This is a genomic window from Micromonospora sp. NPDC023644, from assembly GCF_040640115.1.
Classification (GTDB): Bacteria; Actinomycetota; Actinomycetes; order Mycobacteriales; family Micromonosporaceae; genus Micromonospora.
Genome location: NZ_JBFABA010000016.1, coordinates 58,253 through 114,668, shown reverse-complemented (window position 1 = coordinate 114,668; position 56,416 = coordinate 58,253). Strand labels below are relative to the sequence as shown.

Here is a 56,416-nt window from a genome sequence, read left to right as displayed (position 1 = left end):
TGAAACGTTCTCTTGGCCGGGTGTCCCCCGGTTCGTCGCGCGGGTGCCGGAATGGACTCCCTGACCAGTTCGGCCAGCCGCGCCGACGAGGTGATCCGGGCCCGCTCGCGCTCGCGGATGATCGCCGAGGCGATCCGACCCGCGAACTTCTCCTCGCCGTAGACCCGCAGCACGCGGGCCAGGTCCGGATGGGCGTAGGTGTTGACCACCTCCTCGGCGGTCGTCCCCCGGGTCTGGTCCATCCGCATGTCCAGCGGGGCGTCCTGCGCGTAGGCGAACCCGCGGTCGGGTGCGTCGAGTTGCAGGGAGGAGACCCCCAGGTCGAACAGGATGCCGTCGATCGCCGGATAGCCCAGCCGGTCGAGCACCTCCGGAAGCTCGTCGTAGACGGCGTGCTCCAGGTGGACCCGGTCGGCGAAGCGGGCCAACCGGACGCGCGCGTGGGCGAGCGCCTCGGTGTCCCGGTCCAGCCCGATCAGCACCGTCTCCGGATGCGCCTCGAGCACCGCCTCGGCGTGCCCGGCCAGCCCCAGCGTCGCGTCGACGTGGACCGTCCGCCCGCCCCGGCCCAGCGCGGGGGCCAGCAACTCGAGACACCGCTCGAGCAGCACCGGCACGTGCGTGCCGCGTAGCTCCCCCATGTCGACCCCCACTGGTGTGAAACCTTCGTCCTTCATGCGTCCGTCGTCGGACGACGCCGTGCCGTCGTACCGCCAGATCCCCATCCGCTCCCGCCCGTCGGAGGCCGCGGCCCTCCGATCGGATCGTGCGCCTGGCACCGGGGAAGGGGTGCCAGGAACTCGAAAGCGGGTGGAGATCTCGCAGTACGTCGGGCGTCGTCACGCCCTACAGACCGCCGGGCAGCACCCCCTCCTCGATGTCGGAGAAGTCGTCTTCGCTCTCCGCGAGGTAGGTCTCCCAGGCAGCCTTGTCCCAGATCTCCACCCGGGTGCTCGCGCCGATCACGACCAGATCCCGGTCGAGAGCGGCGTAGGCCCGCAGGTGGGCCGGGATCGTCACCCGGCCCTGCTTGTCGGGCACCTCGTCGTGCGCGCTGGCGAAGAAGACCCGGCTGTAGGCCCGGGCCGCCTTGTTGGTCACCGGCTGCGCGCGCAACTGCTCCGCGATCCGCTGGAACTCGGGCATCGGGAAGGCGTAGAGGCAGCGGTCCTGCCCTTTGGTGATCACGACACCCCCCGCCAACTCGTCCCGGAACTTCGCCGGGAGGATCAACCGGCCTTTGTCGTCCAGGCGTGGGGTGTGGGTGCCGAGAAACATCGGCCCAACCCCCTCGCCCTTGAGCGGCGTTCGCGGCGCCGCTGACCCCCGGGCCGGTGGGCCCTCCCGGCCTCACCATTGGGCCCCACTCTACTCCACTTCCCTCCACCCGCAACCAGAATCGCCCGCGTGGCGCGGCCTTTCGGCGCGCAAAACAGCACGTCAACGGGGGTGGAGCGGAGTGGAGGGCCCGGCGCCCGCCGGGCCGGTCCGCTTTCCGACATAGATCGACTCCGTCCGGCTGAGCGCGGTCCGACCGCCCCGCCGGGTCACCCCGGCCGAACGGTTCGCCGTCGGCGGCGATCTGGCGGGGTCGCCGGTCCGGTAACCTCGCTCGGGTGACGGACGCGAAGATGCCCCTGCGGGCAAAGGTGGCCAGCTCGGTGTCGCGGACCGCCGCGGCGCTGTCGCGGGCCGCGGGGCGCGGTGACGGCTCGGTGATCGGTGGCTGGATCGGCCTGAAGATCGACCCGGACCTGCTGGCCCACCTGTCGGCCGGGCGCGCCATCGCCCTGGTCTCGGGCACCAACGGCAAGACCACCACCACCCGGCTCACCGCGGCGGCGGTCGGGGTGCTCGGCCGCGTCGCCACCAACTCCTTCGGCGCCAACATGCCGACCGGCCACACCTCGGCGCTCGCCAAGGCCGGCAGCACGCCCTACGCCGTGCTGGAGGTGGACGAGCACTACCTCGCCCAGGTGCTGGACGCCACCGAACCGCACGTGGTGGCGCTGCTCAACCTCTCCCGCGACCAGCTCGACCGGGCCAAGGAGGTCGCCATGATGGCGCAGCTCTGGCGCGCCGCGCTGGTCCGGCACACCAACGTCCGCATCGTCGCCAACGCCGACGACCCGATGGTGGTGTGGGCCGCGACCCCGCCGCCCAACCACGACCACCGCATCGCCCCGCCGCACGTCACCTGGTTCAGCGCCGGGCAACGCTGGCACGACGACTCCTGGGTCTGCCCCGAGTGCGGCTCCACCATCCAGCGCTCCGGCGACCAGTGGTGGTGCAGCGGCTGCCCGCTGCGCCGGCCCGAGCCGCAGTGGATCGTGGAGGACGACGGCGTGGTCGACCCGACCGGCGCCTGGCACAAGGTCAAGCTCCAGCTCCCCGGCAAGGTCAACGTCGGCAACGCCGCGACCGCGCTGGCCGTCGCCGCCGAGTTCGGCGTCCGGCCCGTCGACGCGGTGCTCCAGCTCGGCACCGTCACCTCCGTCGCGGGCCGCTACGCCCAGGTCGACCGCGACGGGCGCAACATCCGGCTGCTGCTGGCGAAGAACCCGGCCAGCTGGTTGGAGGCGTTCGACATGGCCGACGAGGCGCCGACGCTGCTCTCCATCAACGCCCGGGACCCCGACGGGCTGGACACCTCGTGGCTCTTCGACGTCGACTTCGCCCCGCTACGGGGCCGGCAGGTGCTGATCACCGGCGACCGCGCGTACGACCTCGCGGTCCGGCTGGAGGTCAACGACGTGCCCTTCCAGCACGTGCGGACGTTCGGCGACGCCGTCCGGTCGGTGCCCCCGGGCCGCCTGGAGGTCATCGCGAACTACACCGCGTTCCAGGACATCCGAGCGGAGTTGGACCGTGTCAACTGAGAGCCTGCGCATCGTCTGGATCTACCCCGACCTGCTCTCCACCTACGGCGACCGCGGCAACGCGCTGATCCTCGCCCGCCGGGCGCGCCAGCGCGGCTTCCCGGTCGAGGTGCTGGAGGTGCGCTCCGACCAGCGCCTCCCCTCCACCGCCGACATCTACCTCATCGGCGGCGGCGAGGACGGCCCGCAGGCACTCGGCGCGCAGCGGCTGCTCGCCGACGGCGGCCTGCACCGGGCGGTCGCCCAGGGCTCGGTCGTGTTCGGGGTCTGCGCCGGCTACCAACTCCTCGGCACCTCCTTCTTCGCCAAGGGCACCCTCTGCGCCGGGCTGGAACTGCTCGACCTCTCCTCCGACCGGGGGCCCACCCGCGCGGTGGGCGAGCTGGCCGGCGAGATCGACCCGCGGCTGGGCGTGCCGGCGCTGACCGGGTTCGAGAACCACGGCGGGCGCACCCACCTCGGCCCCGGGGTCTCCCCGCTGGCCCGGGTCACCGCCGGGGTCGGCAACGACGGCGCCACCGAGGGGGCGTGGCGGGGCAAGCTGCTCGGCACGTACTCGCACGGCCCGGCCCTGGCCCGCAATCCCGCCCTGGCGGACCTGCTGCTGCGCTGGGCCACCGGCGTGCACCAGCTCCCGCCGCTCGACGACACCTGGTCGGACCGGCTGCGCGCCGAGCGCCGCGCCGCGGTGGCCGCCGCCGCCCGGGCATGATCCCGGCCGTCCGGCGGCTGCTGCGGCAGCCGTCGGCCGTCCGGTTCGCCCTGCTGCTGCTCCTGCTCGCCGCCTTCGGGGCGACGCTGCTCGTCGTCGACCTGCCCGAGGCGCACCAGCTGCCCCGGATGGCCGACCGGCTGGGCGGTCTCGCCCCCGTGGCGGCGGTGCTCGGCGGGGCGCTGCTGCTGGTCGCGCTGGTGCCCCGCACCTTCATCACGCTCGCCTCGGGCGCGATCTTCGGTGCGCTGGAGGGCGCCGCGTACGCGCTGGGCGCCGCGCTGCTCGCGGCGGCGCTGGGCTTCGCGGTCGGCCGCCTCCTCGGGCGGGAGTTCGTCGCCGACCGGGTGCGCGGCCGGCTGGCCCGGCTGGACGGCTGGTTCGCCCGGCAGAGCGTCCTCGGCGTGATCACCGTACGGCTGCTGCCGATCGCCGGCTTCGGGCTGGTCAGCTACGGCTACGGCACCACCGGCGCCCGGGTGCTGCCGTTCCTCGCCGGCAGCGTGATCGCCTCCGCCCCCACCGCCTTCGGCTACGCGGCGGTGGGCGCGGCGGTCACCTCCCCGGGCGACATGAACTGGTTCGGCGCCGCTCCGGCCGCGCTCGGCCTGGTCGCCAGCGTCGTGCTGATCCGCCGCTGGTGGCGCGCCGAGCGACAGCGCCGGCTCGGGCCGAGCTGAGGCCGGCGGTGCGCAGCGGGCCGCCCGGAGCGGGCGGGGACAGCGGGCCGGGCCGCGAGCGGCGGCAGCCGACCGGTGCCACCGGCCACACCGACCGGGCCGCCGAGGAGCGGCTGGGCGGCGGCTTCGTCGCCGAGGTCGTCCGGGTCGGCGACACCGTCCGGCGTACGCCGCCGGAGAACGCCGACTTCGTCGCCGCGCTGCTGCGGCACCTGGAGCGGACGGGCGCGGACGTCGCGCCCCGCCACCTAGGCACGGACGAGCGGGACCGGCAGGTGCTCAGCCACGTCGACGGCCGGGTGCCGTGGCGGGACCGGGAGGACCCGGCGTACTTCGCCGACCCGGCGCTGACCCGGCTGGCCGAGCTGCTCCGGCGGCTGCACGACGCCTGTGCGGGCAGCCCGCTGGCCGGCGACGCCGAGACGGTCTGCCACCGCGACCTGTCCCCGAAGAACACGGTGTACCGGGACTCCCCCGCCGGCCCGCTGCCCGTGGCGCTGATCGCTGGGACCTGGCCGCGCCCGGCCGGCGGGTCGAGGACGTCGCCTTCGCCGCCTGGCACTGGGCGGCGCTGGGGCCGGACGCCGACCCGGCGGAGCTGGGCCGGCGCGCCCGGCTGCTCTGCGACGCCTACGAGGCGGCCGGCGCGGAGCCGCTCGCGCTGCCCCGCGCCGAACTGGTCGACGTGATGCTCGCCCAGCTCGACGGCACCTGGCGGGGCATCGTGGCCGGCGCGGACCGGGGCGAGGAGAGCATGCGCCGGCTGCGCGACGCCGGGGTGCCACCGATGATCCGCAGCTGGCACGACTGGCTCACCGACCACCGCGCTGCGGTGGCGGCCGCCCTGCGCTGACCGCCCGGGTCCACGGCCGGCAGCGGCCCGCGCCCGTCGGGACGACGCGTCACCGCGACGGGGAGACCAGCCCCGCCTCGTAGGCGGCGATGACGAGGTGCACCCGGTCGCGGGCGCCCAGCTTGCCGAACAGCCGGGCCACGTGCGCCTTGGCGGTGGCCGCGCTGATCACCAGCTCGGCGGCGATCTCGCCGTTGGACAGGCCCCGGCCGACGAGGGTCAGCACCTCGCGCTCCCGCTCGGTGACGCCGTCGAGCGTCCGGGTCGGGGCGGCGGGGGTCGGCCGGCGGGCGAACTCGGCGATGAGCCGGCGGGTCACCCCGGGGGCGATCAGCGCGTCCCCGGCGGCGACCACCCGGACCGCGTTGAGGATGTCGTCCAGCGCCATGTCCTTGACCAGGAACCCGCTCGCGCCGGCGCGCAGCGCGGCGTGCACGTGCTCGTCGTCGTCGAAGGTGGTGAGCACGAGGACGCGGGTGACGCCGCCGTGCGCGGTGATCGCGCGGGTGGCCCGGATGCCGTCCATGCCGGGCATCCGCAGGTCCATCAGCACCACGTCCGGCACGACCTCGTGGGCGAGCCGCACCGCGTCGGTCCCCGTGCCCGCCTCGCCGACGACGTCGATGTCGGGGGCGTCGGCGATGAGCACCCGCAGGCCGGCGCGGACCAGTGGCTGGTCGTCGACGAGCAGCACCCGGACGCTCACCGGTCCCCCGTCCCGGGCCACGAGCCGACCGGCTCCTTCGCCGCTGGCGGCGCCGGCAGCCACGCCGCCACCCGGAAGCCGCCTTCCGGGCGCGGCCCGGCGTGGAACCGGCCGCCGGCCAGGGCGACCCGTTCCCGCATGCCGACGATGCCGTGCCCCTCGCCGCCGACCGTGCCGCCCCGACCGTCGTCAACGACCTCCACCACGACCTCGTCGGGGCCGTGCGTGACGGTGACCCGGCACCGGTCGCTGCCCGCGTGTCGTACCACGTTGGTGAGCGCCTCCTGCACGATCCGGAACGCGGCGAGGTCGACCTCGGCCGGGACCGGCCGCCGCTCGCCGCCGCGCCGCAGGTCCACCCGCACCCCGGCGTCGGCGGTGGCCGCGACCAGCCGGTCCAGGTCGTCCAGCCCGGGCGTCGGATCCAGCGACGCCGACTCCGACTGCGGGCGGCGCAGCGCGCCGAGCGTACGCCGCAGGCCGGCCAGGGTGTCGCGGCTGGTCGCCTCGATGGTGGCCAGCGCGGCGCGGGCCTGCGCCGGTTGGGTGTCGATGACCCGGGCCCCCACCCCGGCCTGGATGGCGATCACCCCGATGCTGTGGGCGACCATGTCGTGCAGCTCGCGGGCGATGCGCAGCCGCTCGGCGGTGACCGCCTCGGCGGCGACGTGCGACCGGAGCGCCTCGGCGTAGCCGCGCCGGGCCCGCACGGAGTTGCCGACCGTCCACGCGGTGACGACCGCCAGCACGGAGATCATGGCCCGGCTCACCGGGTCGGTGGAGGGGTTCACGAAGCTCGCGGTGATCTGCACGGCGAGCGCCACGACGGCCACCGGCACCGAGACGCGACGGGACCTCCCCGCCGCGATCAGCCCCACCACCAGGTCCACCGCCAGGAACTGCGCGTACCAGATGTCGGCCAGGTAGCCGTCCTCCGGGACGTTGACGACCACGGTGACCACGCACGCCGCGACGAGCATCAGCGCCAGGGCCAGCACCGGTCGGCGCCGCAGCAGGCCGGCGGGCGGGGCCACGGCCAGCAGCGGCACCAGGTAACGCTCGGCGAGCCACCAGTCGCCGAACCCCACGCCGTTGCGGCTCGACGCCACGACCGGGGCCATGAGCACGGCGACCGGCAGCACCGCGACGCCGACCCAGGGCAGCACCGTCCGCGCCAGCGCCGGGGCGCGGCGCGGCGGCGGCGCGGTCGCATCCATGCGCACACGGTAGCCAGCCGGCCCCCGCCCGGGCATCGGCCCACGGGCGTACGCCCCTGGGCGGGTCACCGGCCGCCAGGTGTGGCCGGCGGGGCGACGCCCCGCCGCCCGGCGCACGGCAGCGTGGGTCGGGTGATCGAACTCAACGCCCTGACGAGACGGTACGGCCGCACGACGGCCGTCGACGACCTCACCCTGAGCGTGCGCCCCGGCCACGTGACCGGGTTCCTCGGCCCGAACGGGGCCGGCAAGTCCACCACCCTGCGGATGATCATCGGGCTCACCGCGCCGACCAGCGGCACCGTCACCGTGGACGGGGTCCGGTTCGCCGACCGGCCACGCGGGCTGCACCACGCCGGGGCGCTGCTCGACGCGGGGGACGTGCACGGCGGACGCAGCGCCGTGGCCCACCTGTCGGCCTTGGCCCGCAGCAACGGCATCGGGCGCGGCCGGGTTGACGAGGTGCTGCGGGAGGTGGGGCTCTCGGCCGTCGCACGGCGGCGGATCGGCGGCTTCTCCCTGGGCATGCGGCAGCGGCTCGGGATCGCCGCGGCGCTGCTCGGGGATCCGCCCGTGCTGCTCTTCGACGAGCCGTTCAACGGCCTCGACCCGGAGGGGGTGCGGTGGGTGCGGGACCTGTTCCGGCGGCTGGCGGCCGAGGGGCGCACGGTCTTCGTCTCCAGCCACCTGATGAGCGAGATGCAGAACTGCGTCGACCGGCTCGTGGTGATCGGCCGGGGCCGGCTGATCGCCGAACAGAGCCTCGCCGAGTTCGCCGCCCGGAGCACCCGGGCCAGCGTGACGGTCCGTACGCCCGACCCGGCGACGCTGGCCGCCGTGCTGGCGGCCGAGGGCGCCGACGTGCGACCGGCCGACGCCGGGGCGCTCGTCGTGACCGGCCTGCCGGCCGCCCGGATCGGCGACCTCGCCCTCGCCCACGGCGTCGGGCTGCACGAACTGACCACCCGCACCGCCTCGCTGGAGGAGGCGTTCATGGAACTCACCGCCGCCAGCGTCGAATACCTCGCCGGGGAGGGGACCCGATGACCGTCGTGACCGCGCCGACCCGCCGACCGACCGTGACCGGGGCGCCGGCCCGGTTCCGGGACCTGCTGGCCGCCGAGTGGATCAAGCTGTGGTCGCTGCGCTCGACCCGCTGGACGCTGCCGCTGGTCTTCCTGTTCGTCATCGGCACGAGCGTCAACGCCAGCCTCGCCGACCACCGGAACTGGCCGACCTACCCCGAGGGGCGCCGGGAGCTGTTCCGCCTGTACGGGCCGGTGCGCGACGCCTTCCCCGAGGCCGGCTACCTGCTGCTGATCCTGGCCTCGGCCACCGTCGGCGCCCTGACGATCGTCGGCGAACACCAGAGCGGGCTGATCCGCGCCACGTTCGCCGCCGTGCCCGCCCGCCGGGCGGTGGTCGCCGCGAAGGCCGCCGTGCTGACCGCCGTCATGCTCGTCCTTGGCACGGCCACCGCGGCGACCGCGTTCTGGGTGTCCCAGGCGATCCTCGCCGACCGGGACGCCGGCTGGTCGATCGGCGAGCCGGGGGTGCTGCGCGCCGTCGCGGCGAGCGCCGTGCTGGTGCCCGTGTGCGCGCTGGTCGGGATGGGTCTGGGCGCGCTCACCCGACACGCCGCCGCAGCCGTGGCCACGGCCACGACGGTGCTCCTGCTGGCGCCGATGCTGGTCGACAGCGACGAGCACCGGTGGATCGCCGAGGCGCACAACGCCCTGCCGCTCACCGCCTGGCTGCGGCTGATCGAGGTGCACCCCGACGTCCTCAACCCGGACCCGTACCCGGCCACGGTCACCGGCGCCTGGCTGACCCTCGCCGCCTGGTCCCTCACGGCCACCCTCACGGCGATCACCCTCACCCACCGCCGCGACCCCTGACCGGTCAGGCGCGTCGATCATGCAGTCGTGGTGCCCGGCTCGTCCGGTTCCGGGGACTTTGTCCCCCACCACGGCTGCATGATCGACGCGGGAGCGGGGCGGGTCAGGCGACCACGGAGACCATGCGGCCCTTGACCACGATGACCTTGCGGGGCTCCTTGCCGGCCAGTGAGGACGCGACCGCCTCCAGGGCCGCCGCGCGGACGGTCTCCTCGGGCGCGTCGGCGGGGACCTCGACCCGGCCACGCACCTTGCCGTTGATCTGCACCGGGTAGGTCACCGTCTCCGCCACCAGCAGCGCCGGATCGGCGGTCGGGAAGTCGGCGTACGTCAGGGAGGTGTCGTGCCCCAGCCGGCGCCACAGCTCCTCGGCGACGTGCGGGGCGAACGGCGCCAGCATCAGCACCAGCGGCTCGGCCACCTCACGCGGGGTCTCCGCCAGCCGGGTCAGCCCGTTGGTCAGCTCGATCAGCTTGGCGATCGCGGTGTTGAACCGGATCGCCTCCATGTCGCCGCGCACCCCGTCGATCGCCTTGTGCAGCAGTCGCCGGGTCGCGGCGTCGGCGGGGGCGTCGGTGACCCGCAGCGCGCCGGTCTGCTCGTCGACGACCGCCCGCCAGACCCGCTGCAGGAACCGGTACGACCCGACCACCGCCCGGGTCTCCCACGGGCGGGACACCTCCAGCGGACCCATCGACATCTCGTAGACGCGGAACGTGTCCGCCCCGTACGCGGCGCACATCTCGTCCGGCGTGACCACGTTCTTCAGGGACTTGCCCATCTTGCCGTACTCGCGCTTGACCTGGGTGTCGCCCAGGTAGAAGCCGCCGTCGCGCTCGGTGACCTCCTCGGCCGGCACGTAGGCGCCCCGGGCGTCGGTGTACGCGTACGCCTGGATGTAGCCCTGGTTGAACAGCTTGCGGAACGGCTCGAACGACGAGACGTGCCCCAGGTCGTACAGCACCTTGTGCCAGAAGCGCGCGTACAGCAGGTGCAGCACGGCGTGCTCGGCGCCGCCGACGTACATGTCGGTGCCCCCGCAGTCGCCCTCGCCGCGCGGCCCCATCCAGTACGCCTCGTTCTCGGCGTCGACGAACCGCTGCGAGTTCGTCGGGTCCAGGTAGCGCAGCTCGTACCAGCACGAGCCGGCCCACTGCGGCATCACGTTGGTCTCGCGGGTGTAGCGCTTCGGGCCGTCGCCCAGGTCCAGCTCCACCTCGACCCAGTCGCGCCGGCGCGACAGCGGCGTCTCCGGGTTGCTGCCGGCGTCCTCCGGGTCGAACGTGCGCGGCGAGAAGTCGTCCACCTCGGGCAGCTCGACCGGCAGCATCTCCTCCGGCAGCGCGATCGCGGCGCCGGTGGAGTCGTAGACGATGGGGAACGGCTCGCCCCAGTAACGCTGCCGGGAGAACAGCCAGTCGCGCAGCCGGTAGGTCACCGCGCCGGCGCCGTGCCCGTTGGCCTCCAGCCACTCGATGATCCGGGCCTTGGCCTCGGCCACCCCCAGGCCGTCCAGGTCCAGGCCGCGCTCGGGCGCGGCGCTGTTGATCGCCGGGCCGTCCCCGGTGTACGCCTTGCCGTCGAAGCCCTCCGCCGGCTGCACGGTACGCACGATCGGCAGCTCGAAGACCTCGGCGAAGGCCCAGTCCCGCTCGTCCTGGCCGGGCACCGCCATGATCGCGCCGGTGCCGTAGCCGGCCAGCACGTAGTCGGCGACGAAGACCGGGATCCGCGCCCCGGTGGCCGGGTTGGTGGCGTACGCCCCGACGAAGACGCCGGTCTTCTCCTTCGTGTCGGCCTGCCGCTCGACGTCGGTCTTGGCCGCCGCCGCCTTGCGGTACGCCTCCACGGCCGCGCGCGGGTTGGCGTGCCCGCCGGTCCACGCGTCCTTCGTCCCGTCGGGCCAGGCGGCCGGCGCGAGCGCGTCGACCAGCTCGTGCTCGGGGGCCAGCACCATGTAGGTGGCGCCGAAGATCGTGTCGGGCCGGGTCGTGAACACCCGGATCGGCGCGACGGCGGTCGGGAAGTCGACGTGCGCGCCGGTGGAGCGGCCGATCCAGTTGCGCTGCATCAGCTTGATCGGCTCGGGCCAGTCCAGCGTGTCCAGGTCGTCCAGCAGCCGGTCGGCGTACGCGGTGATCCGCATCATCCACTGCTTCAGGTTGCGCTTGAAGACCGGGAAGTTGCCCCGCTCGGAGCGGCCGTCGGCGGTGACCTCCTCGTTGGCCAGCACCGTGCCCAGCCCCGGGCACCAGTTGACCGGCGCCTGCGAGACGTACGCCAGCCGGTGGTCGTCGACGACGGCCCGGCGCTCGGCGACGGACAGCTCCGCCCACGGCCGGCCGTCGGGGGTCGGCCGGTTGCCGCCCTCGAACTCGGCGATCAGCTCGGCGATCGGGCGGGCCCGCTTCGCGTCCGTGTCGTACCAGGAGTTGAAGACCTGCAGGAAGATCCACTGCGTCCAGCGGTAGAAGTCGGTGTCGATGGTGGCCACCGAGCGGCGCTCGTCGTGGGCCAGGCCCAGCCGGCGCAGCTGCGCCTTGTAGCGCTCGATGTTCGCCACCGTGGTGGTGCGCGGGTGGGTGCCGGTCTGCACCGCGTACTGCTCGGCGGGCAGGCCGAACGCGTCGAAGCCCATCGCGTGCAGCACGTTGCGCCCCGCCATCCGCTGGTAGCGGGCGAAGCAGTCGGTGCCGATGTAGCCCAGGGGGTGGCCGACGTGCAGGCCCGCGCCCGACGGGTACGGGAACATGTCCAGGACGTACAGCTTCTCCGCCCCGGCGCGGGGGTGACCGGGGTCGGCCAGCGGGCCGGTCGGGTTCGGGGCGTGGAACGTCCCCTCCCGCGCCCAGGCGTCCTGCCAGCGCTGCTCGATCTCCTCGGCCAGGGCCGCGGTGTACCGGAACGGGGGAATGTCGGCCGGTGCTGCCTCACTCATGGCGTCTCCTCGCTTCGCTCGTCGCCGCCGGCCACGCCACGGCCGGGCTGGGTGCTGACCTCGCTCAGCGCGGTCATGTCGGTCTGGCTCGGGTCTGTCCGCCGCCGGCGCCGCGCCGCCACGGGGCCGGTGCCGGTGCCGCCCGCCGGGGCGTCCGGCGGAGGGCACAAAAAAGCCCCTCGCGCAGGAGGGGCCGCCGTGCTGTCGCGCGTCAGCGCATCAGCACGGCCCGGTAAGAAGCAGGAAGAATCCGGCCATGACCGGGAGTGTACCCCGCCGTCCGGTCCCGCAGGTGGCCCGCCACCACCGGTCGGGACGGGCGGGTGCGGCCGTCCGCGCCGCGGCAGCCCTTCGTGATCATGAGCGGCACCGAGAGCGACCGCCGGATCCCCCGACCCGGCGAATATTCGGTGCGTAACCGACCGTCTACCTGCGGGGGTCGGCGACAGCGAGAAACATGGTTAGCCTGAGAGACCAGTGAGATTTCTGCGGCAGACGAGGCTCGGCGTCGCGAACCCTACGGCGGGTCCAGCTGCTCTATACAGAGCTGCCGTCCGGCGACGAGGAGGAGGCCCGTGACACAACAGACCTGGGACGAGGTGGGCGGCCTGTTGCCGCACGACGAGTTCCGCGCCGCCAGCGAAGCCATCGTGTCGAACATCGAGCAGGTCATCGAGGGCAAGACCGCCACCGTGCGGCTCGCCCTGGCCGTCCTGCTCGCCGAGGGCCACCTGCTCATCGAGGACGTGCCCGGGGTCGGCAAGACCAAGCTCGCCAAGGCCATGGCCCGTTCGATCGACTGCTCCGTGCGCCGCATCCAGTTCACCCCCGACCTGCTGCCCAGCGACGTCACGGGGGTCAGCGTCTACAACCAGGAGACGCACGACTTCGAGTTCCGCCCCGGTGCGGTCTTCGCCAACCTGGTCGTCGGCGACGAGATCAACCGCGCCTCGCCGAAGACGCAGTCCGCGCTGCTGGAGTGCATGGAGGAGCGCCAGGTCACCGTCGACGGCGTCACCTACCACCTCCAGACGCCGTTCATGGTCATCGCGACCCAGAACCCGATCGAGATGGAGGGCACCTACCCCCTCCCCGAGGCGCAGCGCGACCGGTTCACCGCCCGCATCGCGATGGGCTACCCGGACCCGAGCGCCGAGCTGGCGATGCTCGACGGGCACGGCGCCACGGACCCGCTGGACGAGCTGCGGCCGGTCTCCGACGCCAACACCGTGCGGCAGCTGATCGGCCACGTCCGGCAGGTGCACGTCGCCGACGCGGTCAAGCAGTACGCCATCGACCTGGTCACCGCCACCCGCGAGGCATCCGACCTGCGTCTCGGCGCCTCCCCCCGGGCCACGCTCCAGCTGCTGCGCACCGCCCGCGCGGTGGCCGCCCTGGAGGGCCGCGACTACGTCCTCCCCGACGACCTCCAGGTGCTGGCCGTGCCGGTGCTCGCGCACCGGATCATCCCGACCGCCGACGCCCAGCTCGCCCGGCGCACGACCGACGCGATCGTCTCCGAGCTGGTGCACCGGCTGCCGCTGCCGCACGACCGCGGGCGCTCCCCGTACGACACCCGCCCCACGGGCGAGGGCAACGGCCGAGCCACCTACGAGCCGCGGGGGCGGTGACGTGCGCGACGGGCTGCGAGGGCTGACCACCCGCGGCCGTTCGTTCCTCGCGGCCGCGGTCGCGGCGGCGGTCTCGGCCGGCATCCTCGGCGAGAAGGACCTGCTCCGGGTGGCCGTGCTGCTGGCCATCCTGCCGCTGCTCGCCGCGGCCTACGTCGGGCGCAGCCGCTACAAGCTGGCCTGCAACCGTTCGCTGGACCCGCACCGGGTGCCCGTCGGGGCGAGCTCCCGGGTGGTGCTGCGGTTGCAGAACATGTCCCGGCTGCCCACCGGCACCCTGCTGCTGGAGGACCGGCTGCCGTACGCGCTGGGCAGCCGGCCCCGGGTGGTGCTGGAGCGGCTCGGCGCCCACCAGGCCAGCTCGGTGGCCTACACGGTGCGCGCCGACGTGCGCGGCCGCTACGAGGTGGGCCCGCTGGTGGTCCGGATGACCGACCCGTTCGGGTTGTGCGAGCTGAGCCGCGCCTTCCCGAGCACCGACCACCTGACCGTCATCCCGCAGGTCACCCCGCTGCCCTCGGTGCGCCTGCCCGGCGAGTACGCCGGCAGCGGCGACAGCCGGGCCCGCTCGGTCGCGGTGCACGGCGAGGACGACGCCGCCACCCGCGAGTACCGGATGGGCGACGACCTGCGCCGGGTGCACTGGAAGTCCACGGCGCGCACCGGCGAGCTGATGGTGCGCCGGGAGGAGCAGCCCTGGGAGAGCCGGGCCACCGTCGTGCTGGACACCCGCGCGTACGGCCACCGCGGCGACGGGCCGACGGCCTCCTTCGAGTGGGCGGTCTCCGCCGCCGCGAGCATCGCGGTGCACCTGCGGCAGGCCGGCTACAAGCTGCGGCTGGTCACGGGTTCCGGCGCCGACGTGGACGCGTCGGAGGCGACCGGCGACGGGGTGCTGCTCGACCACCTCGCCGAGGTCCGGCTCGACAAGTTCGGCGAGCTGACCACGCTGGTGCAGCGGGTCCGGCAGCGGTCCGACGGCGGCCTGATCATCGGCCTGTTCGGCTCGGTGAGCACGGCCGAGGCGGAGCTGCTGGCCGGGCTGCGCGGCAACGGCGCCACCTGCGTCGGCTTCCTGCTCGACAGCTCCACCTGGCTCAACCTGCCGGCCAAGGCCCGGGCCGAGGCCGAGCACGCACACGGCGCCGCGGCGCTGGCCATGTTGCAGAGCGGTTGGCGGGTCATCGGGGTCGACCACGGCACGCTGCTGCCCGCGCTGTGGCCGCAGGCGGGTCGCGGTTCGCAGGGCTTCGCGCTGCGGGCGGCCATGGCCGAGACGGTGGCCGGCGGCATGCGATGAACGGAAGGGTCCCCTCATGACCGCCCACCGGAACCTGGGCTTCGTGGCCGCGGCGGCGACGCTGCTCGCCGCCGCGCCGCTGTCGGCCATCTTCGAACGCTGGACGTGGCTGATCCAGGCGACGATCGCGGTGGCCGTGGTCGCCGCCGTGGCCGCGCTCGCCCGACTGGCCCGGGTTCCGCTCTGGGGCCAGGCGCTGGGCATGCTGGCCGGCCTGACGCTGGCCCTGACCTGGCTCTTCCCCGGCGGCGCCGAACTGTTGGGCATCGTGCCCACCCCGTCGACCTTCACCCACTTCGGCGAGCTGCTCGACGGCTCGCTGGAGGACATGCGCTCCTACGGTGTCAAGGTGCCCGACACCGATCCGCTGCTGTTCGTCACGGTGCTCGGGGTCGGCGGGGTGGCCGTGGTGGTCGACGTGCTCACCGTCGGGCTGCGCCGCCCGGCGCTCGCCGGCCTGCCGATGCTGGCGATCTACTCGGTGCCCGTCGCGGTCTACGTGGACAGCGTCCCGGCGGTGCCGTTCGTCGTCGGCGCCGCCGGCTACCTCTGGCTGCTGGTGACCGACAACGTCGACCGGGTCCGCCGCTTCGGCCGGCGGTTCACCGGCGACGGGCGGGACGTCGACGTCTGGGAGGCCTCGCCGCTGGCCGCCGCCGGTCGGCGGCTGGCGGTGGTGGGCGTGCTGCTGGCCGTGGTGCTGCCGCTGGCCGTGCCGGGCATGACGGGCGGGCTGCTGGACACCCTGGGCGCCGGTTCGGGCAACGGCAACGGCAACGGCCGCCCCGGGCAGGGTGGCTCCGGCAGGATCGACCTCTTCGCGGCGTTGAGCGGGCAGCTCAACCAGTCCGAGGTCGCCGACCTGGTCAAGGTCACCACGAACGAGACCAACCCCTTCTACCTGCGCTTCGGGGTGGCCGACAAGCTCACGCCGAGCGGCTTCCGGGAGGGCACCCCCACCGGCCGCCCCGTCGGCGACCTGCCCGCGCCGTCCGCGCGGGGCGTCGAGCAGCGGACGTACCGGGCCACGGTCGAGGTGACGAAGAACCTCACCATGCCGCTGCTGCCGGTCTACACCGAGCCGGTACGCGCCGAGGACCTGAACGGCAACTGGGCGTACGACCCGAGCCTCCAGGTGGTCTTCTCCAACCGGGACAACTCGCGCGAGAAGCGCTACGCGTTCGACTACGTGCGCTCGGTCTACACGCCGGCCGCCCTGCGCCGGTCCCAGCCGCTCCCGGCCGACCACGCCGTCCGGCGCCTGCATCCCGCGCCGCCGCCGGTGCCCGAGGTCGAGGAACTCGTCAACACGCTGGTGCGGGGCAAGGACACCGAGTACGACAAGGTCCGCGCGATCTACGACCACTTCTCCTCGGAGAACGGCTTCACCTACTCGCTCAGCACCAAGGGCGGCACCAGCGGGCGGGAGATCGTCGACTTCCTCGACAACAAGGTCGGCTTCTGCCAGCAGTACGCCGCCGCGATGACGTGGCTGGTCCGGGCCGCCGGCATCCCGGCCCGGGTGGCGTTCGGCTTCGCCAACGGCAGCAACTCCACCGACGGCACGTACACCCTGACCAACCGGAACCTGCACGCCTGGACCGAGGTCTACTTCAACGAGGTCGGCTGGGTGCCCTTCGACGCCACCCCGGCGTACGGCGTGCAGGGCTCCACCCGGTCGGCCTGGGCGCCCGACACCGACGCCCCGGAGGAGGAGACGCCGACCCCCGGCTCGTCGAGCGCCCCCGGCGACGTCGGCCCGTCGGCCGGCCCGGCGGGGCCGGAGGGCCCCGAGGAGGACATCGACTCCGGGCTGGCCCTCGGCGGCGAGGCGCCGACCGAGCAGGCCCCGGTCTGGCCCTGGTACGCCGCCGGCGCGGTGCTGGCCCTGCTGGCCCTGCTCGCCCTGCCGGCGCTGCGCCGCGCGGCCCTGCGCCGGCGCCGCAGCGGCACGGCGACACCTCCCGCGCCGGCGGTGCGACCCGGAACCGCCGGCGCCGCGCCCGCGGACGGGCGGCGCATGGTGGTGCTGGCGGACGCGGAGCGGGCGCGGGCGGACGCGCACGCCGCCTGGGACGAGCTGCTCGACACGCTGGTGGACTACCGGGTCCGGGTCGACCGGACCGAGACCCCCCGGGCGACCGCCGACCGGTTGTCCCGGGAGACGCTCACCGCCGACGCGGGGGCGACCACGGCGGTACGCCTGCTCGGCCGCGCCGAGGAACGCGCCCGCTACGCCCGCGACCCGCTGACCGGCGAGGAGCTCCTGCCGGCCCTGCGCGCCGTACGCACCGCGCTCGCCGCCCGGGCCGACCGGCGCACCCGCCTGGTGGCCGCGGCGCTGCCGCCGTCGGTGCTGCTGCGCTGGCGCCTGGGCACGGCGGAGGCGTCGTCCCGGCTGGTGGCGACGGGCGGTCGGGTCCGGCACCGGCTGCTGCGCTGGAACCCGCGTCGCCTGCTGGCGAGCCGCATGGCCCGCTGACCGACGGACGAACGGGCCGGTAGGGGCACACCCGCCCCCACCGGCCCGTCGCGTTCGCGGGGCGGTGTCGCGGGGCGGTGGGTTGTCCCGGATGGCGGGGGTGCCGGGCCGCCGGGGCGGCCACTGGACACCGGGCACCGGGCACCGGGCACCGGGCACCGGGCACCGGGCACCGGGACATGCGTAGACGCACGTCCGGGGACGTGCGGGACCCGTCCAGGGGGTGAGGTACCCGCCCGGGGGCGTGCGGAAGCGTCAGTGGCCGGCGGGGACTCCCGGCGGCCGACTCGTCGTCGTCGCGGCCCGCCTCAGCGGCGGGTCGGGCTCAGCGGTGCCCCTCCGGGCGCTGCCGCCACCGGTCCTCCATCCGGTCCAGGATCGAGGGCCGACGACCCGACCGACCGCGGGGGCGACGACGACTCGTCGTCCCGCCCACGACGTGCAGGTCCGGTGACTGCGCCCGACGATGCGACTGCACCGCGAACGCGGCCGAGGCCAGCATGACGACGAAACCCGCCACTGCCAGCGGCGGAGTCTTGATCACCGCGCCGTAGACCAACAGGGCCAGCCCAATGATCATCACGCCGGCAGCGACGAGCAGGCGACGCCGCGCGTGGAAGCGCGGATCGCTGGCGCGCACGGCCGAGGCGAATTTGGGGTCCTCGGCAAGCGACCGCTCGATCTGCTCGAACAGCCGCTGCTCGTGCTCCGAGAGCGGCACGGCACTCCTCCCCGGTCACGTTGGTCGGCCCGGTCGGGCCGACAGACCGTGGCAGCCAACCGGCTGCTTACCCGCAAGTCTACGAGGGCCCTCGCGCGTCGGAAAGCGGGACGACCTACGGCCGGGGTGGATTTTCATTTCGTCGTCCCTCGCGGACCCCGAGCAGACTGGCCGGACCTATGACGGACCGCCCGAAACGGGCAGCCGCGGCGTCTGCGGCGGCCTCCGCCTCCCGCCAGCCCCGCTCGGGCGCGCCGAGGGTGAGCTGTCGCGGGGTCTCCTGCGCGGCGGCGAGCCCCTCGACCCGTACGCCGACCAGCCGGACGGGCTCACCCGGGTCGAGCACGGTGTAGAGCGCCCAGACGGTGTCGAAGATCTCCCTGGCCACGTCGGTCGGCCCGCCCGCCGTGCGGGAGCGGCTGACGGTGCGGAAGTCGGCCAGGCGCACCTTGAGCGACACGGTGCGCCCGACCTGCCCGGCCTGGCGCAGCCGGATGCCGACCTTCTCGGCGAGGGCGAGCAGCGCCCGGCGGATCTCCAGCGGGTCGGTGACGTCGACGTCGAAGGTCACCTCGGCGCCGATCGACTTCTCCGCGTGCTCGGGGCTGACCCGGCGCGGGTCCCGCCCCCAGGCCAGCTCGTGCAGCCCGGCGGCGGACGCCTCGCCGAGCGCCTTGCGCAGCATGCCGAGCGGCGCCTCGGCGAGATCGCCGATCGTGGTCAGGCCCAGCCGCCGCAGCGTCTCGGTGGACCGCTCCCCCACTCCCCACAGCGCCGACACCGGCAGCGGGTGCAGGAAGTCGAGCACCCGGGTGGCCGGGACGACGAGCAGGCCGTCGGGCTTGGCGCGGGTCGAGCCGAGCTTGGCCACGAACTTGCTCGGGGCGACGCCGACCGAACAGGTCAGCCCCTGCTCCCCGGCGACCCGCTCGCGGATGCGGCGGGCGATGGCGGCCGGCGAACCGAAGAGCCGCCGGGCTCCGGCCACGTCGAGGAACGCCTCGTCCAGGGAGAGCGGCTCGACCAGCGGGGTGACGTCCCGGAAGATCTGCATGACCGCGGCGGAGGCCGCCGAGTATTGCGTGAAGTCCGGCGGCAGGTAGACCGCGTACGGGCAGAGCGCCCGGGCCCGGGCGGTGGGCATGGCGCTGCGCACGCCGTAGCGCCGGGCCTCGTAGCTGGCGGAGCTCACCACCCCGCGCGGGCCCGTGCCGCCGACGACGACGGGCCGACCGCGCAGCTCCGGGCGGCGGCGGACCTCGACCGAGGCGAAGAAGGCGTCCATGTCGACGTGCAGGATCGGGCAGCCGGAATCGTCGGAGTCCGGCCCGAACCGGGGATCGCCGCCCCGGGGCAACGACTGGCTGCGGCCCATCCCCGCAGGCTAGCCCGGACCTGCGACATCGCACCCGGACGGGCCGCCCGGGACGGCGGTCAGCCGCGTACGACCAGCAGCGGGATCGTCATCTCGGCCGCCGTGTCGGCCCCGTGGTACGCCACCAGCCGGGAGACCACCGGCGGCTCGGACCGGGAGGCGGTCACCGCGTACGTGGCGTTGCAGATCACCACCACGTCGCCGATGCGCGCCAGGTGTTCCTCCGGCACCGGGCCGAACCAGCCGGCGGCCACCACCTCGTCGCGGGTACGCACCCGGGCCGCGGCGCCGAGCACCGCCGACCAGGCGGCCACGACGTCGTCCAGGGCGCCGGGGGTGACGTGCAGGTAGCGGACCCGGGGCTCCCCGGCGACCACCGCCAGCCCGGCGCGCAGCCGGGGGTCGGTGTCCAGGTCGAAGCGGTGCCCGGCCGGCACGTCGAGCTGGCCGTGGTCGGCGGTGACCAGCAGCGCGGCGTCGGGCGGCAGCCCGTCGACGAGCCGGGCCAGCAGCCGGTCCACCTCGGCCGCGGCGATCCGCCAGGGCGCGGAGTCGACGCCCGTGAGGTGGCCGTGCCGGTCCAGGTCGGGGTGGTAGCCGGAGACCAGCGTGGGCCCCGGCCCGGCGGCCAGGGCGGCGAGCATCCGTTCGGCGAGCGCGTCGACGCCGGCCGCGCCCCGGTAGTCGCCGCCCCGGTTGGCGGCCACCGTCAGCCCGCTGCCGCCGAACTCCGGCCGGCTCACCACCGTCACCGCGACCCCGGCGGCGCGGGCCCGTTCCAGCTGGGTGCGCACCGGCTGCCAGCGCAGCGGCGCGGGGTCGGCCGCCCACTCGATGTGGTTGAGCACCCGGTCGGTCCCGGGCACCCGCACGGTGAAACCGAGCACGCCGTGCGCGCCGGGCGCGGCGCCGGTGCCCAGCGTCACCAGGCTGGTCGGCGTGGTCGACGGGAAGCCCGAGGTCAGCGGCCGGCCGGCGGTCGCGGCCAGTCCCGCCAGGGTCGGCGCGTACGGCGCGGCGGTCGGGATCTGGTGCCAGCCGAGGCCGTCGACGAGCAGCACCGCGATCCGGCGCACCCCGGGCAGCGCGGCGCCGAGCCCGAGCGGGTCGGTGGCGCCGGGCACGCCGAGCACGGCGAGCGCGGCGGGCAGGATGTCGGCCAGACTGCCGTCGCCGTAGCGCGGCCCGACGATCTCCAGTGGGTCGGTCACGGGCGGCGGGCGAACAGGTGCAGCTGGGCGGCGAGGTCCCGCCAGGGCGCCCGCGCGGCGAGCGCCCGCTCCAGCTCGACCAGGGCGGCCGGCTGGCCGTCGGCGACGGCGGCGGGGAGGAGGTCGGCGAGCACGCGTACGCCGTGGATCTCCTCGACCACGAGCCCCGCGGCGCCGAGCAGCGCGGCGGCGCCTTCGGCGTCGTAGCGCCGGCGCAGCGTGTCCCGGGTGCCGGCGGCGCCGGCCGGATCGTCGGCCAGGGCGGCGGCGACGTCGAGGTGCCCGTTCATCGCCCGGCCGAGCACCGCGGCGGCCCGGCCCGCGACCAGCACGCTCGCGGCCCCGCCCGGGCGCAGCGCGGCGGCCAACGCCGCCACGACCGCCGCCGGATCGTCGACGACCTCCAGCACGGCGTGGCAGAGGACCAGGTCGGCGCTGCCGGGCTCGACCAGGCCGGCGAGCGCGTCGCCGTCGCCCTGCACGGCACGGACCCGCTCGGCGACGCCGGCCTCGGTGGCCCGGCGGGTCAGCGCGGCGAGCGCGTCGGGACTGGCGTCGACCACGGTGACCCGGTGCCCGGCCTGGGCGAGCGGCACGGCGAAGCCGCCCGTGCCGCCGCCGACGTCGAGCACGGTGAGCGCGGCGCCGGCGCGACGCTCCAGCTCGGCGCGCAGCACCGACCAGATCACGGCGGTACGGGGGGTCAGCGGCGGCCCGGCGAGCCGGCCTGGGGTCTGCTCCACCCGGTCGAGCCTAGTCACCCGGTCCAGCCTGACCGAGCCGCACCTGCGGCGGCCCGGCCGGCTCCGGACGGAAGGTCAGGCCTCGCCGGTGGCGGCATCGTCCTCGGCCCGCGACCGCAGGGCGTTGGCCACCGGGCCCTCGACGATCTCGTACTCGCGCGGCTCGGTGTGGTGGCTGGGGGTCCATCCGGCGCTGAGCCGGGTCCGCCGGGAGTTCGCCACCCCGCCACTACGCTCGTTGTTTCCCATGATCGTTGTCCCCCTCGTGCTCGCGCGGGCCACTCTGCCCGCGCGAGCTGGAGTGTCCCTCCACCGGGCGGGAAAAACCGTAATGTGGATCACTGCCGTCAGCGGAAGTCCCGCGAGGGCGGGCTGACCGGCGGTTCGATCGCGTCCAGCCGGTCGGCGGTGAGGTTGATCACTCCCTCGTGCCGCTGCAACCGGCCCCGCACCACCAGCGCGGCGCTGGTGCGGGCCACCCGCCGGTAGCGCTGCCACAGGCCCGGGGAGCAGGTGACGTTGAGCATCCCCGTCTCGTCCTCCAGGTTGAGGAAGGTGACCCCGCCGGCGGTCGCGGGCCGCTGCCGGTGGGTGACGATCCCGCCGACCCGGATGCGCCGCCCCGGCTCCACCCGGCCGAGCCGGGCGATCGGCACCGCGCCGAGGGCGTCGAGCCGGGGGCGGATGAAGCTCACCGGGTGGCTCTCCGGCGACAGCCCGGTCGCCCAGACGTCGGCGACCAGCCGGTCCACCGCCTCCATCCCGGGCAGGGTGGGCGCGGTCGCGCCGGTCACCGTGCCCGGCAGCCGGCCCGGCCGGTCCTGGGCCGCCGCGCCGGCCGCCCAGAGGGCCTGCCGCCGGGACAGCCCGAAGCAGGCGAAGGCGTCCGCGGTGGCCAGCGCCTCCAGCTGCGCGGCGGACAGCCCGACCCGCCGGGCCAGGTCCGGCATGTCGCGGTACGGCCCGCGCGCCGCCCGTTCCGTCTCGATCCGCTCGGCCACCCCCTCGCCGAGGGTGCGTACGCCGGAGAGCCCGAGCCGCACGGCCGGCCCGTTCAGCCCCCAGGCGTGCGGCGGCTCCCCCGGCGCGCTGCCCCACCGGGTCTGTGGGGTGGACTCCAGCACCGCCAGAGCGCCGCTGGCGTTGATGTCCGGCCGGCGCACCTCCACCCCGTGCCGGCGGGCGTCGTCGACCAGCGTCTGCGGCGAGTAGAAGCCCATCGGCTGGGCGTTGAGCAGCGCGGCCAGGAAGGGCCCCGGGTGGTAGCGCTTGAGCCAGGAGCTGGCGTAGACCAGGTAGGCGAAGCTCATCGCGTGGCTCTCCGGGAAGCCGTAGCTGGCGAACGCGGAGAGCTTGCGGTAGACGTCGTCGGCCAGCTCCCCGGTGATGCCCCGCCCGGCCATGCCCGCGTAGAGCCGGTCGGCGATGCGGGCCATCCGCTCGGCGGAACGCTTGGCGCCCATCGCCCGGCGCAGCTGGTCGGCCCCCGCCGCGTCGAAGCCGGCCAGGTCGATGGCGAGCTGCATCAGCTGCTCCTGGAACAGCGGCACGCCGAGGGTCTTCTCCAGCGCGTTGCGCATCAGCGGGTGCGGGTAGGTCACCGGCTCCTGGCCGTTCTTGCGCCGGATGTACGGGTGCACCGAGCCGCCCTGGATCGGGCCGGGCCGGATCAGCGCCACCTCGACCACCAGGTCGTAGAACTCGCGGGGCTTCAGCCGGGGCAGGGTGGCCATCTGGGCGCGGCTCTCCACCTGGAACACCCCGACCGAGTCGGCCCGGCAGAGCATGTCGTAGACCTCGGGGTCGTCCAGCGTCATGTCGCCGAGGTCCAGGCTCATCCCGATCATGTCGTAGCCGTAGTGCAGCGCGGAGAGCATGCCGAGCCCGAGCAGGTCGAACTTGACCAGGCCGACGGCGGCGCAGTCGTCCTTGTCCCACTGGAGCACGCTGCGGCCCGGCATCCGCCCCCACTCCACCGGGCACACCTCGATCACCGGCCGGTCGCAGATCACCATGCCGCCGGAGTGGATGCCCAGGTGCCGGGGGAACGTCTGCAACTCGTTGGCGTACGCGACCACCTGCTCGGGGATGTCCGCCACGTCGACGGACGCCACGGAGCCCCAGCGGTCGATCTGCTTACTCCAGGCGTCCTGCTGGCCGGGCGAGAACCCGAACGCCTTGGCCACGTCGCGCACGGCCGAGCGGGGCCGGTAGGAGATGACGTTGGCGACCTGCGCGGTGTGCTCCCGGCCGTAGCGGGCGTAGACGTGCTGGATCACCTCCTCCCGGCGGTCGGACTCGATGTCCACGTCGATGTCCGGCGGGCCGTCGCGTTCCGGGGCGAGGAAGCGCTCGAAGAGCAGCCGGTGCCGGACGGCGTCCACGTTGGTGATCCGCAGCGCGTAGCAGACCGCCGAGTTGGCCGCCGAGCCCCGCCCCTGGCAGTAGATGTCCTGCTCGCGGCAGAACGTGACGATGTCGTAGACCACCAGGAAGTAGCCGGGGAAGCCCAGCTCCTCGATCATGTTCAGCTCGTGGTCGAGCTGCGCGTACGCCCTCGGGTGCGCCGCGGGCGGGCCGTAGCGCTCGCGGGCGCCGGCGTGGGTCAGGTGGCGCAGCCAGCTCATCTCGGTGTGCCCGGGCGGCACCGGGTACGCCGGCAGCCGCGGCGCGACGAGCTGGAGGTCGAAGGCGAGCTCGGCGCCGAACTCGGCGGCGCGGGCGACCGCACCGGGGTAGGCGGCGAACCGGGCCGCCATCTCGGCGCCGCCGCGCAGGTGGGCGGTGCCGGCGGCGGGCAGCCAGCCGTCGATCTCGTCGAGGCTGCGCCGGGCCCGTACGGCGGCGACGGTGGTCGCCAGCCGCCGCCGGCCCGGGGTGGCGTAGTGCACGTTGTTGGTGGCCACCGTGGGCAGCCCGGCCGTCGCCGCCAGCTCGGCGAGCGCGTCGTTGCGGTCGGCGTCGACCGGGTGACCGTGGTCGGTCAGCTCCACCGCCACCGTCTCCGCGCCGAACAGGGCGGTCAGCCGGTCCAGCTCGCGGGCCGCCGCGTCCACCCCCTCGGTGAGCAGCGCCGACGGCACGTGCCCCTTGCGGCAGCCGGTGAGCACCAGCACGTGGTCCCGCAGCTCGGCGGCGACCTCCTCCAGCCCGCCGTAGACCGGGCGGCCCTTCTCCCCGCCGCGCAGCTGGGCGCGGGCGATGGTCGACGCCAGCCGGGCGTACCCCTCGTGGCCGTGGGCGAGCAGCAGCAGGTGCCGCCCGAGCGGGTCGGGCTCGCCGTTCTGCGGGCCGGGCAGGTCCAGGGAGAGCTCGGCGCCGAAGATGGTCGGCAGGTGCAGCGCGCGGGCCGCCTCGGCGAAGCGCACCACCCCGTAGAAGCCGTCGTGGTCGGTGACGGCGAGCGCGGTGAGGCCCAGCCGGGCCGCCTCCTCGGCCAGTTCCTCCGGGTGGCTGGCGCCGTCGAGGAAGCTGAAGTTGGTGTGCGTGTGCAGCTCGGCGTACGGCACCGCGTCGTCGGGGCGGGCCACCTCGGGCGGCCGGTCCTGCTCCCGCCTGCGGCTCCAGGCGGGAGAGTCGCCGCCGTCGGCGTCCACGGCCAGCGGGTCGACCACGTGCAGGTGCCGCTCGTCGCGCACCCGGCCGCCATCCCCGCCAGCCCGCCCCTCCCCCGGCCCGCCCGCACCCACTCGGCCCACACCCGACCGGCCCACACCCGGTCGGTCCGTGCCCGCATCCGGCCGGTCCTCGCCCGCACCCAGTCCCGCACCCGCACCCGGCCGACCCGTGCCCGCAGCCGGTCGTTCCTCGCCTGTCGCACCCGCACCCACGCCCGGCCGGCCCGCGCCCGATCGGCCGGTGCCGGATTCCCGGCCGGAGAGCACGCGCTCCAACTCCGACCAGGGCAGCTTCGGGTTGTGGAAGCTCATCAGAGCCCCTCCAGGCGGGCAGCCGGAGAGATCTTGGAGAGTTTCGGCCCCTGGAGGGGCCGAAACTCTCCAAGATCCGAAAGCCGGCGTCCGGCGGTCCCGTGGACGGGGCAGCTCGACAGCGGCTGCCGGCCAGCCGGCGAAGCCTCACGCCGACCGGGTCGGCGGGCGCGGGGCGGGCGCTCAGTCATAGATCGCCTCCACCAGCCACCGCCCGGCCTCGACGGCGAGCAGCAGGGCCGTACCGTCGGCCAGGCAGACCTGGAAGCGGGCCCGCCGGCGGGCCTCGGCCGGCGCCCACCAGCGCTCGTCGACCGGCCACGGACCGGCCCAGCCGACGATCTCGACCGGCCGGGCGGCGCCCACGGTCAGCCGGGCCGGCTCGGCGCTGACCTGGAGCCGCGCGCTGACCTCGACCGACTCGCCGGCGGCGTCCTGCACGACCGCGGCGAGCGGGTCGGGCAGCACCACGGCCGGCGCGGGTGGCGGCAGCCGGCCCGGCCACGGCGGCGGGACGGGCCGGGCCGGCAGGCGTTCGTCACCCCACGGCACCAGACGCACCTGGTCGGCCGGCGAGCGCCCGCCGCCGAGCACCGCGGTGACCACCGCCTCGGGGCCGAGGATGCCCTGCACCCGGCTCAGCGCCCGGTGCGCCCGCTCCCGCTCCTCGCCGGTCTCCCCCCACAGGCCGGGTTGCAGGCCGGCCTGCGCGACCACCCCGTCCGGGACCAGCCGCAGCCGGATGATGCCCGCCGTCGGGCGGGTCGGGCGGGTGCCGGCCCGACCGGTGCTGCCGGACAGCCAGCCGTCGAGCTGCCAGCGCACCCGGTCGGCGATGGCCGCGGCGGTGAGCAGCCCGTCGTGCCGCCAGACCCGGTGCAGTTCCTGACCGTGCGCGGTGACCGCCTCGATGCCGAGCCGGGTGCAGGCCAGCCCGTGTGCGGCGAGCCGGTCGTGCAACCGTTCGGCCAACGCCCGGGCGGCGAAGGCCGCCGCGTCGACCCGGTCGAGCGGCTCGTCGTGGTCGGCGGTGACCGCGAGGTCGGCCGGGGGTTGCCGGACCGCGAGCGGACGGTGGTCGCGCCCGGCCGCCAGCCGGTGGGCCAGCGCGCCGTCGAAGCCGAACCGGGCCAGCACGTCGCCGGCGGGCAGCGCGGCGAAGTCGCCCAGGGTGCGTACGCCGAGCCGGCGCAGCAGGTCGGTCAGGGCCGGGCGGCCGAGCGCCTCGACCGGCAGGTCGGCGAGGAACTGCGGTGACCCGCCGGGCGGAACGACCCGTCCGTCGCGGGCGGCCAGCCCGGCGGCGAAGACCCCGTCGGCGATGCCGACCTGGCTCTCCACCGCGCAGGCCTGGGCGACGTGCTCGACGATCCGCTCGGCGGCCGCCTCCTCGCCCCCGAGGTAGCGGCTCGGCCCCCGGGCCGCCACCGCGCACGCGCCGGGGCGCACCACCTCGACGCCGGCGACCAGTTCCTCGACGGCGGCGACCACCGGTTCGAACGCCCGGGCGTCCCGCCCGGGGTCGTACTCGACGGCGGTGAGCTGCGGGCACCGGCCCTGGGCCTCCCGTTTGCGCAGCCCCCGACGCACCCCCTCGGCGCGGGCCCGCTCGGAGCAGGCGACCACCCGGTTGGCGTGCAGCACGGCCACCGGTTCGGTGGCCGGCACCCCGTCGACGATCTCCGCAGCGAGCACCGGCCAGTCCGGGCACCAGAGCAGCAGGGTCCGCACGGGCGCGACGGTCACGGCGGACCGACCGGAGTCAGCGCGGCGGTCACGTCGGACCGACCAGGGTGAGCGCGGCGCGACGGGACGGGCCGGTGGGCGCCGGGCCGACGGGGCGGAGCCGGCCGGCGGTCGACCGGCCGGTGACGGAGACGGCGGCGGCGGGAGCGGAGCGGGGAATGACCCGGGTGAGCCCGTCCCCCGGCAGCCAGACCTTGATCTCCTTGGGGCGGGCGGCGGCCCCCCGGCCCCGCGCGGAGACGGTGACCTCGCGGCGACGCAGCCGGCCCCGCCCCTGCCCGAGCCCCTCCCAGGCGCCCCGGACCACCTGGAGGGTCACGTCCGCGCCGTCCCACCGCCCGTACGGGACGAGGACGCTGCCCCGCTGCCGGGCCCGGGCGGCCAGCCGGTTGGCGACCGAGGCGGAGACCGCCGTCGGCACGGCGGTGACCACGACGTCCACCCCGTCGATCAGGGCGGCGATGACGGTGGCCCACTCCGGGCCCGGGTGGGGCACCAGGGCGAGCCGGTCCAGGGCGATGCCCCACTCGGCGGCAGCGCCCGCCCCGAACGTCGGGACGCCGACCACGGCGCACCACGAGCCGGCCCGGGACGCCTCGGCGAGCAGCGCCAGGACCAGCGAGGTGCCGCCGCTGCGTCGGGGTTGGCCGGTGGCGACCGCGATCGTGCTGCCCCGCCGCAACCCCCGGTTGGGCAGCAGCCCGGTCAGCTCCGGGGTCACCGGCAGCAGCCGGTGACCACCCGCCGGGTCCGGCGCGCTCGCCGGGCGCACCAGACCGGCCAGTGCGGCGGAACCGACCACCATCCGGCCCGCCATCGGACCTACCCCCCGTCGTGCTGTCGGATCGGACGTGCGCGTGGCGCGCCCGGGCACCCGGTCAACGCCGGGTGGCCGGGGGCGCCCGGGTCAGGCCGCGAGGCCGTCGAGCGCCGGTTGGTGGGCCACCCCGAGCGCGGTCTCCACGACCGTGACGAACTGCTCGGCAGAGCGCAGCAGGTCGTCGGCCTCCCGGGCGGTCACGACCCGGGGGATGCCGGCCTCGGCGGCGGCCCGCTTGCCGGCGCCGAGGGCGAAGAACCGGGCCCACTCGTCGAGCTCGGGGGCGACGCCGGAGAGCAGGATCCAGACGCTGGTGACCCGGTGGCGTCGGGCGGGGGCGGGACGCGCCCGGGCGGCGAGCACGGCGGCGGCCGCCCGGAGCGCGGCGAGGTGGGCGGCGGCGTAGCGGAGGCCGTCGGGGCGGGTCTGGGCGGCCTCGGCCAGCCCGTGCCGGGCCACCGCGAGAAGCTGTGCGGGGGTGCGGTGCGGCAGCACGTGCGCCGGCACCGTCGGTGCCTGAGCCGGGTTGGTCGGCATGGGACTGTCTCCTCCACGTGGCCGATGCGCCGCCCCGGAGACGGCCCTGGGCCGCCGGCGGGACGCCGGGTCGAGTGGTGCGGAGGAAGACGCACCGGTGGGGTGGCCGGCCGGGTGTGGACGCTTCCCCACACCACACCCGGCCGGCGTTACCGGCGGGTTCGTCGCCCGCCGCCCGGGGGTCGTGGGCGGCGGGCGGCGCTCCTGCCTGACGGGCCCGGACTCGCGACTGCCCGGGACCCAGGTGCGGCCCGCGGAGCCGCACCGCCCGGAGCCGCGCCGCGAAACACCGCCCCGGGTCTGTTGGAACGGGCGTTCGAGGCAATCGAACACTCGTTCTAACTGCTGCTGACAGTACACCCTCCCTCCGACGAAAATGCAACGTGTGACGCGCGGACGTCGGTCGAGGTCGCGGCAGGTGCCGGCTCCGGCGCCCGCCGCCGGGACCTGCGGCGGTGGGCGCCGGAGCCGCGGCGGTAGCCTCCGCCCGTGACAACCCCCCGCCCCGTCCTCGGGGTCGCCATGGTGCTCGCCTCGGCCGGGCTCTTCGCCGTCAACGGCACGGTCTCCAAGCTGGTGCTCCGCGCCGGCCTGGACGCCCCGCAGCTCACCCTGCTGCGCGCCGCCGGCGCCGTCACCGGGCTGCTGGTCCTGAGCGTGCTGCTGCGCCCGGGTGCCCGCCGGCTCCGGGCCACCCCCGGCCAGCTGCCGCTGCTGATCGGGTACGGGCTGACCGGGTTCTTCGCCGTGCCGATGCTCTACTTCGTCGCCATCTCCCGGCTGCCGGTCGGCATCGGGCTGCTGTTCGAGTACACCGCCCCGCTGCTGGTCGCCCTCTGGGCCCGGTTCGGTCAGCGGCACCGGGTGCGCCCGCGGCTCTGGGCCGGCCTGGCATTGAGCCTGGTCGGCCTCGGCTGCGTGGCCGAGGTGTGGGGCGAGCTGAAGCTGGACGGCCTCGGCGTGCTCGCCGGCCTCGGCGCCGCGGTCTTCCTCGCCGCCTACTACGTGCTCGGCGCCCACGGCGCGGCACGCCGGGACACGTTGTCGCTGTGCACCTGGGCGTTCGGCGCCTCGGCCGTGGCGGGCCTGCTCACCCGCGCGGTCACCGTGGGCACCGGCGGCTGGGAGCCGCTGACCGCCGACACCGACGGGGGCGTGCCCGTGGCGCTGCTCTGCGGGTACCTGGTGGTGCTCGGCTCGATCGCGCCGTACCTGCTGGTGGCCGGGGCGATGCGGCACCTCCCCGCGACCAGCGTCGGGATCCTCGGCATGGCCGAGCCGGTGCTCGCCTCGGCGGTCGCCTGGGTCGCGATCGGCCCCGGTGAGGCGCTCAACACCGCCCAGCTCACCGGCGGGCTCCTGGTGCTGGCCGGCGTCGCGCTGGCCGAGACGGCCCGGGTCGCCCCGGACCGGGCCGCCGCGCCGCCCGCCCCGGACACCGTCACCGTCCCGCCCGGGGCGGGCCGGACGTCGCCGCCTCCCGCCCGGTCGGGGCGCGGCACGGCCGGCTGAGCCGCCGACCGGGCCACCGGGAAGAATGGCCGACATGCAGCCACACCCGAACGTGCGGGCGGTGCAGGACGTGCTCGACGCCGCGGGCGCCCGGGACGCCTCCGGCGCGCCGAGCGCCGTCCGCCTGCTGCCCGACGCGGTGCACACCGCCGCGGCCGCGGCCGAGTCGCTCGGCGTCGGAGTCGGCCAGATCGCCAACTCGCTCGTCTTCGAGGCGGACGGCGCGCCGCTGCTGGTGCTCACCTCCGGCGCGCACCGGGTGGACACCGCCGGCCTGGCCGCGTCCATCGGGGTCGGCCGGCTGCGCCGGGCCACCCCGGAGTTCGTCCGCGCGCACACCGGGCAGGTGATCGGCGGGGTCGCCCCGGTCGGCCACCCGCGTCCGCTGCGCACCCTGGTCGACACCGCCCTGGAGTCGTACGACGAGATCTGGGCGGCCGGCGGCGTGCCGCAGGCGGTCTTCCCCACCACGTACCTGGAGCTGCTGCGGGTCACCGGCGGCGTCCCGACCGGGGTGGCGTGAGCGAGCGGAGCGAGCGAACCATGGGGCTCAGCAGCGTGGCGCCTCGCGCCGCCGGCGAGCGAAGCGAGGCGACGGCGTGAGCGAGCGGAGCGAGCGAACCATGGGGCTCAGCAGCGTGGCGCGAGGCGGGACCGACGACGGCGCCGACGTCCCGGAGCTGGTCACGCTGCACGTGTGGCGCACCTCCCGCGCCGCGCTGCCCCGGGCGCTGACCCGGATGGCGGTCGACCCCCGCCGGCTGCGCGCGCTGCCCGGCGTACGGTTCGGCAAGCTGCTCGGCACCGGGACCGGCACCGGCTTCGGGCCGGGCGACGCCGACCTCACCCGGTGGGCGGCGCTGACCGTGTGGGACTCCCCCGCCGACGCCGCCGGCTTCGACGGCTCGCCGGTGGGGCGCGCCTGGGCCCGGATCGCCCGCGCGTCCGTCCGGGTCGACCTGCGCCCGCTGAGCAGCCGGGGCGAGTGGTCGGGCCGCCGGCCGTTCGGGGAGCCGCCCGGTGGCCGGGTCACCGGCCCGGTGCTGGCGCTGACCCGCGCCCGGCTGCGGCCACGGCGGGCGGCCACCTTCTGGCGGGCGATCCCCCCGGTGGCCACCGCGCTGCACGCCGCGCCCGGCCTGCTGGCCCGCTTCGGCGTCGGCGAGGCCCCGCTGGGCTGGCAGGGCACGGTGAGCGTGTGGCGCGAGCCGGCGGACCTCGTTGCGTTCGCGTACCGTCACCCGGAGCACCGCGCCGCGATCATGCGGACCCCCACCGAGGGGTGGTACGCGGAGGAGCTCTTCGCGCGGTTCGAGGTGCGCGACGTGGTGGGTGACCGGGCGGTGCTGGGGTGGGTCGCGGACAGCGACCCGGGAGCGGTGGAGGGTGCACGGGCATGAGGTTGGTGCGGTGGACGCCGGACGATCTCGTCCGACGGCTGGACGACGTGGTGGCCGTCTACGGCGAGGCGATGGGCTACCGCCCGGAGCTGCTGGACTCCCGGCGCGGCTACATCGCCACCCACGTACGCCGACCCGGCTTCCGCGCCGTCGCCAGCCTGACCAGCGAGGGCCACCTGGCCGGCTTCGGCTACGGCTACCTGGGCGGCTCGGGGCAGTGGTGGCACGACCAGGTCTGGCGGGCGCTGGACACCCCGGCCCGGCAGCGCTGGCTGACCCACTGCTTCGAGGTGGTCGAGCTGCACGTGCGCCCGCCCGCGCAGGGGCACGGCCTGGGCGCGCGGCAGCTGCGGGCCCTGCTGAGCCTGGCGGAGGGCACGACCACGCTGCTCTCCACCCCCGAGGCCGACGAGCAGCGGTCCCGGGCCTGGCGGCTGTACCGCCGGTTCGGCTTCGTCGACGTCCTGCGCGACTTCCACTTCCCCGGCGACGAGCGCCCGTTCGGCGTGCTCGGCCGGGACCTGCCGCTGGAGCCCCCGACACCCGCCCCGCCCGGCCGGGGCGCCTCGTGACCCGACGGCTGTCCTGGGCGCTGCTGGCCGTGCTGGTGCTGGTGCAGATCTGCTACCCGCTGACCAGCGGGGAGGTCCGGGCCCGACTGACCGTCGCCACCGTCGTGCTCGGCTACCTGCTCTCGGTCGGCCACGCGCTGCTCAGCCGGGGTCCGCGTACGGCGGCGGCGCTGGTCGCGGTGGCCACGGTCGGCGGGTTCGCCATCGAGGCGCTCGGGGTGGCCACCGGCTTCCCGTTCGGCAGCTACGACTACTCCGGCGAGCTGGGGCCGAAGCTGGCCGGGGTGCCGCTGATCATCCCGCTGGCCTGGACCTGGATGGCCTGGCCGGCCTGGCTGGCCGCCACCCGACTGACCGGGGGCGACGCCGGCGGCCGGCCCGGGCGGCGGGGCGGCGCGTTCCATGTCCGGCGGGTCGCGCTGGCCGCCGTCGGGCTGGCCGCCTGGGACCTCTTCCTCGACCCGCAGATGGTGGCCGAGGGCTACTGGGTCTGGCGGGACGCCACCCCCGCGCTGCCCGGCCTGCCCGGCATCCCGGTGAGCAACTACCTGGGCTGGCTGCTCTTCGCCGTGCTGATCATGAGCGCGCTGCGCCCGCTGGCCGGGCCCGCCGTGGCCACCACCGACGGGCGCGACGGCCCGATGTTCGCGCTCTGGCTGTGGACGTACTTCTCCAGCGTGCTGGCCCACGCGGTCTTCCTCGACCTGCCCGCCTCGGCGCTGTGGGGCGCGGTCGGCATGTCGGTGGCCGCCGTGCCGCTGGCGGTCACGCTGGTCCGCTCCCGCCGCGACGACCGGCACCGGTTGCGTCGGCCGCAGCGCCCCGGCGTCGACGCGACGGCATGACCGCCGTCCTCGCACTGCTGCTCGGCGTGACCGCGCTGACCGCGCACACCCTGGTCAACGCCGGCCGCTGGCTGCGCCGCCCGGCCGAGCGGCCGGCGCCGGTCACCGAGCCCGTGGCGGTGCTGCTGCCGCTGCGCGACGAGGCCGCGCGGGTCACCCCGTGCCTGCGCGCGCTGCTCGCCCAGCGGGGCGTGCCGCGGCTGCGCGTGGTGGTACTCGACGACGGATCGTCCGACGGCACCGCGGGCGTGGTCCGCGCGGTGGCGGGCGACGACCCCCGGGTCACCCTGCTCGACGGGGTCGCCCCGCCGCCGGGCTGGCTGGGCAAGCCGCACGCCTGCTGGCAGCTGGCCACCCGGGCCGACCCCGCGGCGACCGCGCTGGTCTTCGTCGACGCCGACGTGGTGCTCGCCCCGGACGCGGTCGCGGCGGCCGTCACCGAGCTGCGGGCCGCGCGGGTGACGCTGCTGTCGCCGTACCCCCGGATCCTGGTGGCGACGGTGGCCGACCGGCTGGTCCAGCCGCTGTTGCAGTGGCTGTGGCTGACCTTCCTGCCGCTGCGGGCGATGGAGCGCTCGCGGCGGCCGTCGCTGGCCGCCGCCGGCGGGCAGTTCCTGGTGGTGGACCGGGCCGGCTACGAGGCCGCCGGCGGGCACGCCGTGGTGGCCGGGAAGATCCTGGAGGACGTCGAGCTGGCCCGCGCGGTCAAGCGGGCCGGCGGCCGGATCGCCCTCGCCGACGGCTCGCGGCTGGCCGCCTGCCGGATGTACGAGGACTGGCCGCAGCTGCGCGACGGCTACTCGAAGTCGCTCTGGGCGACCTTCGGCAACCCGGTGGCGGCGGCCGCCGTGGTGGCCCTGCTGCTCCTGCTCTACACCGCTCCCCCGCTGCTGGCGCTCGCCGCCCTCGCCGCCGGCGCGCCGACGGTGGCCGCCGCCGCGCTCGCGACCTACCTGCTCGGGGTGGCCGGGCGGGCGGTCAGCGCCCGGGCGACCGGCGGCCGGTGGTGGCCCGACGCGCTGGCACACCCCGTGTCGGTCGTGGTCCTCGGTTGGCTGACCCTGCGGTCGTACCATCTGCGGAAGCGGCGTCGCCTGTCCTGGCGCGGCCGCCCCGTCACCTAGGGAGGCGCGGCATGGCGCGGATCGTGGTCGTCGGCGCCGGGGTGGGAGGCCTGGCCACCGCCGCCCGGCTGGCCGCCACCGGACACCAGGTCACCGTGCTCGAACGTACGGGCACCGTCGGCGGCAAGCTCGGCCGGTACCTTCACGACACCCCGGCGGGCCCGTTCCACTTCGACACCGGGCCGAGCCTGCTCACCCTGCCCGACGTCTTCCACGACCTCTTCGAGGCGACCGGCGCGAAGCTCGACGAGTACCTGGACCTGGTGCCGGTGGACCCGATCGTGCGGCACGTCTTCCCCGGCGGCGGCCCGGCCCTCGACTCCTGCGCCGACCCGACCGAGTTCGCCGCCCGGATCGGCGCGGCCTTCGGCGACCGGGCCGCCGCGGACTGGCGGCGGCTGTGGCGCCGGGCCGAGCGGGTGTGGCAGGCGTCGCACCGGGACATCCTGCGCCGCCCGATCGACTCCCCGCTGGACCTGGCCGCGCTGGCCTGGCGGCTGGGCGACCTGGCCGCCATCGGGCCGGGCCGGACGCTGCGCGGGCTGGGCCGACGGCACCTGTCCGACCCCCGGCTGCGGATGCTGCTGGACCGGTACGCCACCTACACCGGCGCCGACCCGCGCCGGGCGCCGGCCGCGCTGGCCGCCGTGCCCTACGCCGAGCTGGCCTTCGGCGGCTGGTACCTGCGCGGCGGGCTGGGCACGCTCGCCGACGCGCTGCTGACCCGCTGCCTGGACCTCGGCGTGGTCGTGCAAACCGGCGCCACGGTCACCCGGATCGACGCCGCGGGCGGCCGGGTGCACGGCGTACGCCTGCGCGGCGTCACCGCGCCCGTCCCCGCCGACGTGGTGGTGGCCAACGTCGACGCGCTCACCCTCTACCGGGACCTGCTGCCCAGCCCGCGCCGGCTGGCCGGGCTGACCGACCGCAGCCTGGCCGGTTTCGTGCTGCTGCTCGGCGTCGCCGGGGACTCCGGGCTGGCCCACCACAACGTGTTCTTCCCCCGCGACTACGACGCCGAGTTCGACGCGGTCTTCGGCGACCCGGGGCGCGGCGTGCGGGCCCGACCGGCGGCCGATCCCACCGTCTTCGTCACCGTGGCCGACGACCCGATGGTCCGGCCGGCCGGCCACGAGGCGTGGTTCGTGCTGGTCAACGCCCCCCGGCACGGCACCGCCACCGGCGCCGTCGACTGGCGTCGGCCCGGCCTCGCCGAGGCGTACGCCGACCGGGTCCTCGACGTGCTGGCCGAGCGCGGCGTCGACGTGCGGGACCGGCTGGTGTTCCGGGAGGTCCGCACCCCGGCCGACCTGGACGACGCGACCGGCGCGCCCGGCGGGTCGATCTACGGCACCGCCGGCGGCCTGCTGCGCCCGGCCAACCGGGGCCCGGCGCACGGGTTGTGGCTGGTCGGCGGCTCCAGTCACCCGGGCGGCGGCCTACCGATGGTGACGCTCTCCGCCCAGATCGTCGCCGAGGAGATCGGCCCCGCCTGGTAGCCGCCGACGGGCGGGGCACCGCCTGGTAGCCGCCGCCGACGGGCGGTGGCACCGCGTCGACACGCCCGGGGCCTTCCCGGCGGCCCGGCCGGCCCTACCGCGCGGCCCGGCCGGCCCGCCGCGCGGTCAGCCGGCGTCGATCAGGGCGCGGCGGACGGCGGAGAGCAACTGGCCCAGGCCGAACCCGGCCAGCAGCACCCAGACGGAGGTCGCCATGGTCATCGTGCCGGCGGCCAGGTCCGGCTCGATCAGCCCGGTCAACCCGGCCAGCAGCAGCCCGACCAGGGCCACCGAGACCCGGGTGGGGCGTTCCCCCACGGTCACCGCGCCGAGTTCCCGCATCCCGGCGGAGACCGCCCGGGCGCGGACGTACTCGTGCAGCCAGGAGAGCGCCCCGGCGGTCACGACGAGCGCCCCCGGCGCCCCGATCAGCCAGAACGCGGCCAGCCAGGCGACCTCGCCGAGCCGGTCGGCCAGCGAGTCGTAGACGTAGCCGAGCCGGGTGGTCCGGTTCGTGGCCACCGCCACCGCGCCGTCGACGCTGTCCGCCACCGCGGCGAGCAGCACGAACAGCGCCGCGAGGAAGGGGCCGTCCTGCGGCCGTACGGCGAACAGCGGCACGCAGGCGCAGAGCAGCACGCCGACCACGGTGACCGGGGTCGGGCCGACCCGCAGCCGGCCCAGCACGAACCCGACGTGGTAGGCGAACCGCAGCCAGGCGCGGACGACCGGGGCCGCCGCCCGGGGGTCGAACCCCCCGTGCAGCCGTGCCCAGGCCGTGGCGTAGTCGTCCCAGTTCAGCTGTGTGCCCACCACGGAACAACCGTCGCACCGGCGCTCAGGTGTCGCGGCACCGGGGTCACACCCGCGCGCCGACCTGGAGGTTCTGCCAGACCTCCCGCGTGGCGGTGGAGCGGTTGAGGGTGATGAAGTGGATCCCCGGCACGCCCTCGTCGAGCAGCCGCCGGCACATCTCGCTGGCCTGCTCGACGCCGAGCCGGCGCACCGCCTCCGCGTCGTCGGCGACCTTCGCGAACCGCTCGGCCAGGGCCGGCGGGAAGGGTGCCCCCGAGAGCTGCACCGAGCGCTCGATGGTGCCGATCTGCGTCACCGGCATCACGCCGGCCAGGATCGGGGTGTCGCAGCCGGCGGCGGCGACCCGGTCGCGCAGTCGCAGGTAGTCGTCGGCGTCGAAGAACATCTGGGTGATCGCGAAGTCGGCGCCGGCCCGGCACTTGCGGACGAAGTGCTCCGTGTCGCTGTCGACGTCGGGCGAACGCGGGTGCTTGTAGGGGAACGCCGCCACCCCGACGCTGAAGTCGCCGGCGTCGCGCACCAAGCGGACCAGCTCCTCGGCGTGCAGCACGCCCTCGGGGTGGCGCACCCAGTCGCCGCCCGGGTCGCCCGGCGGGTCACCCCGCACGGCGAGCACGTTGCGCACCCCGACCCCGGCGAGCCGGCCGATGACGTGGCGCAGCTCGGCCACGGAGTGGTTGACCGCGGTCAGGTGGGCCATCGGCAGCAGGGTGGTCTCGGTGGCGATCCGCTCGGTGACCGCGACGGTGGTGTCGCGGGTCGACCCGCCCGCGCCGTAGGTGATCGAGACGAACGACGGGCGCAGCGACTCCAGCTCGCGGATCGCCTGCCACAGCAGCCGCTCGCCCTGCGCGGTCTTGGGCGGGAAGAACTCGAAGGAGAACGTCGGCTGGCGGTCACGGATCAGCTCCCCGATCGCCGGCTGCGGATTGGGGAGGACCGATGGAAGACCGAGCGCCACGCCCCGACTCTAGCGGGCCGAGCCCTGCGGGCCGAGACCTTCCCACACTGGCGGACGCAGGACCGCACGAACGCGGATGAGCCGGGGCCGGAAAGCGTCGTACCCCCGGAGTAGTCATGGGGTTGCGCGGGGTGGGCCCGGCCGGAGGCCGACCCGCCGGGGGCACGCGCGGGGGTCAGCATCCACCGGTGGCGCACCGGTCCCGTTCCGGGGCCCGCGCCGCCGCCGCGCCGACACCCGCCCGGAGGACCGATGACGTCGCCCCCGCCGCCCGGCCCGCAACTGCTCGGGCCGCTGCTCGCCCGGCTCCGACTGGCCCGCGGCTGGAGCCAGCTGCGGCTCGCGGCCGAGCTCTGCGCCGCGTCCGGTGTGCCGACCCTCAGCCGGCACGAGATCTCCCGGTGGGAGCGGCAGCTGCGCGCCCCCGGCGAGTTCTGGCTCGGCTGGCTCGCCGTCGTCCTCGCGGTGCCGGTCGACCTGCTGGCCACCGCCGCGGCCCGCACCCGCAGCCTCGGTCCGCCGCCGGCCTTCGGCGGCACCCGGCCCCGGGCGGCGCTGCTCGCCCTGGCCCAGCGCTGGCTGGGCGACCCACGCGCCGTGCTGCTGCCCGGCGCGCCCGCCCGGCCCGCCGGCCGGGGCGACGCCGGAGGGCCGGCGCGGCTGGCGGAGCTGCGCCGGCTCGACGACCTCGTCGGCGGGGCCGACCTGACCGGGCTCGGGGCACACCGGCTGGGGCGGGCGGTGCGGGCGCTGTCGGGGTGCGCCCCCTCCGCGCGCTCCCGGCTGCTGCACGAGCTGGCCGAGTCCGCCCAGCTCGCCGGCTGGCTCGCCGCCGACGCCGGGGACGCCGCCGGCGCGCTGCACGCCTACCGGCTGGCGCTGCGCGCCGCCGCGACGGCCGGCGACCCGGCGCTCGCCGGGCACGTGCTCGGCTCGGCCAGCCACCTGCTCGCCGGCGTCGGCGACCCGCAGGGCGCGCTGGTGCTGGCCCGCACCGCCTACGCCGGGGCACGGCGGTCGGCCAGCCCCGGCCTGCGCGCCCTGCTGCTGCACCGGGTGGCCCTGGCCGCGGCGCTGGGGGGCCGGGCGGGGGCGGCCCGGCAGGCGCTCGACGCGGCCTGCCGGGTGACCGAGGCGCCGGAGCCGGGCCGGGAGCCGCCGTGGCTCTACTGGCTCGACGGGCCGGAGTTGGCAGCGATGACCGGGCGCACGCTGGTCGCGCTGGGCCGACCGCTTCCGGCCGAGGCGCCGCTGCACGCCGTCCGGCGGCGGGGCCCCCGCACCGCCGCGATCTACGGTGGCTGGCTGGCCCGGGGCTACCTGCAACTCGGCGAGGTGGAGCGGGCCTGCGCGGTGGCCGGCGAGGCGCTGCTCGACGCGGTCCGCGCCGGGTCGCCCCGCGCACTGGGCCAACTGGCCGAGGTACGCCGGCGGCTGGCCGGGCACGGCGACGAGCCGGCCGTGCGGCGGTACCGGGCGCTCGCCGCGGCGGCCGCTGCGTACCTGCCCCGTTCGGGGCCGCCACCTGGGCCGGCCGGCCGGCGGGCTCGCGCGGGGCGCGCGGCGCGTCGGCCCCCCGGTGGCGCGACGGGGTCCGCCCCGACCGGCTAGCGTCGTGGGGTGACCCACGCTGCTCCTGTTTCCCCCGTCGACCGCGCCGGGCTGCGTCAACGGATCGACAAGGCCCTGACCGAGTTCCTCGCCAGCCAGCGCTCCTGGATGGCCGGGGTCGACGACGCCCTGGCTCCGCTCGCCGAGGCGATCGAGGCGTTCGTCCTCGGCGGCGGCAAGCGACTGCGGCCGGCGTTCGCCTACTGGGGGTTCCGGGGAGCCGGCGGGGTGGACACCGACCAGGTGGTCACCGCCCTGGCCGCGTTGGAGTTCGTGCAGGCCAGCGCGCTGATCCACGACGACCTGATGGACCGGTCCGACACCCGGCGCGGCGAGCCGGCGGTGCATCGGCGGTTCGCGGCCCGGCACCGGGCGGCCGGCTGGGGCGGCGACGCGGACGGCTTCGGCGACGCCGCGGCGATCCTGCTGGGCGACCTGTCCCTGGTCTGGTCGGACGAGCTGCTGCACTCCGCCGGGCTGGACCCGCACACGGTGGCCCGGGCCCGGCCGGTCTTCGACGCCATGCGCACCGAGGTCACCGTCGGGCAGTACCTCGACGTGCTGACCCAGGTGACCGGGGACACCTCGGTGGAGCGGGCCGGCAAGGTCGCCCGCTACAAGTCGGCGAAGTACACGGTCGAGCGGCCGCTGCTGCTCGGTGCCGCGCTGGCCGACGCGTCGGCGGAGGTCCGGGCGGCGTACTCCGCGTACGGGCTGCCGCTGGGCGAGGCGTTCCAGCTCCGCGACGACGTGCTGGGGGTCTTCGGCGATCCCGCCCAGACCGGCAAGCCGGCTGGTGACGACCTCCGCGAGGGCAAGCGGACCTACCTGGTGGCGGCGGCCCTGGAGACGACCGACAGGGCGGGCCGGGAGCTGCTGCTCGGCGGGCTCGGCGACCCGGGTCTGGACGAGGCCGGGGTGGCCCGGCTGCGTGAACTGATCGACGGCAGCGGGGCGCTGGCGCGTACGGAGCAGCGGATCGGGATGCTCACCGACACCGCGCTGGCCGCGCTGGCCGCCGTCGACCTGGACACCGAGGCCCGGCAGGCCCTGGTCGACCTGGCCATCGCCGCCACCCGCCGCGCCGACTGACCCGCCCGACCGCCCGGCCGCCCACCCGCACCCGCACCCGCACCCGCACGCGATCCTGCACCCGTCGCCCCCGTGTCGGGGCGACAGGTGCAGGGTCGCGCGGGAGGTGCGGGGCGAGGGTCAGAAGCCCAGGGCCTGGGCCCGGCGCTTCACCTCGCGGGCCTGGTCGCCGGCGAGCGCCTTCGCGGGGACGCCGCCCGGCAGGGTGTCGTCCGGCGCGTAGAGCCAGCGCAGCGCGGCCTCGTCGTCGTAGCCCGCGTCGGTGAGCAGGTTGAGCACGCCGGGCAGGTGCTTGAGCACCGTCTGGTTGGCCACCAGGTCGGCCGGCATCCGGCGGACGCCGTCGCGGCGTACCGCGATCAGCTCCCGGTCCCGGATCATCTGGTGCACCTTGCTGATCGACACGTCGAGGCGCTCGGCCACGTCCGGCAGGGTCAGCCAGTCGGCGGCATCGGTGGGGCCGGCGGATTCGGGGCCGGGCACGGCCCGGTCGGCGGGTACTGAGTCGGTCACCGGACCACCCTGCCATGTCCCTCCCGGCCGGGACCAACGGCACCCCGACGAGCCGGCTGAGCAGGGCCGACGGGGCGGGCGAGCGCGGCGGGACAATCGTGGTCGCACCCCATCTGTAGCATCCTGTTCAACCTTCACCCCCTGGACACATAGACTCCCTGCCGATGGACACACAGGTCGCCGACACGTTGCTGGGCTCGCTGATCGACGGGCGCTACCGCATTCGCGGTCGCGTGGCCCGTGGCGGCATGGCGACCGTGTACACCGCCACCGACGAGCGCCTCGAGCGCACCGTGGCGCTCAAGATCATCCACCCGTCCCAGGCCCCGGAGCCGCAGGCGCGGGTCGCGGGCTTCGTGGAGCGGTTCACCGACGAGGCGAAGACCATCGCCCGGCTGACCCACCCCAACGTCGTCGCGGTCTACGACCAGGGCACCCACTCCGGCCTGCCCTACCTCGTGATGGAGTACGTCCGCGGTCGCACCCTGCGTGACGTGCTCGCCGAGCGGCGCCGGCTCAACCCCGACGAGGCGCTGGCCATCGGCGAGCAGATGCTCGCCGCGATCGCCGCCGCGCACCGGGCGGGGCTGGTGCACCGCGACGTGAAGCCGGAGAACGTGCTGGTCGCCGAGGCCCCCACCGGCGGCCCGGCCAACCTGGTCGACAGCGTGGTCAAGGTCGCCGACTTCGGGCTGGCCCAGGCGGTCGAGGCGAGCGCCGACGACGAGAACGGCAACCAGTTGATGGCCACGGTCGCGTACGTGGCCCCGGAACTGGTCACCGAGGGGCACGCCGACCCCCGCACCGACGTCTACTCCGCCGGCATCGTGCTGTTCGAGATGCTCACCGGTCGGGTGCCCTACGACGGGGACCGCCCGGTCGACGTCGCCTGGCAGCACGTCGACAAGGACGTCCCGGCGCCGTCGACCCTGGTGCCCGGCCTGCCCAAGGCGCTCGACGAGCTGGTCGCCCGGGCCACCCGGCGTGAGCCGGGCGCGCGCCCGACCGACGCCGGCGCGCTGCTGGCCGAGGTGCAGGCGGTCCGCGACGACCTGGGCGACGCGAACACGCGTACCGCCGTGTTGCGCCGGGTGTCCGACGAGCCGATGGCCGGGCCGACCATGATGGTCGCGGCGGTCCGGCCGGCCGAGCGGCCCGCCTGGGCCCGGCTGCCCGAGGGCGGCGGTCCCCGGGGCGGCCGTCGCCGGGCCGAGCCCGAGGAGGGCGAGAGCCTGTGGTCGCGGCTGTCCGCGCTGCGCACCCGGGTCATGGGCGACCCGCGGGGCCGCACGGCGGTCATCGCCGCCGCGGTGGTGCTGGTCCTGGTGGCCGCCCTCGGCGGCTGGTGGCTCGCGGCCGGGCGCTACACGGAGGCGCCGCAGCTGGTGGCCATGACCAAGGCCGACGCGGAGGCGCAGGCCGCCCGCGCCGGGGTCGTCCTCAGCTACGCCGAGCCGCGCTACGACGAGAAGGTCCCGAAGGACGCCGTCCTGGCGCAGGACCCGGTCTCCACCACCCGGATCGTCAAGGGCGGCACGATCACGCTGACCCTCTCGCTGGGTCCGGAGCGGTTCCCGGTGCCCGACGTGGTGGGCAAGGAGTTCGAGCTCGCCGAGGCGGACCTGCTCGACGCGAAGCTGGTGGTGGCGAAGGGCACCGCCCGCTACGACGACAACCTGCCCGCGGGCGTCGTGATCGACACCGACCCGAAGGTCGGCACCGAGGTGAAGCCGGGCGACAAGGTCACGGTCGTCCTGAGCAAGGGCAAGGCCCCGATCTCGGTGCCGAACCTGGTCGGCAAGAGCCTGGGCGAGGCCCGGACGATCCTCGCCCAGCTGGGCCTGGTGCTGGTGGAGCCGCCCACCTACAAGGACTCCGACAAGCCCAAGGACGAGATCCTCGGGCAGAGCCCGGCGGACGGCACCGGGGTGGAGCGGGGCGCGAAGGTCAAGCTGGAACTCAGCAAGGGCCCGCCGCTGGTCGCCGTGCCCCGGGTCATCGACCTGCCCTGTCAGCAGGCCAAGCAGCTGCTGGAGAGCCAGGGCTTCCCGGTGGCGATCCAGTTCAACCCGAACGGCATCACCCGCTTCCAGAACCCGCCGGAGAACACGCAGGTGCCGCCGGCCACCCCGGTCACCCTCGGGTGCATGTAGGGATGCCGGTGCAGCACCGGCCGGTCGGCTCGCACACGCCCACCTCGGGCGGCCTGGCGAGAGCCGCCCTGCCGTACGCCGACGCGGCCGGCTCGCAGGTCGTGCAGGTCTACGTGTCCAACTCGCGGGGCTGGGCGCTGCCGCCCGGCGACCCGGCCCAGGACGTGTCGTTCCGCGACGGCTGCGACGAGCGGGGCATCCCCGTCTTCATCCACGCGTCGCTGCTGGTCAACCTCGGCTCCCCCACCGCGAACACGGTCGAGCGTTCGGCGGAGACGCTCGCCCACGCGCTGCGCCGGGGCCGGGAGATCGGCGCCAGGGGCGTGGTCTTCCACGCCGGCAGCTCGGTCGACGAGGGGCACGCCGAGGCCGCGATGCGGCAGGTGCGCGAGACGCTGCTGCCGCTGCTCGACGAGGCGGCGGCGGTGGACGGCCCGCGGCTGCTGGTCGAGCCGAGCGCGGGCGGGGGCCGCTCGCTCGCCTCCCGGCTGGAGCAGCTCGGGCCCTACCTCGACGCGGTGGACCGGCACCCCTGGCTCGGGGTCTGCTTCGACACGTGCCACGCCTGGGCCGCGGGGCACGACCTGGCCGTCGAGGGCGGCATGACCGCGACGCTGGACACCCTCGTGGCGACGGTCGGGGCCGACCGGCTGCGGCTGGTGCACGCGAACGACTCGAAGGACCTCTGCGGCTCCACCCGGGACCGGCACGAGAACATCGGCAAGGGCACCATCGGCGAGCCGGCGTTCGCCGAGCTGATGGCGCACCCGGCCACCGCCGGCGTCCCGGTCGTGGTGGAGACCCCCACGGAGAAGCACGTCGGCCACGCCGTCGACATCGCCACCCTCAAACGCCTGCACCCCTGAGCGGCCGCCCGTCGGGGACCGACGCGGGCGCACGCCGCCGGCCGGTCTCTGCCAGCGAATCCCAGGCGACCTCGACCGGCGGGTCCGCGTCCGCCGTGACGCGGGCCCGCCGACGGGGGCGGTCAGCCCCGCAGGATGCGGGTGAGGACCTCGACGGCGCGGTCGATGCCGGCGTCGTCGACGTCCATGTGGGTGACCAGGCGGGCCGTGCGGGGGCCGAGCACCGAGACCAGGACGCCCTCGGCGCGGGCGGCGGCGGCCAGGGCGTGCGCGTCCAGCGGCGCCTTGCTCAGGTCCAGCGGCACCAGGTTGGTCCGGACGGTCGTGGCCAGCACCCCGAACGGGGCGATCGCCTCGGCGAGCCGGGCCGCCCGGGCGTGGTCGGCGGCGAGCCGGTCGACGTGGTGCGCCAGCGCGTACCGGCCGGCGGCGGCCAGGATGCCGGCCTGCCGCATCCCACCACCCATCCGCTTGCGGACGAACCGGGCCCGCTCGATCTTGTCGGCGCTGCCGACGACCAGCGAGCCGACCGGCGCGCCGAGCCCCTTGGAGAGGCAGACCGAGAGGGTGTCGAAGAGGGCGCCGTAGTCGGCCAGCGGCACGCCGTCGGCGACGTGCGCGTGCCAGATCCGGGCGCCGTCGCAGTGCAGCGCGGCCTGCGCGTCGTCGGCGACCCGGCGCAGCTCGCGCAGGGTCGCCAGCGGGATGACCCCGCCGCCGCCGCGGTTGTGGGTCTGCTCGACGGCGATCGCCCGGGTGGGCACCGCCCAGTAGCCGTCCGGGCGGACCATGGCGGCGACCGCGTCCGGGTCGACGTCCGCGCCGACCGCCGGCCAGGTCCGCGAGGAGATGCCGCCGTACGCCGCGGCGGCCCCGATCTCGTACGTCACGATGTGCGCATCGGCGTCGCAGAGCAGCTCGTTGCCCGGCGGCACCACCAGTTGCAGGGCGATCTGGTTGGCCATCGACCCGCTCGGGGCGAACAGCGCCGCCTCGTGTCCGAACAGCGCGGCGACCTCCGCCTCCAGCGCGTTGACGGTCGGGTCCTCGCCGTAGACGTCGTCGCCGACCTCGGCGGCGGCCATCGCTTCCCGCATCCCGGCGGTCGGCCGGGTGACGGTGTCGGAGCGTAGATCGACGGGTGAGTCAGCCACTGTCGTCCCTTCGGCCGCCGACTGCGGGGCTCGCAAGCTCACTCCTCGCGTCAGCCACGGAGCATCTCCGCCACGAGGAAAGCCAGCTCCAGCGACTGTTGGGTGTTCAGTCGCGGGTCGCAGGCGGTCTCGTACCGGCCGGGCAGGTCGAGGTCCTCGATGCCCTGGGCGCCGCCGAGGCACTCGGTGACGTCCTCACCGGTCAGCTCCACGTGCAGGCCGCCGGGGTGGGTCTCCAGGCCCCGGTGCACCTCGAAGTAGCCGAGCACCTCGTCGACGATGCGGTCGAAGTGCCGGGTCTTGTAGCCGTTGGACGACTCGTGCGTGTTGCCGTGCATCGGGTCGCACTGCCAGACCACCTTGGCGCCGGCGGCGGTCACCTTCGCCACGATCGGCGGCAGGGCGTCGCGGACCCGGTGGTTGCCCATCCGGCTGATCAGGGTGAGCCGGCCGGGGACGTTCTCCGGATTGAGCTTCTCGCAGAGCTCGATCGCCTCGTCCGGGGTCGTCGTCGGGCCCAGCTTCACGCCGATCGGGTTGGCGATGCGGGAGATGAAGTCGATGTGCGCCCCGTCGATCTGCCGGGTGCGCTCGCCGATCCACAGGAAGTGCCCGGACAGGCCGTACGCCCGGCGGTCGGAGACCCGGGTCAGCGCCCGGTCGTACTCCAGGGCGAGGGCCTCGTGCGAGCAGTAGAGGGTGACGGTGCGCAGCGCCTCGTCGTCGGTCATCCCGCAGGCCCGGATGAAGGCCAGCGCCCGGTCGATCTCGCGGGCGATCGCCTCGTAGCGCTCACCGGCCGGGGAGTTCTTGACGAAGCCCTTGTTCCAGTCGTGCACGGCGTGCAGATCGGCCAGCCCGCCGGCCAGGTACGCGCGGAGCATGTTCATCGCGGCGGCCGAGTTCGCGTACGCCCGGATCATTCGCTGCGGGTCGGCGGCCCGCGCCTCCGGCGTCGCCTCCAGCGAGTTGATCATGTCGCCGCGGTAGGCGGGCAGGCCGCGCGCGTCGGTCGGCAGCGACCGGGGCTTGGTGTACTGCCCGGCGACCCGGGCCACCTTGACCACCGGCAGCGAGGCGCCGTAGGTGAGCACGATCGCCATCTGGAGCAGGGTGCGGGCGTTGGCCAGCAGGTGGCTCTCGGTGTTGTCGACGAAGGTCTCCGCGCAGTCGCCGCCCTGGAGGAGGAACGCCTTGCCCTCGCACACCAGCGCCAGCCGCTGCCGCAGCTGGTCGACCTCGTAGGGCGCCACCACCGAGGGCACGGTGTCGAGCACCTTGCACACCTCGGCGACGCCCGCCGGGTCCGGCCAGGGCGGGGTCTGCGCGCGCGGCAGCTCCCGCCAGCGGTCGAGGCCAAGGGCCGCGTCCTCGGCGGAGTCGACGGTCGGACGGCTGGTCTGCAGCCCAGGGCTGCCCACCGCGGGATGGCTCAGCTGATGCCACTCATGGCGCATGACAGGAAGCGTACGGCGACCGGCCCGGCGACCGACCGGCGAGGGGGATGGTTCCGGCAGGTGAGAGCGGATTCACCCGGGTGCAGGTCAGGCGGTGGCGGCGGGGGCCGGGGTGTTGCCGCCCGGCGCCTCGGCCGCGATGCACCAGTCGGCGCCGTCGCGGGTGACCGTGAACAGCAGCGGCCGGGTGATCGTGCGGGAGCCGGCGGTGACCGAGATCGACGTGCTCACCTCCTGGCCCCGGGGACCGGGGCGGATGTCGGTGATCTCGGCCTGCGGCACCTTGAAGTGGTCGGCGAAGTCGCCGTTGGGGCCGGTCGCGGCGGCGTCGAAGCTCTCCTGGAGGGCGGCGCAGAGCTGGCTGCGCCCGGCCGCGACGTCCTTGGCGGTCATCGCGTCGAGGTAGGCCTGCACCCGCTCCCGCGACTTCGTGGTGGCCTCCTCGGCCGGGGCCCGCCCGGGTCTGGTCGCCGGGTCCTCCTCCTCGCCGATGCCGCAGCCGAGCAGGGCGAGGGGCAGGGTCCCGAGCAGCGCGGCGCTCGCCGCCAGCCTCCCGCGCGTCGCGCGCATCGCCACCTCCGTCGCCGTGGACATCGAGCCCGTTGAGCGGCGAGTCTGTCACATCGACACATGTCCCCGGACGCCGCCGCGCCCGGACGCGGCGGTCGGCGCGCGACGTGGCCGGGCCCGGACGCCACCAGCGCCCGGGTCGAGGCCGGCCGCGTCCCGCGTCGAGCGGGCACGGCGGGCGGGGAGGGACCGGTGCGTGGTCCCTCCCCGCCGTGTGGGTGGTGCGTCGGCGCTCGGCTCAGCCGAGACCGCCCTTGATGGCGCCGATCAGCTCGCCGTTGCTGGTGTCACCGGAGAGCTCCCAGAAGAAGGCGCCACCGAGGCCCTGGTTGTTCGCGTACGTCATCTTGCCGTTGATCGTGGAGGGGGTGTCGTAGCTCCACCAGTTGCTGCCGCACTTGGCGTACGCCGTACCGGCGATCGTGCCGGTGGCCGGGCAGGTGTTCTTGAGGACCTTGTAGTCCTCGATGCCCTGCTCGTAGGTGCCCGGGGCGGGGCCGGTGGCGGTGCCGCCGGGCGCCGTCTGGGTCACCCCGGTCCAGCCCCGACCGTAGAAGCCGATGCCGAGCAGCAGCTTGTCGGACGGGATGCCCTTGCTCTTGAGCTTCTGGATCGCCGCGTCGGACCAGAAGCCCTGCTGCGGGATGCCGGCGTACGAGGTGAGCGGGGAGTGCGGGGCGGTGGGGCCCTGCGCGTTGAAGGCGCCGAAGTAGTCGTACGTCATCGGCATGATCCAGTTGAGGTGCGCCGCGGCGCCGGCGTAGTCGGTGGCGTCGATCTTGCCGCCGTTGCTGCCGTCCGCCGTGATCGCGGCGGTGACCAGCGCCGACGAGCCGAACTTCGAGCGCAGCGCGCTGACCACGTTCTTGAAGGCGTTCGGGCCGCTGCTGTCGCAGGTCAGGCCGCAGGCGTTCGGGTACTCCCAGTCGACGTCGATGCCGTCGAAGACGTCCGCCCAGCGCGGGTCCTCGACCAGGTTGTGGCAGCTCTCGGCGAACGCGGCCGGGTTCTGCGCGGCCTGGGTGAAGCCGCCGGACCAGGTCCAGCCGCCGAAGGACCAGATCACCTTCAGGTTCGGGTACATCTTCTTGAGCTTGCGCAGCTGGTTGAAGCTGCCGCGCAGCGGCTGGTCCCAGGTGTCGGCGACGCCGTCGACGCTGTCCGCCGCGGTGTAGGCCTTCTCGTAGTCGGCGTAGCTGTCACCGATGGTGCAGCGGCCACCGGTGGTGTTGCCGAAGGCGTACAGGATGTGGGTCAGCTTGGCGGCCGAGCCGCTGGTGTGGATGTTCTTCACGTGGTAGTTGCGGGCGTAGACGCCCCACTGCGCGAAGTAGCCGACGACCTTCTTGCCGCCCGGGCCCGGCGGCGGGGTGGTGGGTGGGGGCGTGGTCGGCGGCGGGGTGGTGGGCGGCGCCGTGGTCGGCGGGGTGGTGGTGGGCGGCGCGGTGGTGGGCGGCGGGGTGCCGCCGCCGCACGGCGCGCCGTTGATCGTGCAGTTCAGCGGCGCCTTGTACGCGCCGGTGCCGTTGTAACCCCAGCTGAACGCGGCGCCCGCCGCGATCGGACCGGCCCAGCTCTTCTTGACCGCGACGTAGTGGTCGCCGGTGCGCGTGACGTCGGCGTCCCAGGAGCTGCTGATGCTGGTGCCCGACGGCAGGTCGAACTCGATGCGCCAGGTGCTCACCGGGGCGCTCGTCCCGTTGGTGATGGTCACCCGCGTCTCGTGACCGGTCCCCCAGTCCTGCGCCTTGGCGAATCCGGCGGTCACGCTGCCGGCGCCGAACGCACTGGCCATCGGGACCGTGGCGGCGGTCACCGCCATCACGGCGCCGACCCAGAGGGCCCGGCGGAGCGATCTCTTCATGCGGCGTCTCCCTAAACAGTTAGGAAACTTTCCAGATTGATGGTGAGACGCTACTCACGCCGTCATCGCTTCGTCAAGATGTGCATGTATCGATTTCCATTGGGAGCGCGCCCGGCCCCGCCGATGCACCCCTCCGGATGGCGGTCGGCGACGGCCCGGCGACGACGCGTAGCCTCGGCCCATGACCGTCTTCGACACCCGGATCGACGCCCTGGCCGGCGGCCCGGCCGACCTCGCGCAGTACCGCGGACGCGCGCTGCTGGTGGTCAACGTCGCCTCGCGCTGCGGCCTCACCCCCCAGTACGCCGGCCTCCAGGCGCTGCACGACGAGTACGCCGACCGCGGCCTGGTGGTGCTCGGCGTGCCCTGCAACCAGTTCGCCGGCCAGGAGCCGGGCAGCGCCGCCGAGATCAGCGAGTTCTGCCAGGTCAATTACGGGGTGAGCTTCCCGCTGACCGAGAAGGTCGACGTGAACGGCCCGGACCGCCACCCGCTCTACGCGACGCTGGTGGGGACCGCCGACGCCGAGGGCCACACCGGCGACGTGCGGTGGAACTTCGAGAAGTTCCTCGTCGCCCCGGACGGCACGGTGACGGCCCGGTTCGCGCCCACCGTCGAGCCCGGCTCGGCCGACCTGCGCGCCGCGATCGAGAAGGTGCTGCCGCCGGCGGCCTGAGCAGCCCGAGCCCGCCCCACGCCGGCCCCCGGCGCGGGGCGACGCGACGCCACCGCGACCGAGCCGGCGATCACACGCACGCCCGGGCGTCCGCGCGGCCGAGCTTCCGGGCATCCGGGCTTCGGGGCGGCCGGGCTTCGGGGCGGCCGGGCTTCGGGGCGGCCGGGCTTCGGGGCGGCCGGGCTTCGGGGCGGCCGATCTTCCAGGAGTCCCGGCGTTCCGGCGTCCGACGCGGACTCCGCCGTGCCGCTGGGTGTCGACCGGACTACGATCGGCGACACCTGGTCCGGGCGAAGGGGGGCGGGATGTTCTTCGCGGTGCAGGGGGCGCTCGCACCGGGCGAGGTTCCGCCCGAGCACCACGTCAGCATCCAGCGCCCGCTCGACGCCGGTCGGGTGGTGCTCGACGCCGCCGTGCCCGACGACGTGCTGCGCGACCATGGCCGCCTGCGCCACCTCCCGCCGGCCCCCGAGCACCTCGACGCCCCCGGGCGGCACCGCTTCGCGCTGGACCACCTGCTCGGCCGGGTCGACCACTCAGCGTCCTACATCCGGATGTCGCCCGAGGACCTGCCGCCGTTCGTCTGGGAGCTCCTCGCGGCGGCCAGGCCGGTGGTGTTCGGCTGGACCGACCCGAGGACCGGCGAACGCGTCGAGCGGGTGGTGGTGGCGGTCCGGCGCGACGGCGATCCGGGCGGCCGGACCGGGCGCGTCCCACCCGGGCCCCGCCGGCCGTGACTCCCGCGCCTCAGCCCCCGACGACGGCGGCCCCGGTCGGGTCGGCCAGCGCGGCCCGGATCGGGGCGAGCGCGGCGGCGAACTCGTCGAGCTCCCCGGCCTCGTCCCAGAGCTCGGCCAGCTCGGAACCGTTGGCGAGCACCCGGTCCAGCGCCCGCAGGGCCAGCGCCGGCAGCTCCGCGGGAAGCGTCAGGCGCCCGCCGGCGGTGAGGAAGTCCGGCGCGTAGACCGAGTCGACCGGCGGGCCGCCGGGGAGGTGCGCGGCGACCACCGCCGACGCCGCCACCGCCCTGGCCCCGGGCCACGAGTCCAGGAAGTCGCCCTCCCGCACCGCCTCGCGCAGCGCCTGCTCCACCAGCAGGGGCCGCCGCTCCGGCGACGCCTCGTCGAGACTGGCGCACCAGTCCGCCGCCGTGTCGTTGTCGAACGGCCCCACCGCCCACGCGCCCATCGCACTCCCCGTTCCGTGTTCGCAAGTGGAGGCAGGCTAGCCGCCGGGTCCGACACCGGCCCCGCCCGCGACGGCGACGCGGGTCGCCCGGCAGGCGGTGTCGTCGAAGCCGTCCCCCGGCGCCCGGGCCGGCAGTACGTTGGGCGGACGGGCGCGTGGGCCGCCCCGCCGCCGGCACCCCGCCTCCCGGCCCGGCACCGTCGGCCCGCCAGCTCACCGACGCCCTACGCCTGTCGGCAGACGGCAGGCGGCAGGCGGCAGGCGGCAGGCGGCAGGCGGCAGGCGGGATTGTCGACCAGACCGGTGGGGAATAGCGTCAGCGCGAACGGAGTTGGGAACCGACATGACAACTGTGGGACTGATCGGCAGTGGACACATCGGCGGCACGGTGGCGCGGCTGGCGGTGGCCGCCGGCTACGACGTCGTGCTCAGCAACTCGCGCGGCCCGGAGACCCTCAAGGACCTCGTCGAGGAGCTGGGCCCGCAGGCCCGGGCTGCCACGGTCCGGGAGGCCGCGGAGGCCGGCGACCTGGTGGTCGTCACCATCCCGCTGAAGGCGTACCGGGACGTGCCGGTCGAGCCGCTCGCCGGCAAGCTGGTGCTCGACACCAACAACTACTACCCGGAGCGGGACGGCCGGTTCCCCGAGCTCGACTCGGGCTCCACCACCAGCAGCGAACTGCTCCAGCGGCACCTGCCGCAGTCGCGGGTGGTCAAGGTGTTCAACAACATCTTCTTCAAGCACCTGCACGAACTGGCCCGGCCGACCGGTGCCGACGACCGCAGCGCGCTGCCCATCGCTGGCGACGACGCGGGCGCGAAGGCGGAGGCCACGGCATTCCTCGACCGGATCGGCTACGACGCCGTGGACGCCGGGACGCTGGCCGAGAGCTGGCGCTTCCAGCCGGACACCCCGGCGTACGGGACCATCTACTCGGCCGACCCGGCGAACTGGGAGCGCGAGGCGCCGGCCGACGCCGCCAGGGTGCGCGCCGCCCTGGCCGAAGCCACCCGCTGACCGGCCGCACCACGGTCCGGCCGGTCGCACCACGGGCGGTGCGACCGGCCGGGCCGGGCTAGGCTGCGACCGTGCAGCTCACCACCGTGGACGACGTCATCGCGGCCGAGAAGCGCATTGAGGGGCGGGTCGCCCGCACGCCACTGCTGCCCTGCCCCCGCCTCGGCGACCCGTTCGGGCTCGACCTCGCGGTGAAGGCGGAGAACCTCCAGCACACCGGCAGCTTCAAGGTGCGGGGCGCGCTGAACGCGCTGCTCGCCCGCGTCGAACGGGAGGGGGCGCCCGCCGGGCTGACCGCCTTCTCCGCCGGCAACCACGCGACGGCCGTGGCCTTCGCCGGCAGCGCCTTCGGCCTGCCGACCGTCGTCTGCATGCCACCGCACGCGGTGCCGACCAAGATCGAGGCGGTCCGGCGGTACGGCGGTGAGGTCGTCCTCACCGACGACCTGCTGGGCACCTGCCAGGCCCTCGCGGCGGAGCGCGGCTACCACCTCCTGCACCCGTTCGACGAGCCGGACGTCATCGCCGGCCAGGCCACCGTCGGCAGGGAGATCCTGGCCGACGGCCCGCCGCCGGAGCTGGTCCTCGTGCCGATGGGCGGCGGCGGGCTGATCAGCGGGGTGGCGGCGGCCGTCCGGGCGGCCGTCCCGACCGCCCGCGTCGTCGGGGTCGAGCCGCTCACCGCCAACGCGGTGGGCCATGCGCTGCGCACCGGCGGCGACGCCCTCGCGGTACGGCCGACGTCGATCGCCGACGGGTTGGCGGCCCCGTTCGCCGGGCGGCACACCCTGGCGCACGTGCGCGCACTGGTGGACGACGTGGTCGAGGTGTCCGAGGAGGACATCCGGGCCGCCTGGTGGGAGCTGCTGGACGCGACGAAACTCCTGGTCGAGCCGTCCGCCGCCGTCACCCTCGCCGCGTTGCGGGCCGGCCTGGTCGACGCCGCGCCGGGCACCCGTACCGTGCTGGTCCTCAGCGGCGGCAACGTCTCCCCGGCCACGCTCGCGTCCCTGGCCTGAGCAGCACCGGCGGGGCCTGTCCGCTCCCCCGTCACCGGCCCGGGCAGGGCGGCGGCCGGCCGGTCCCGCCGCGCCGGATCAGACCGGGCGACGGCCGGCGAAGCCGCACTCCACCCGGTGGTACCAGCGCACGTCCGTGTCCCCCTCCAGCCAGCACCAGAGCACCGGCCGGCCGTCCCGCTCGCCGGGGAAGTCGAGCAGCACCGGCGCGATGCCCTTGACCTGGATGTCGTGGGAGTGCAGCTCCTCGACGAGGGCGTGCAGCCGCGCCTCCAGCCCCTTGACCTCCGCCAGTCCGCCGAGCGGGCTGTTGCCCCGGGCGGCCAGGTCGACGCGCAGCTCGGCCAGGTCGGCCCGCAGCCGGATCAGCTCGTCGACGCGTGGGCGCAGGGTGGCGATCAGGTGGCGGGCCTGGGCGAGGGTGAACACCGGGCCAGTATGGAGCACACGACGGCCCCGCCACGCCCGGCCGGAGCCGGGTTTGTAGCTAACCTTCCTTGACGGGGCATCCACGTGTAGCTAAGTTTCGACCAAACCGACGGGAGGGTCGACATGGAGCGAAGGAAGTTCCTGGCCGGAGCGGGTGCGGTGACCGCGGGCGCGATCGCGGCGACGGCACCCGGCGCGGCCGGCCACGCCGCGCCCGGCATCCGCCACGTGGAGACCGGCCTCGACGTGCTCGTCCGATCCGGCTTCGCCGACCTCGCGGGTCAGCGGGTGGGCGTGATCTCGAACCCCACCGGCGTGGACTCGGCCTACCGGCACCTGGTCGACCTGATGCACGCCTCCGGCGCGGTGCGGCTGGCCGCCGCGTTCGGCCCCGAGCACGGCTTCCGCGGCTCGGCCCAGGCCGGGGGCAGCGAGGGCACCGGCGTCGACGCCCGCACCGGAATCACCGTCTACGACGCGTACGGCGCCTCGCAGGCCAAGTGGGAGACCATGTTCACCCAGGCCGGCGTCGACACCGTCGTCTTCGACATCCAGGACGTCGGCGCCCGCTTCTACACGTACATCTGGACCATGTACACCTCCATGATGGCCGCCGCCCGCGTCGGCAAGCGGTACGTGGTGCTGGACCGGCCGAACCCCGTCGGTGGCCGGGCCTACGGGCCGATGATGACCGCCGGCTACACCTCCGGCGTGGGCCTCAAGGAGATCGTCCAGCAGCACGGCATGACCGTCGGCGAGCTGGCCCGGTTCTTCAACGCGGAGTTCCTGCCCGCCGAGGCCGGCCGCCAGGTCGACCTGCACGTCGTGAAGTGCCGGCACTGGAAGCGCGACAAGCTGGCCGCCGACACCGACCTGCCCTGGGTGATGCCCAGCCCGAACATGCCCACCGCGGAGACCGCGCTGGTCTACCCCGGCACCGGCCTGTTCGAGGGCGTCGCCTCGATCACCGAGGGCCGGGGCACCTGCCGGCCGTTCGAGCTGATCGGCGGCCTGGCCGCCGACTTCGACTACCACTGGTCCGACCGGCTCAACGCCCGCGAGCTGCCCGGCGTCGAGTTCCGCGAGGCGTACTTCACGCCGACGTCCGCCGGCCAGAAGCCCGCCCTGCTCAACAAGCTCTGCGCCGGGGTCGAGGTGAAGGTCGTCGACCGGGCGACGTACGACCCGATCCGCACGGCGGTCGCGATGCTGGTGGAGGCGCACAAGTACCCGGCGTTCGCGTGGCGGCGCGACTCCTGGGACGCCGTGCGGCCGTACTGGATCGACAAGCTGACCGGCTCGCCGCGGCTGCGCACGATGATCGACGCGGGCGCCGACGTGGACGACGTGGTCGGCGCCTGGGCCGACGAGCTGGCGGACTTCAACCGTCGACGCGAGCCCCACCTGCTCTACTGATGAGCTCACCGGCCAAGGCGCCGACCCGGGCGAGGAGGCTGGCCGGGTCGGCGTCGAGGTCGAGCGCACGGCAGACGATCTCGATCCCGCCTCGACAGACCCCCGGCAAGCACCGGTTCGGCCAGCCGGAGCGCGGGGCGCAGCCGCTCGTTGAGCCGGAGCCACGGATACTCGGCGTTGGCAGGCAGCTACCGGCCGCCTGCGATTCCAAGAGAGACCCGGTGGGCGAACCGGATCGCCCGGCATCCGGCGAGGCCACTCAGGACATCGTCGATGGTGAGCTGTGGGCGCCCGCCCCTGCCGGTTGCCTCCGCCTGGTCCGCAATGATGTCCGCGATCCGGCTCGGCGACTCATCCAACAGCGTGCAGAGGAAGTCGTCCGGGTGCAGCACCTCGATGGCGTACGGAGCAAGCGCATGGTCAGGAAAGTCACGAAGGTTGGCCGTGACGATCGCCTCCGCGTCGGCTGCGACGGCGGCGGCGAGCACGTGACGATCCTTGGGGTGGTTGGTCATCTCGTTGATGAGGTGCTCGTACCCGGAGACCATCGCTTCCGGGAAGTGCTCCCGCATGACCTCGACCCTGCGTTCGGCCTTGGCGCCAAGAACCGACGGCGGAAGGTTGCGACGCAGCTCATCAAGGATCGTGCGAGTTCAGACCGGGCGGTACAGGTCCTGCTCGGCGCAGCGCAGCAGGGTGTCGGCAAGCACGCTCGGTACGAGTACGCAGGCGTCCAGCACGGCAACGATCATCAGCGGCCGTCACGCGCCGGCTCATCGGATGACGGCTGGCGGCCACGCCGGATCGCGTCGTCGTAGACGCCCATGTCGATCGCGTCGGCGGTCAGCTCGTCCAGCGCCTCACGGCGCGCCCTCGATCGCCGCTCCTTGTAAGCCAGCACGTCATGCAGTGCGACTCGGCGGCTGGAGTTGGGGCGGGTGTAGGGCAGCAGGCCGTCGTTCATCAGCTTGACCACCGTAGGCCTGGTCACGCCGAGGATCGCGGCGGCCTCTCCCGTCGACAGTTCGACGTTCTCCGGCATGACTCGGACCGGCCGCCCGCGCCCCAGGATCGACACCACTTCGGCGAGGGCATCGCCCACCACGGGCGGCACGTCGACCGGCTCGCCTCCGTCGACGATGAGCTGCAGTCGCCGTCCCCGCAGCGATCGCCGGGCGAAACGCCTCAGCTCCTCACCATCGGGTTCCACCCCACCTGCGGGTACCACCGTCACAAGGTCCTCCGAGCGTGTCGATCCCGTTCACCCACGATACGCGCTGAAACGAAAAAAACGATAGCGACAGACACCTCGTGGCCGAGATGCGTGGCCTCGTGCTCAGTGGTCGGGTCCGACGTCACCGATCGCGTCCACGTACGGCGGGGAAGAGTCAGTCGGCCTGGGCCGCCAGCTCGCGGGCCCGGTCCCGGGCCGCCTCCAGCGCGGCGAGCAGCGCCGCCCGTACGCCGTGCTTCTCCAGCTCGCGCACGGCGGAGATGGTGGTGCCGGCCGGCGAGGTGACCGCCTCGCGCAGCTTCACCGGGTGCTCGCCGGAGTCGCGCAGCATGACGGCGGAGCCGATCGCGGTCTGCACGATCAGCTCGTGCGCGACCTGCCGGGGCAGGCCGAGCAGGATGCCGGCGTCGATCATCGCCTCGACCAGCAGGTAGAAGTACGCCGGCCCGGAGCCGGAGAGCGCGGTCACCGCGTCCTGCTGGGACTCGGGCACCCGGACGGTCGACCCCAGCGGCTTGAACATCTCCTCGGCCAGCGCGAGGTGCGTGCCGGTGGCGTGCGCGCCTGCGGAGATCGCCGTCATCGCCTGGTCGACCAGGGCCGGGGTGTTGGTCATCACCCGCACCACGGGCGTGCCCTCGGGCAGCCGGCGGTTGAAGAAGCTGGTCGGCAGGCCGGCGCAGAGGGAGATGACCAGCTTGTCGGCGGGCACCTTCGGCCCGATCTCCTCCAGCAGCGTCGCCGCGTCCTGCGGCTTGACCGAGACGGCGAGCACCTCCGCCTCGGCCACCGCCGTGAGGTTGTCGACCACCCGGACGCCGTACCGGGCGGTCAGCTCCTCGGCGCGGGCGGGCCGGCGGGCGGTGGCCAGCAGCCGGTCCACCGGCCAGCCCGACCGCAGCAGCCCGGAGAGCATCAGCTCACCGATCTTGCCGGCCCCGATGACCGCGACCGTGTGCACCGAACCCGCCATCGCCGTCGTACCCCCTCGCCGTGAGTCGGCGTCGCGGCGGGCCGGGCGGGGGCCCGGCCGCCCGCGCAGCCGGGCG

At 75.3% G+C, this 56,416-nt stretch carries 51 protein-coding genes and 1 pseudogene (1 of these 52 only partly in view); 26 read left to right on the top strand and 26 right to left on the bottom strand.

Translation table 11 applies throughout. The features are described from left to right. Together rsmH and mraZ are read right to left on the bottom strand one after the other, a co-directional pair. Positions 1–641 (bottom strand): annotated as a pseudogene (rsmH, locus tag AB0G08_RS15350) (16S rRNA (cytosine(1402)-N(4))-methyltransferase RsmH) (it extends 473 nt beyond the left edge of the window). A gap of 205 nt (positions 642–846) precedes the next feature. Continuing rightward, the gene (mraZ, locus tag AB0G08_RS15345) at positions 847–1,278 is read right to left on the bottom strand and encodes a division/cell wall cluster transcriptional repressor MraZ (protein WP_358087545.1); all 432 of its coding nucleotides are present in this window, start codon (positions 1,276–1,278) and stop codon (positions 847–849) included. A gap of 353 nt (positions 1,279–1,631) precedes the next feature. Between mraZ and AB0G08_RS15340 the strand changes: the two genes are divergently transcribed. The 5 genes from AB0G08_RS15340 to AB0G08_RS15320 are packed head-to-tail and all read left to right on the top strand — an operon-like array spanning position 1,632 to position 5,124. Beyond that, complete coding sequence (locus AB0G08_RS15340; protein WP_358087566.1) at positions 1,632–2,879, top strand: MurT ligase domain-containing protein; 1,248 nt, start codon at positions 1,632–1,634, stop codon at positions 2,877–2,879. Beyond that, a complete protein-coding gene (locus AB0G08_RS15335; RefSeq protein WP_101411882.1) occupies positions 2,869–3,591 on the top strand; it encodes a glutamine amidotransferase in 723 nt (240 codons plus the stop codon). Before AB0G08_RS15340 ends, AB0G08_RS15335 begins: the two co-directional genes overlap by 11 nt. Next, positions 3,588–4,271 carry a VTT domain-containing protein gene (locus tag AB0G08_RS15330; RefSeq protein ID WP_358087543.1) on the top strand — a complete coding sequence of 228 codons (684 nt, stop codon included), beginning with the start codon at positions 3,588–3,590 and terminating at the stop codon, positions 4,269–4,271. The genes AB0G08_RS15335 and AB0G08_RS15330 overlap by 4 nt, the downstream gene beginning before the upstream one ends. Positions 4,272–4,279: 8 nt before the next feature. Further along, complete coding sequence (locus tag AB0G08_RS15325; RefSeq protein ID WP_358087541.1) at positions 4,280–4,960, top strand: phosphotransferase; 681 nt, start codon at positions 4,280–4,282, stop codon at positions 4,958–4,960. Next, positions 4,960–5,124, top strand: coding sequence for a hypothetical protein (locus AB0G08_RS15320; RefSeq protein ID WP_358087539.1), 165 nt, complete (start codon positions 4,960–4,962; stop codon positions 5,122–5,124). Before AB0G08_RS15325 ends, AB0G08_RS15320 begins: the two co-directional genes overlap by 1 nt. 49 nt (positions 5,125–5,173) lie before the next feature. Here AB0G08_RS15320 and AB0G08_RS15315 read toward each other — a convergent pair whose 3' ends face one another. After that, positions 5,174–5,830, bottom strand: coding sequence for a response regulator transcription factor (locus tag AB0G08_RS15315; protein WP_358087537.1), 657 nt, complete (start codon positions 5,828–5,830; stop codon positions 5,174–5,176). Continuing rightward, positions 5,827–7,047: a histidine kinase gene (locus AB0G08_RS15310; protein WP_358087536.1), complete on the bottom strand. Its 1,221-nt coding sequence runs from the start codon at positions 7,045–7,047 to the stop codon at positions 5,827–5,829. Before AB0G08_RS15310 ends, AB0G08_RS15315 begins: the two co-directional genes overlap by 4 nt. Before the next feature lie 123 nt (positions 7,048–7,170). Between AB0G08_RS15310 and AB0G08_RS15305 the strand changes: the two genes are divergently transcribed. Both AB0G08_RS15305 and AB0G08_RS15300 read left to right on the top strand, forming a co-directional pair. Beyond that, positions 7,171–8,094 (top strand): ATP-binding cassette domain-containing protein, encoded by a 924-nt coding sequence (locus AB0G08_RS15305; RefSeq protein WP_358087534.1) that lies wholly within the window; start codon positions 7,171–7,173, stop codon positions 8,092–8,094. Next, on the top strand, positions 8,091–8,945 hold the full coding sequence (locus tag AB0G08_RS15300; protein WP_358087532.1) for an ABC transporter permease subunit: 855 nt from the start codon (positions 8,091–8,093) through the stop codon (positions 8,943–8,945). The genes AB0G08_RS15305 and AB0G08_RS15300 overlap by 4 nt, the downstream gene beginning before the upstream one ends. A 103-nt stretch (positions 8,946–9,048) precedes the next feature. Here AB0G08_RS15300 and leuS read toward each other — a convergent pair whose 3' ends face one another. Next, positions 9,049–11,883, bottom strand: coding sequence for a leucine--tRNA ligase (gene leuS / locus AB0G08_RS15295; protein WP_358087530.1), 2,835 nt, complete (start codon positions 11,881–11,883; stop codon positions 9,049–9,051). Between the two features lie 575 nt (positions 11,884–12,458). Between leuS and AB0G08_RS15290 the strand changes: the two genes are divergently transcribed. Genes AB0G08_RS15290 through AB0G08_RS15280 form a run of 3 tightly spaced genes read left to right on the top strand, consistent with a single transcriptional unit; the run spans position 12,459 to position 17,296 of the window. After that, positions 12,459–13,514 carry a MoxR family ATPase gene (locus AB0G08_RS15290; RefSeq protein WP_357877339.1) on the top strand — a complete coding sequence of 352 codons (1,056 nt, stop codon included), beginning with the start codon at positions 12,459–12,461 and terminating at the stop codon, positions 13,512–13,514. Position 13,515: 1 nt separating this feature from the next. Further along, positions 13,516–14,814: a DUF58 domain-containing protein gene (locus AB0G08_RS15285; RefSeq protein ID WP_358087528.1), complete on the top strand. Its 1,299-nt coding sequence runs from the start codon at positions 13,516–13,518 to the stop codon at positions 14,812–14,814. 16 nt (positions 14,815–14,830) lie between these two features. After that, a complete protein-coding gene (locus tag AB0G08_RS15280) occupies positions 14,831–17,296 on the top strand; it encodes a transglutaminaseTgpA domain-containing protein (protein WP_358087527.1) in 2,466 nt (821 codons plus the stop codon). A gap of 325 nt (positions 17,297–17,621) precedes the next feature. Here the strand turns inward: AB0G08_RS15280 and AB0G08_RS15275 are convergent, their stop codons facing one another. From AB0G08_RS15275 to AB0G08_RS15235, 9 genes are all read right to left on the bottom strand, one after another. Next, entirely contained in the window at positions 17,622–18,017 is a 396-nt protein-coding gene (locus AB0G08_RS15275) for a DUF3040 domain-containing protein (RefSeq protein ID WP_358087525.1), read from the bottom strand. A gap of 115 nt (positions 18,018–18,132) precedes the next feature. Then, positions 18,133–19,392, bottom strand: coding sequence for a DNA polymerase IV (locus tag AB0G08_RS15270; RefSeq protein WP_358087523.1), 1,260 nt, complete (start codon positions 19,390–19,392; stop codon positions 18,133–18,135). A 59-nt stretch (positions 19,393–19,451) separates the two neighbouring features. Next, a complete protein-coding gene (locus AB0G08_RS15265) occupies positions 19,452–20,603 on the bottom strand; it encodes a nucleotide pyrophosphatase/phosphodiesterase family protein (RefSeq protein WP_358087521.1) in 1,152 nt (383 codons plus the stop codon). Beyond that, a complete protein-coding gene (locus AB0G08_RS15260) occupies positions 20,600–21,364 on the bottom strand; it encodes a methyltransferase domain-containing protein (RefSeq protein WP_358087519.1) in 765 nt (254 codons plus the stop codon). Before AB0G08_RS15260 ends, AB0G08_RS15265 begins: the two co-directional genes overlap by 4 nt. Before the next feature lie 57 nt (positions 21,365–21,421). Continuing rightward, positions 21,422–21,595, bottom strand: coding sequence for a hypothetical protein (locus AB0G08_RS15255; protein ID WP_358087517.1), 174 nt, complete (start codon positions 21,593–21,595; stop codon positions 21,422–21,424). A gap of 98 nt (positions 21,596–21,693) precedes the next feature. Further along, entirely contained in the window at positions 21,694–25,035 is a 3,342-nt protein-coding gene (locus tag AB0G08_RS15250; protein ID WP_358087515.1) for an error-prone DNA polymerase, read from the bottom strand. Positions 25,036–25,458: 423 nt separating this feature from the next. Next, positions 25,459–27,021 (bottom strand): DNA polymerase Y family protein, encoded by a 1,563-nt coding sequence (locus AB0G08_RS15245; RefSeq protein ID WP_358087514.1) that lies wholly within the window; start codon positions 27,019–27,021, stop codon positions 25,459–25,461. A 28-nt stretch (positions 27,022–27,049) separates the two neighbouring features. Then, entirely contained in the window at positions 27,050–27,838 is a 789-nt protein-coding gene (locus AB0G08_RS15240; RefSeq protein ID WP_358087512.1) for a hypothetical protein, read from the bottom strand. 90 nt (positions 27,839–27,928) lie between these two features. Further along, on the bottom strand, positions 27,929–28,378 hold the full coding sequence (locus tag AB0G08_RS15235; RefSeq protein ID WP_357877306.1) for an SAV_6107 family HEPN domain-containing protein: 450 nt from the start codon (positions 28,376–28,378) through the stop codon (positions 27,929–27,931). Between the two features lie 489 nt (positions 28,379–28,867). Here AB0G08_RS15235 and AB0G08_RS15230 point away from each other — a divergent pair, with 489 nt between their 5' ends. The 7 genes from AB0G08_RS15230 to crtI all read left to right on the top strand — a co-directional run bounded on the left by AB0G08_RS15230 (position 28,868) and on the right by crtI (position 35,330). Next, the gene (locus tag AB0G08_RS15230) at positions 28,868–29,890 is read left to right on the top strand and encodes an EamA family transporter (RefSeq protein WP_358087510.1); all 1,023 of its coding nucleotides are present in this window, start codon (positions 28,868–28,870) and stop codon (positions 29,888–29,890) included. 34 nt (positions 29,891–29,924) lie between these two features. Then, positions 29,925–30,413: a YbaK/EbsC family protein gene (locus tag AB0G08_RS15225; protein WP_358087508.1), complete on the top strand. Its 489-nt coding sequence runs from the start codon at positions 29,925–29,927 to the stop codon at positions 30,411–30,413. A gap of 100 nt (positions 30,414–30,513) precedes the next feature. Continuing rightward, positions 30,514–31,290, top strand: coding sequence for a monooxygenase (locus tag AB0G08_RS15220; protein WP_358087563.1), 777 nt, complete (start codon positions 30,514–30,516; stop codon positions 31,288–31,290). Continuing rightward, a complete protein-coding gene (locus AB0G08_RS15215) occupies positions 31,287–31,862 on the top strand; it encodes a GNAT family N-acetyltransferase (protein WP_357877294.1) in 576 nt (191 codons plus the stop codon). The genes AB0G08_RS15220 and AB0G08_RS15215 overlap by 4 nt, the downstream gene beginning before the upstream one ends. Further along, a complete protein-coding gene (locus tag AB0G08_RS15210; protein WP_358087506.1) occupies positions 31,859–32,707 on the top strand; it encodes a carotenoid biosynthesis protein in 849 nt (282 codons plus the stop codon). The genes AB0G08_RS15215 and AB0G08_RS15210 overlap by 4 nt, the downstream gene beginning before the upstream one ends. Then, positions 32,704–33,831 carry a glycosyltransferase family 2 protein gene (locus AB0G08_RS15205; RefSeq protein ID WP_358087504.1) on the top strand — a complete coding sequence of 376 codons (1,128 nt, stop codon included), beginning with the start codon at positions 32,704–32,706 and terminating at the stop codon, positions 33,829–33,831. The genes AB0G08_RS15210 and AB0G08_RS15205 overlap by 4 nt, the downstream gene beginning before the upstream one ends. Before the next feature lie 11 nt (positions 33,832–33,842). Then, complete coding sequence (gene crtI, locus AB0G08_RS15200) at positions 33,843–35,330, top strand: phytoene desaturase family protein (protein WP_358087502.1); 1,488 nt, start codon at positions 33,843–33,845, stop codon at positions 35,328–35,330. 126 nt (positions 35,331–35,456) lie between these two features. On the opposite strand, the gene AB0G08_RS15195 is transcribed toward crtI, so the two are convergent. Beyond that, complete coding sequence (locus tag AB0G08_RS15195) at positions 35,457–36,146, bottom strand: CDP-alcohol phosphatidyltransferase family protein (protein WP_358087500.1); 690 nt, start codon at positions 36,144–36,146, stop codon at positions 35,457–35,459. A 43-nt stretch (positions 36,147–36,189) separates the two neighbouring features. Further along, entirely contained in the window at positions 36,190–37,107 is a 918-nt protein-coding gene (gene metF, locus AB0G08_RS15190) for a methylenetetrahydrofolate reductase [NAD(P)H] (RefSeq protein ID WP_358087498.1), read from the bottom strand. Positions 37,108–37,359: 252 nt separating this feature from the next. Here metF and AB0G08_RS15185 point away from each other — a divergent pair, with 252 nt between their 5' ends. Both AB0G08_RS15185 and AB0G08_RS15180 read left to right on the top strand, forming a co-directional pair. Then, positions 37,360–38,718 carry a transcriptional regulator gene (locus AB0G08_RS15185; RefSeq protein ID WP_358087496.1) on the top strand — a complete coding sequence of 453 codons (1,359 nt, stop codon included), beginning with the start codon at positions 37,360–37,362 and terminating at the stop codon, positions 38,716–38,718. Between the two features lie 9 nt (positions 38,719–38,727). Continuing rightward, on the top strand, positions 38,728–39,810 hold the full coding sequence (locus AB0G08_RS15180) for a polyprenyl synthetase family protein (protein ID WP_358087494.1): 1,083 nt from the start codon (positions 38,728–38,730) through the stop codon (positions 39,808–39,810). A 120-nt stretch (positions 39,811–39,930) separates the two neighbouring features. On the opposite strand, the gene AB0G08_RS15175 is transcribed toward AB0G08_RS15180, so the two are convergent. Further along, on the bottom strand, positions 39,931–40,323 hold the full coding sequence (locus AB0G08_RS15175; RefSeq protein WP_358087492.1) for an Rv2175c family DNA-binding protein: 393 nt from the start codon (positions 40,321–40,323) through the stop codon (positions 39,931–39,933). Between the two features lie 164 nt (positions 40,324–40,487). Between AB0G08_RS15175 and pknB the strand changes: the two genes are divergently transcribed. Then, positions 40,488–42,476 (top strand): Stk1 family PASTA domain-containing Ser/Thr kinase, encoded by a 1,989-nt coding sequence (gene pknB, locus AB0G08_RS15170; RefSeq protein ID WP_358087490.1) that lies wholly within the window; start codon positions 40,488–40,490, stop codon positions 42,474–42,476. 2 nt (positions 42,477–42,478) lie between these two features. Next, a complete protein-coding gene (locus AB0G08_RS15165; protein WP_358087488.1) occupies positions 42,479–43,342 on the top strand; it encodes a deoxyribonuclease IV in 864 nt (287 codons plus the stop codon). Between the two features lie 122 nt (positions 43,343–43,464). On the opposite strand, the gene AB0G08_RS15160 is transcribed toward AB0G08_RS15165, so the two are convergent. The 4 genes from AB0G08_RS15160 to AB0G08_RS15145 form a co-directional block, all read right to left on the bottom strand. Next, on the bottom strand, positions 43,465–44,496 hold the full coding sequence (locus AB0G08_RS15160; RefSeq protein WP_358087486.1) for a GntG family PLP-dependent aldolase: 1,032 nt from the start codon (positions 44,494–44,496) through the stop codon (positions 43,465–43,467). Between the two features lie 50 nt (positions 44,497–44,546). Continuing rightward, a complete protein-coding gene (locus AB0G08_RS15155) occupies positions 44,547–45,953 on the bottom strand; it encodes a class II 3-deoxy-7-phosphoheptulonate synthase (RefSeq protein WP_121400510.1) in 1,407 nt (468 codons plus the stop codon). An 87-nt stretch (positions 45,954–46,040) separates the two neighbouring features. Continuing rightward, positions 46,041–46,523, bottom strand: a complete 483-nt coding sequence (locus AB0G08_RS15150) for a hypothetical protein (protein WP_358087484.1) — start codon at positions 46,521–46,523, stop codon at positions 46,041–46,043. 238 nt (positions 46,524–46,761) lie between these two features. Next, complete coding sequence (locus tag AB0G08_RS15145; protein WP_358087483.1) at positions 46,762–48,387, bottom strand: glycosyl hydrolase family 18 protein; 1,626 nt, start codon at positions 48,385–48,387, stop codon at positions 46,762–46,764. Positions 48,388–48,568: 181 nt separating this feature from the next. On the opposite strand from AB0G08_RS15145, the gene AB0G08_RS15140 reads away from it, so the two are divergent. Then, entirely contained in the window at positions 48,569–49,063 is a 495-nt protein-coding gene (locus AB0G08_RS15140; RefSeq protein ID WP_358087481.1) for a glutathione peroxidase, read from the top strand. Positions 49,064–49,368: 305 nt separating this feature from the next. Next, positions 49,369–49,800 (top strand): hypothetical protein, encoded by a 432-nt coding sequence (locus tag AB0G08_RS15135; RefSeq protein ID WP_358087479.1) that lies wholly within the window; start codon positions 49,369–49,371, stop codon positions 49,798–49,800. A gap of 10 nt (positions 49,801–49,810) precedes the next feature. On the opposite strand, the gene AB0G08_RS15130 is transcribed toward AB0G08_RS15135, so the two are convergent. Next, the gene (locus tag AB0G08_RS15130; RefSeq protein WP_358087477.1) at positions 49,811–50,251 is read right to left on the bottom strand and encodes a DUF4259 domain-containing protein; all 441 of its coding nucleotides are present in this window, start codon (positions 50,249–50,251) and stop codon (positions 49,811–49,813) included. 97 nt (positions 50,252–50,348) lie between these two features. On the opposite strand from AB0G08_RS15130, the gene AB0G08_RS15125 reads away from it, so the two are divergent. Further along, entirely contained in the window at positions 50,349–51,269 is a 921-nt protein-coding gene (locus AB0G08_RS15125) for an NADPH-dependent F420 reductase (protein WP_358087475.1), read from the top strand. 71 nt (positions 51,270–51,340) lie between these two features. Beyond that, positions 51,341–52,288: a threonine/serine dehydratase gene (locus AB0G08_RS15120; protein ID WP_358087473.1), complete on the top strand. Its 948-nt coding sequence runs from the start codon at positions 51,341–51,343 to the stop codon at positions 52,286–52,288. A 78-nt stretch (positions 52,289–52,366) separates the two neighbouring features. Here the strand turns inward: AB0G08_RS15120 and AB0G08_RS15115 are convergent, their stop codons facing one another. Next, positions 52,367–52,717, bottom strand: a complete 351-nt coding sequence (locus AB0G08_RS15115; protein WP_358087471.1) for a DUF2203 domain-containing protein — start codon at positions 52,715–52,717, stop codon at positions 52,367–52,369. Positions 52,718–52,840: 123 nt separating this feature from the next. Between AB0G08_RS15115 and AB0G08_RS15110 the strand changes: the two genes are divergently transcribed. Continuing rightward, a complete protein-coding gene (locus AB0G08_RS15110) occupies positions 52,841–54,133 on the top strand; it encodes a DUF1343 domain-containing protein (protein ID WP_358087470.1) in 1,293 nt (430 codons plus the stop codon). Positions 54,134–54,321: 188 nt separating this feature from the next. Here AB0G08_RS15110 and AB0G08_RS15105 read toward each other — a convergent pair whose 3' ends face one another. From AB0G08_RS15105 to proC, 3 genes are all read right to left on the bottom strand, one after another. Beyond that, positions 54,322–54,705 carry a hypothetical protein gene (locus AB0G08_RS15105; RefSeq protein WP_358087468.1) on the bottom strand — a complete coding sequence of 128 codons (384 nt, stop codon included), beginning with the start codon at positions 54,703–54,705 and terminating at the stop codon, positions 54,322–54,324. Positions 54,706–54,884: 179 nt separating this feature from the next. Beyond that, the gene (locus tag AB0G08_RS15100; RefSeq protein WP_358087466.1) at positions 54,885–55,343 is read right to left on the bottom strand and encodes a helix-turn-helix domain-containing protein; all 459 of its coding nucleotides are present in this window, start codon (positions 55,341–55,343) and stop codon (positions 54,885–54,887) included. A 178-nt stretch (positions 55,344–55,521) separates the two neighbouring features. Continuing rightward, positions 55,522–56,340 carry a pyrroline-5-carboxylate reductase gene (proC, locus tag AB0G08_RS15095; protein WP_358087561.1) on the bottom strand — a complete coding sequence of 273 codons (819 nt, stop codon included), beginning with the start codon at positions 56,338–56,340 and terminating at the stop codon, positions 55,522–55,524. Positions 56,341–56,416: the final 76 nt, after the last annotated feature.

Coding starts and splice junctions, on each gene's coding strand:
- AB0G08_RS15255 (WP_358087517.1), bottom strand. CDS start 21,595: ATGGGAAACAACGAGCGTAGTGGCGGGGTGGCGAACTCCCGGCGGACC.
- AB0G08_RS15330 (WP_358087543.1), top strand. CDS start 3,588: ATGATCCCGGCCGTCCGGCGGCTGCTGCGGCAGCCGTCGGCCGTCCGG.
- AB0G08_RS15140 (WP_358087481.1), top strand. CDS start 48,569: ATGACCGTCTTCGACACCCGGATCGACGCCCTGGCCGGCGGCCCGGCC.
- AB0G08_RS15105 (WP_358087468.1), bottom strand. CDS start 54,705: ATGCGGGAGCACTTCCCGGAAGCGATGGTCTCCGGGTACGAGCACCTC.
- leuS (WP_358087530.1), bottom strand. CDS start 11,883: ATGAGTGAGGCAGCACCGGCCGACATTCCCCCGTTCCGGTACACCGCG.
- AB0G08_RS15150 (WP_358087484.1), bottom strand. CDS start 46,523: ATGCGCGCGACGCGCGGGAGGCTGGCGGCGAGCGCCGCGCTGCTCGGG.
- AB0G08_RS15320 (WP_358087539.1), top strand. CDS start 4,960: ATGCTCGCCCAGCTCGACGGCACCTGGCGGGGCATCGTGGCCGGCGCG.
- AB0G08_RS15205 (WP_358087504.1), top strand. CDS start 32,704: ATGACCGCCGTCCTCGCACTGCTGCTCGGCGTGACCGCGCTGACCGCG.
- AB0G08_RS15310 (WP_358087536.1), bottom strand. CDS start 7,047: ATGGATGCGACCGCGCCGCCGCCGCGCCGCGCCCCGGCGCTGGCGCGG.
- AB0G08_RS15110 (WP_358087470.1), top strand. CDS start 52,841: ATGGAGCGAAGGAAGTTCCTGGCCGGAGCGGGTGCGGTGACCGCGGGC.
- AB0G08_RS15185 (WP_358087496.1), top strand. CDS start 37,360: ATGACGTCGCCCCCGCCGCCCGGCCCGCAACTGCTCGGGCCGCTGCTC.
- AB0G08_RS15340 (WP_358087566.1), top strand. CDS start 1,632: ATGCCCCTGCGGGCAAAGGTGGCCAGCTCGGTGTCGCGGACCGCCGCG.
- mraZ (WP_358087545.1), bottom strand. CDS start 1,278: ATGTTTCTCGGCACCCACACCCCACGCCTGGACGACAAAGGCCGGTTG.
- AB0G08_RS15135 (WP_358087479.1), top strand. CDS start 49,369: ATGTTCTTCGCGGTGCAGGGGGCGCTCGCACCGGGCGAGGTTCCGCCC.
- AB0G08_RS15220 (WP_358087563.1), top strand. CDS start 30,514: ATGGGGCTCAGCAGCGTGGCGCGAGGCGGGACCGACGACGGCGCCGAC.
- AB0G08_RS15300 (WP_358087532.1), top strand. CDS start 8,091: ATGACCGTCGTGACCGCGCCGACCCGCCGACCGACCGTGACCGGGGCG.
- AB0G08_RS15240 (WP_358087512.1), bottom strand. CDS start 27,838: ATGGCGGGCCGGATGGTGGTCGGTTCCGCCGCACTGGCCGGTCTGGTG.
- AB0G08_RS15215 (WP_357877294.1), top strand. CDS start 31,287: ATGAGGTTGGTGCGGTGGACGCCGGACGATCTCGTCCGACGGCTGGAC.
- pknB (WP_358087490.1), top strand. CDS start 40,488: ATGGACACACAGGTCGCCGACACGTTGCTGGGCTCGCTGATCGACGGG.
- AB0G08_RS15155 (WP_121400510.1), bottom strand. CDS start 45,953: ATGCGCCATGAGTGGCATCAGCTGAGCCATCCCGCGGTGGGCAGCCCT.
- AB0G08_RS15165 (WP_358087488.1), top strand. CDS start 42,479: ATGCCGGTGCAGCACCGGCCGGTCGGCTCGCACACGCCCACCTCGGGC.
- AB0G08_RS15130 (WP_358087477.1), bottom strand. CDS start 50,251: ATGGGCGCGTGGGCGGTGGGGCCGTTCGACAACGACACGGCGGCGGAC.
- proC (WP_358087561.1), bottom strand. CDS start 56,340: ATGGCGGGTTCGGTGCACACGGTCGCGGTCATCGGGGCCGGCAAGATC.
- AB0G08_RS15235 (WP_357877306.1), bottom strand. CDS start 28,378: ATGCCGACCAACCCGGCTCAGGCACCGACGGTGCCGGCGCACGTGCTG.
- AB0G08_RS15270 (WP_358087523.1), bottom strand. CDS start 19,392: ATGGGCCGCAGCCAGTCGTTGCCCCGGGGCGGCGATCCCCGGTTCGGG.
- AB0G08_RS15280 (WP_358087527.1), top strand. CDS start 14,831: ATGACCGCCCACCGGAACCTGGGCTTCGTGGCCGCGGCGGCGACGCTG.
- crtI (WP_358087502.1), top strand. CDS start 33,843: ATGGCGCGGATCGTGGTCGTCGGCGCCGGGGTGGGAGGCCTGGCCACC.
- AB0G08_RS15145 (WP_358087483.1), bottom strand. CDS start 48,387: ATGAAGAGATCGCTCCGCCGGGCCCTCTGGGTCGGCGCCGTGATGGCG.
- AB0G08_RS15225 (WP_358087508.1), top strand. CDS start 29,925: ATGCAGCCACACCCGAACGTGCGGGCGGTGCAGGACGTGCTCGACGCC.